The sequence below is a fragment of the Nonomuraea cypriaca genome (genome assembly GCF_015645445.1).
In the GTDB taxonomy this organism is placed as follows: Bacteria; Actinomycetota; Actinomycetes; order Streptosporangiales; family Streptosporangiaceae; genus Nonomuraea; species Nonomuraea cypriaca.
In genome coordinates this window covers 1-45,154 of sequence record NZ_JADOGI010000068.1, presented here as the reverse complement: position 1 = coordinate 45,154, position 45,154 = coordinate 1, and the positions used below count along the sequence as shown (strand labels likewise).

Below are 45,154 nucleotides of genomic sequence, written 5' to 3'. Positions count from 1 at the left end.
GGGGGTGCGTCCAGCCGGTGCGTTCGGAGATGATCCGTGCGGGTGTGTGCGGCGGGCGATGTTGGCTCTAGGCTGTTCTCTGTGGTGTTTCACGCCTTGCTCGCGGCCTCACTGGCCCTGTTATCCCCGACGTCGGCCGCCATGCCCGCCCAGGCGGCGATCGACTGCTCCCGGGTGAAGTGCCTGGCACTGACATTCGACGACGGTCCAGGGGCCGGCACGCCGGCCCTGCTGAAAACGCTCAAGAAGGCGGGGGCCAAGGCCACGTTCTTCCTGGTCGGCAAGCGGGTCGAGGAGCGTCCCTGGGTGGCGAGACAGATCCTCGCCGCCGGGCACGCGATCGGCAACCACACCTACTCCCATGCCTCACTCCCTGCGCACAACAACCACGAGATCATCGACGAGCTCGAACTGACGCAGGAAGTGATCGAGAAGACCATCGGCAAGCGGCCGACGATGTACCGGCCGCCTTACGGGCAGACCGACGAGCGGGTGTTATCGCAGGCCGACCAGCTGGATCTCGGTGAGGTGCTGTGGACGGGCACGACGCTCGACTGGAAGACGCGTGACGTCAAGAAGATCAAGGCGGACGCGCTCAGGCTGGCCCAGCGCGACGGCGTCATCCTGATGCACGACGTGGTCCCGCAGACCGTGAAGGCGATGCCCGCGATCGTCAAAGAGCTCAAGAAACGCGGCTACCACCTTGTCACGGTGCCGACGCTGCTCCGCGGCAAGGGGCCGAAGTCCGGGGTGAGCTACTTCTAGGCAGTCTCCCGGCAGTTCGGGAGAGGAATCATGGGGAGCGACCTCGCTGCCACGACCGTGGGCAGGCGCAGGCCGTGGGACGCGCTCGTCACCTTCCTGAGCGTTCAGACGGTGCTCGGCTGCTGGTGGGCGGCCTTCTACCCCGGCCTCTTCAGCCGCGACTCGGTCCTCTACCTCAGCCACACCGTCGCCGGGCCGTGGGTGAGCGATCACTCGGTGCTCTACGACGCGCTGCTGTGGCTGAGCTTCACCGGGACCGGTGACCTGGGCGCGGTCTCGTTCGCGCAGACCACGGCCATGGCGGCGGCGCTGACGTACCTCGCGTGGTCGATCAGGGCGCTGGGCGCGCCGCGGTTGCCCACCACCGCCGTCGTGGTGCTGATGCCGCTCGCGCCGCCGGTGGGCGCGTTCTCGGTGACGTTGTGGAAGGACGTGCCGTTCACGATCTGCGCGATCGCGATCGCGGGGGTCTGCGCGCGGATGGCGGCCCGGCGGGCCGTCACCGTGCCCGCGCTGGCCGGCCTCGGGGCGCTCCTGACGGTGCTCGGGTTGTTCAGGGCGAACGGCTTCCTCGTCGTGGCGATCACCGTCGCCGCGCTGCTGGTGATCGTCACGACCATGCGGGTACGCCTGCTGCTCGTCGGCGCCTTCGCCGCCGCGCTGCCGCTGGTGCTGACGAACCTGGTGCTCCCGCCGTTCGGCATCACGCCGCCGAGCAGCACGTACGTCTACCACACGGCCTTCGGCGACATCGCGGTGGCCTTCAGGGACCGGCCCGAGCTGTTCGGTGAGCGGGACAGGGCGCTCATGACGTCGGTGGCGCCGCTGTCGCGGTGGCGGGAGGGCGGCACCTGCTACACGGTCAACCCGCTGATCTGGCGCGGCGACTTCAGCTGGCGGCAGGCCGACGCGCACGCCGCCGAGCTGCTGGGGTTGTGGCGGCGGCTGCTGGTCTCTGAGCCGAGCACGATCGTCGGGACGCGGCTGTGCCGGGGGGCGATCGCGTGGCGGCCGGTGCAGGACGAGGGGGCTACGGGCGGGATGACGTACCGGTTGTCGCGGCAGCCGACGGCCGACGGTTATGTGGGGCCGGAGAAGGTGCCGGACTTTTCCGGGCGGTGGGTGTTCTCTTCGCGGCCGCTGTCGCAGGCGCTGAACCAGGTGGCCGACTCGTGGCTCACGGCGGCGCTGGCGCCCGCGTACGACTGGGTGTTGTGGCGGGGGGCGCTGTGGTCGTACGTGTCGTACCTGGTGGTGGGGGTGGCGGCCTGGGTGCTGCGTAACCGGTACGTGGTCGGGGTGGCGGCCGTCGTCGCCGGGGTGCAGCTCGCGGTGCTGGTCAACATCTCGGCGCAGGACTTCAGGTACATGGCCGCACCGATTTTCATCGGGGTGCTGCTGGTGCCGTTGCTGGGTGTGGTCAAGCCTCGGCGGGCGTCGTAGTTCACCCCGGTCTGCCGGATTTCCGGATGATCCCGGCACTTTGTGCCGGATGTGGCTAAAGTGCAGAAATCTACGTCGCGGGATCGGGGGACGCCGCGTTCCGAAAGTGCCGTCTGCCCTCATCGCGAAGCCGTACGACAGGAGCCTCGATGGGGTACCCGCCAAGTGGACAGGCACCCGGATACCGGCGACCACCGCCCGGATACCCGCCGGCTCAGCCGCTCAGGCGGGGGGCGGGGCGTGTCGTGGCCGGGGTGCTGGTGGCCGGGTTCGGGCTGCTGAGCACGCTCGTGGGCGGCGGGCTCATCGCCCAGGCGATCTCCAACGCCAACCAGGAGATCACCAACAAGGAGTTCGTCAGGAACCTGTGGCGCAACCTCCCGGTGGAGACCATCTTCCCCGCGACGATCGGCCTGCGCGACCCCGACCACCCCGGGCAGAGCGGCGACCGGGGCTGGACGCGGGCCGCCGTCTCCTCGGACACGTCCTGCGGCGAGGCGCTGACCGGGGGGCTCGCCAGGGAGGCGCGCGAACGCGGCTGCCAGGCGGCGATCCGCGCCACGTACGTCGACGACACCGGAGGAACCGCCGCGACGGTCGTCATCGTCGCGTTCGGCGCGCCCGACGCCGACGACGACCTGGACGTCATCCTCCAGGACGCCCAGCAGGAGGAACGCGACTTCGGCATCCGCGCGCTGCCCGTGAGCGGCGCCAGGTGGAGGGACAACGCGCGGGCGGGCAGCGGCGGCCACTCGGTGTGGCATCCGTCCGCCACGCTGTTCGTCGCCGTCACCTCGGGACCGGCCGACGGCCGGCTGGCGGGCAGGCTCCCCGAACCCTGGGGGCGCAGCGTCACCGACCAGCGCGCTGACCGGTCGCCGTGGGGCGAGACGGCCAAGGGGATGGCCAAGAGCACCGCCGCTCACCTGGCCGCCGAGATCGAGAAGGTGCGCGAGTGATCCGCGAGGCCACCGCGGCCCTGCTGGCCGTCCCCCTGCTCCTCCCGGCGGCGGCGCCGGTCCGCTGGGAGCTCGACGTCATGGACGTGCCCGAGGCCCACCGGGTGAGCCAGGGCGAGAACATCACGGTCGCGGTGCTCGACACCGGCGTGGTGGCCGAACATCCGGAGTTCAAGGGGCGGGTGAGCACGGGTCCCGACCTCATCGGCGGTGGCGCCCGGCCGGGGCAGTCGTACTGGGGCGCGCACGGCACCGCGATGGCCTCCAACGTGCTGTCCGTCGCCCCGAAGGCCCGCGTCCTGTCCGTACGAGTCATCTGGGACGAGGAGGACCCGGCACGCGAACGGTACGAGCAGGCACTGAAGAACTGGACCGAGACCGGCACGGCTGACGACGCGTACCTGGAGTCGCAGCGGGCGCTGGCCAAGGGCATCCGGTACGCGGTCGGCCAGGGCGCCGAGATCATCTCGATGTCGCTGGGCACCGACGAGTGGGGCGCCTTCCAGCCGTACGAGGAGGACGTCGCCGCGGCGGTGGACCACGCGCTCGGCAAGGGCGTCATCCTGCTCGCCTCCTCGGGCAACGGCGGGTCCACGAGCCGCCTCGACACCGAGGCCAACAACGTGGTGTCGTACCCGGCCGCCTACGCCGGGGTGATCGGCGTGGCCGCGATGGCGCCGGGCGGGCAGCGCGCGGGGTTCTCACAGGTGCACACGTACACCTCGATCTCCGCGCCGGGCGTCGACATCCGCAGCGCGCTCAACACCGGCGGCTACGAGGCGGTCCACGGCACCTCGCCGGCATGCGCGCTGGCCGCGGGGGCGGTCGCGCTGATGCTGTCACGCAATCCCGATCTCAGCCCGCGGCAGGTACGCGACATCCTCGTCCGCACCGCCACGAAGCCCGAGGACGGCTACACCGTCTTCCTCGGGCACGGGCTGGTCAACGCGGACGCGGCGGTGCGGGCGGCGGGCGTCGCCAAGGGGGCGCGGATCGAGGCGGTGCCGTACAAGGGGGGTGAGTACTTCGGGAAGGGGCCCGTGGACTCCCCGATCACCCATCCGCCGATCTCGCGGACGTACATGATCGCAGGGGGTGTGGGGGTCGGGGTCGGGTTGCTGTGCTTTGCCGGGGCGTTCCTCCTGATCCGGCGGCGACGCGCCTGATGACAGTGCGTCACGGGGATTGTACGGTTGTGGCGGATCCTGCGGCCTTGGAGAGATCGTGACTGGGATTTCCGATGACCGAGGCAAAACCCGGCCAAGGGAGATCACCCTGGCCGTCGTGCTGTTATGCGTCGCCGTCGTCCCCCTGGCGCTGACCATCACGCACTTCTACGACGCCACGTTCGCCGGCCTGTACCTGCTGCTCCACCTGTGGTTCGCGGCGCGGTCGGGCAGGGGGCGGCAGGGCAGCAGGATCGGTGTGACGATCACCACCGTGGTCGGATTGCTCTTCGTCGCGCCGCTCGTCGTCAGCGCGTTGTCCGGCGCGTTTTCCCCGGCCGATCAGCAATTCGCCCTGTTCGGCCTGCTCGGCGTGTGCGTCGGCGCCGCCGGAGTGATCCTGCTCTACCTGCGCAACGGCAACGCCCACTTCGTCAAGTGACCCGCATCGCCTTCTGGACGGCGGCGAGGAGGGTGGCCGCTCGCACGTCCTGGCCGTCCTCCCTGAGGTGGTTCATGACGTAGCCGAACGCGAGGCCGGTCGCCGGGTCGGCGAAACCGAGCGATCCGCCGAGACCGGGGAAGCCGAACGCCGTGGGGCTGTACCAGAACGCGTCGGGCGTCGGCAGGCCGAAACCGGTGCCTATCCGGACGGGCACGCGCAGAATGCGGTCGATGCCACTGGCCTGTTCCGTGGTCGCCGCGGAAAGGGTGGCGGGCGTGAGGACGCGGTGGCCGTCGACCTCGCCGATGAGCGCGGCGTAGAGGCGGGCCAGCGCGCGGGCCGTGCAGATGCCGTTGGTCGAGGGCATCTCGGCGTACTGCTCCTCCGGGTCGTTGTGGTCCAGCGGCGGCGTGACGACCTTCATCGACCGTACGGTCAGCGAGTCCGGGTCGGCCCAGGCCCTCATCACGTCCAGCATGGGCTCGGGCACCGCGTCCAGGTCGATCTCGGCCAGCGCGTCGAAGCCCACCTGAGCGGTGATGATACGGCTGACCCGATGCTGCTCGGCTTTCGGCAGTCCGATCCACAGGTCCAGACCGAGCGGCCCGGCGATCTCCTCCGCGAGGAACGTTCCGAGGCTGCGCCCGGTCACCCTTCGGACGACCTCGCCGACCAGCCAGCCGTAGGTCATGCCGTGGTAGCCGTGCTCGGTGCCGGGCTCCCAGGACGGGCGCTGAGCGGCCAGCGCGGTCGCCATCGGCTCCCATGCGATCGCCTCGGCCGGGGTGAGCGGATGGTCGAGGGCGGGCAGCCCGGCCTGGTGGGTGAGCAGCCAGCGTACGGGGATCCGGTCCTTGCCCTGCGCCGCGAACTCCGGCCAGTAGTCGGCTACGGGCGCGTCGAGGTCGAGGTCGCCGCGCTGGGCCAGCAGGTTGGCGCAGGCGGCGGTGATGCCCTTGGTGGTGGAGTAGACGACCTGCAGGGTGTCACGTTCCCACCTGCGGCCGGTGTCCGGGTCGGCCATCCCGCCCCACAGGTCGACGACCTTCCGTCCGTGCAGGTAGACGGCGACCGCGGCGCCTATCTCCTGGTTTTCCGCCAGGTTGGTGGCGAACGCCGTACGTACTTCTTCGAATCCCGGCGCGGTCTCTCCGCTGATTTCGGGCATGCGTCATCGCCTTCCGTTCAACTGTTGCTTCACCGGCCTTGACTGCTACTTCGCTGGCTTTGAGTGCTGCTTCACGGTGCTGTCGGTGGGTGCAGAGCGCCCCATTTCTCAAGGAGCCAGGCGCAGACCTCCGGCTCGGTCATCTCGGGGAACTCCGCGGTGAAGGCGGCGAGAGCGCGCAGCGCCTCGTCCCGGTCCAGGCCGCGTTCCGCCGCCGCCTTGAGGTAGTCCTGGCGGGCCGCGGTCGGACGGCCTCCGCCTGCGCCACGGCCTGGCAGGCCGTCGCGCCATCGCACTATCTCCCGCAGCCGATCAGGCCGCCAGCCGGGAGCGCCGTCGATCTCCACGTCGGGCTCGGGGAACGGGTGGCCGGAGTCGCTCGGGTAGCGCGAGCGCCATTTGTGCACCGCGTGCCGAGTCACCCCCAGTGCCTCGGCAATGCCGAGAACGCCGAGGTAGCGCTCGGTCATGGCGCACCAACTTGTCTTGTCCGGCCTCCCCTGTGGGTCTCATTAGTACCACGCCGGGCACGGAGGTCCCGTACCGGAAGAAACATCGTCTCTCCCAGAGACGGACAGTACCTCGAATTCGCAATCCTCGTCAACAAGAGAGACGATGTTGCGCAGGACGGTCGTCCGTCCGCGCGCCCAATTCCCGGCGGACCGGGCCTGCAGACGCACTGCGGGATCGAGTGGACGCTGTGTTAAGAAATTCTGGACCATGCGTTATTGACGCCTTGTTTCTCACGCCTGATGATCATATAGCGATTGGCCCGCGAAACCGGGACCGGCGTCGTCGAATGAGAAATGGATATTAGGGTGTCAGTATTCAGCAGTATGCCGGTTCGCCGGCGGGTCACGGGAATCATCGCCCTGACTCTCGTTCCCCTGATGGTCCTGGTTGGTGTGGCCTGGGCCGAGGTCACCGACAACATGTTCCCCACGTTGCATACGAGCTCGTTCTGCGTGAAGGGAATGCACAGCACTCCCTGCCAGACCGACAACCGCGATGTCTCGTACTATATGGACAGCAGCGGCGAATTCATGCTGGAGACGCCCGACCGGACTGACGTCCAGAACGTCATGGCGGGCGAATACGCGCCGACCGACCTGGTGATCGCCTACGACTCGACGCCGACATTCTCGGGAGGCGCGGAGACCGACATCGTCTACCAAGAGGGCTCCGCGGGCATCTCGGACAGCGCCGACGGAATGACGTGGTGCGACGGGTTGGGCGGTGACATCGTCGACTGCGACCAGCAGGTGGTGCGCATCCGGGGCAACGGCTATTACACCTATTCGCTTGTGTGCCACGAGACCGGCCATGCCGTCGGCCTCGAGCACGGCAACATCGCCAGCCCTCAGATGTCCAAAACCGCTTCCGCGCTGGGCTGCATGAAGACCCCGACCGGCGGCACCACAACCCTCGGTGCCAACAATCGCGACAACATCAACCTCACTTACTAAAGGGGAACCGTGAGACGTCGATTCCTTGTTCTCGGTGCGGGAATGGTGGCCGCCGTCGTCACGGCCGCGGTCGTCACGAGCGGTGCCTCGGGCTCCGCCATCGCCGGTGGCGCTCCGGCGCAGCCGCGAGAGGTGGTCGTGGCACACGGCGATGATCGCCTGCCCAGCACCACCGCCGCCGACTGGGTCACGTACGCCGACCACGTGGTCGTCGTCACCGCCGTGTCCGAACAGCGGCTCCCGCCGGCCCAGATCGAGCTCGAACGTGGCGAAGGGCTGGTCGGCCGTACTGTCGACCTCAAGGTCAAGGAGGTGCTCTGGTCCCGCGACGGGGCACCCCATCCCGCGCCGCAGAGCTGGGTGTACAACGGCGCCGGGTTCACCTTCAGCGACGGCGACACCAGTAACTTCTCACCGGTTGCGCTGGATGAGCGCCCGCGAATAGAGGCGGGCCACCAGTACATCCTGGCGATCGTCTGGGAGGACGCACATTGCTCTGAGGGCGACAAGCCCGAGCCCGGCAGGTGGCTCGGTCTGGGAGAGGGCTCGGAACTGCCCTACGACGGCGACGTCATCGGCCAGGGTGAGTACGAAGGCCAGATCCAGACCGTCGAAGGCGCCCGCACACTGGCCGAGGACGCCGGACTGGATGTCGGACTCGAAGAAGAGATGGTCGGCGAGGGCGCCGCGGCGTTGGCCGCCAAGCTGAAGGTCGCCACACCAGGCGAGAGGCAGCAGCCCAAGGCCCCAGCCACGACCAGCTGCGAATAAGCCACCTCTCCGGCACAGCCGGGAAGCACCGCAACCACGCCCCTGCGCCTGGCCTGATCCTCGAACAATCAGGCCAGGCGCGCGCTATGTGAGCGCTTCGAACAGATCCTCACTGATCCTGTTCACCCTCGTCACGGTCCCGGCCGGCATCGCCCTGGCGCTGTTGCAGGTGCTGGAGACCAAGAACCCCTGGTTGTTCGTGGGTGTGGCGGTGGCCTGCGTAGGACTCACGGCGTTTCTCCTGAGCACCCGGTCCGCCCGGGTCAGTGAGGACCGTGGAACTCGGGCAGCTCGGACATGATGGGGTGTCTCCTTGTCGATCCTGCGCACCGACTGTGAGGGGTCGAAAGCTGTGGGATATAAGGCATGGTACGCAGCTAGGCCATGGCTGGCCAGGGCTGGCCCTGCCTATCTTGGGTCAATCCTGGCCGCCTAGCCTTCTCATCGTGAAAATCGATCCAGACGGGCTGCGAGCGCCCTACCTCCAACTCGCGGACGCGCTACGTGCCCGCATCGAGGCAGGCGAGTTCCCACCTGGCCGCAAGGTGCCGTCTCAGACGGAACTGGAGCAGGAGACTGGTCTGTCGCGGAACACCGTGAAAAAGGCACTCGACGTGCTCAAGAACGAGAGCCTCCTGATCACCGCACCGGGCCGCGGACTGTTCGTCGCCGAACGTCAGGACAACCAGCCGACCTGATCGTCACAGGCCGACAGGCTCGGCTTACTCCTGCCACAGAGCCTCCCCTGCGCCGAGAATCTCCGACGTACCGCCGACCTCTAGCGTCGACACCTCAGCCCACACCAAATGCCGCTGCAGGGGTATGAGCCGATTCCCCCACCGCACCGAGGTCTGCTGGACCAGCCACAGCCCACGCCCGCGACACTCACCATCGCCGGGTTCACGCGGTTTGGGAACGGTCGGCGCTCCCTCGTCGATCACCTCGATCCTGGCCAGCGCATCGCCGATCTCGAAGACATTTACCCTGACCAGGCCGCCAGGCCGTCCAGAACCGGTGTGCAGCAGCGCGTTCCCGACGAGCTCACTCGTGACGAGCCGCGCGTCATCGGCATCCCGATGCCCTGCCGCCGTCAGGGCGTCGGCGACCCAGCGGCGAGCCAGCGACACCGAACGCGCAATCCCAGGAAGCGTCATCCTTACCAAGGCGTGATCACTCACTGCGAGACCTCCCACACCCGTTCGGGCGCATCCTCGTCAAGCACGTCCCCCCACCGGTCACGCCCTCGCCCCCACGTGAAGATCCAGCGCTCACCCAGCAGCGCGGCCCGGACGACCAGCGGCCCCGACTCTCGCTGGACGGAGACACATGGCTCAGCGCGTCGCGGTAACTGGACCGAGATGGCCAGGCCACGCGTTCTCAGCGCCCATGCCAGCCGAGTCAGATAGAGAAACTGCTCCTGCTCGCGCGACGGCCCCGAATCCGGCAAATCCGCTTTTTGGGGATTGCCTTGCTGCCGCGTGCGTCGCATAGCTCGTTCCGCCTCTCTGGGCCGTGCGCGTGCTTTGGGCTAAAAGCGCTAGAAATCTCATGTTCAGCGCTCTGGCCTTGAGTTCTTCGCCACTTGGATAGCCTCCAGCATGGCCGAGCAATCGCGAACGCGCAATTGCGTTCAAGCAAGTGACATAAAATGAATGCGTTTGCGCAAGTTGCCGCACATAGCCAGACTGAGACCGAGCATGAGGAGGGCCATGTCCAGCAGTCCGACCGCACGTCGACGACGCCTCGGTCACGAGCTACGGCGGCTGAGGGAAGCGGCGCAGCTCAAGGCAGAGGAGGTGGCAGGCCGGCTGCACTGGTCCGCCACCAAAATGTCGAGGATCGAGACCGGGCAGGTCAGTGTCCATCATGGGGACGTCGCTGATCTCCTGGACATATACGGCGTCTCAGACGAGACCCTTCGGACCGAACTGAGCGACATGGCTCGCCAATCACGGCTGAAAGGCTGGTGGCATCGTCACCGCGATACCTTCAAGCGAGGGTTTGACTCGTACATAGGCTTGGAAGCCGAGGCCAGCAACTTGCAGACCTATCAGGCGCAAGTCATTCCCGGACTGCTTCAGACTGAGGCCTATGCGCGCGCGGTGATCGATGCCACGGCGATGGGGCACGCGTCATTGGACGATGTCGACAAGAAGATCGCGGTTCGGATGAGTCGCCAGGAGCTGCTTACTCGCCCCAACCCCCTCCGCCTTCACGTGATCCTTGATGAGGCCGTTCTGCGACGGGTCGTGGGCGGCACCGAAACTATGGCCGAGCAGCTCGGCACGCTCCTTGCCAGGGGCAAGATGCCCAACATAACGTTGCAGGTGCTTCCCTTCTCCGTCGGCGCTCATGCGGCCTTGGACGGCGAGTTCAGCATCCTCGAATTCCCCGATCCCAAGGATTCGGATCTCGTCTACCTTGAGGAGAACACCAGTGGTCTGATCTTGGAAGAGCCGGGCGATCTAAAATGTTACGCCGAGATGTTCGCGCAACTGACCAGTCAAGCACTTGATCCAGACGAGTCGACTAGCTTCATAGCATCTCTCACACGTTCGGAGGTAAGCGCGCCATGAACGAGTTCCCCGAATCCCACGCCGCGTGGCGTAAGAGCAGCTATAGCACCAACGGCGGAAATTGTGTCGAGATCGCCTCACTAGCGAATGGCCGTATCGCCATTCGAGACAGCAAGGACCCGAGCGGTCCAGTGCTCGTTTTCGACAGAGCAGCCTTCGCCACGTTCACGGAGGCGATCAAGGCAGACGAACGCCTATTCTGAGGAGAAGGAGGCGTAGTGGACCGCAGAGGAGACGTGGGTTCGGCGCAGGTCACTCCTACGACGTGGCGCAAATCTAGTTTTTCCAACGGGACAGGCGGAAATTGCGTCGAGGTAGCATTAGCGGGCGAAGGCCACGATGAGGTCAGATACGAGGAGCTCGGAGCCGGGCACAAGGCCGACCTGGGGCCTTTGATCGCGCTGCGCGACTCCAAGAACCCCGATGGCCCCAGGCTGTACTTCACTCGCAGCGAGTTCGAAGCCTTCCGCCGTGGCGTTGTCGCGGGCGAGTTCGACGATCTGAGATAGGGCTCGCGAAATAGGTGATCACTTCGAGGCTTGGGAACGTTGCCGGGTCGCCTCGTAGAGTGCGGTGGTGGCGGCGTTGGCGGCATTGAGGGAACTGGCCGCTCCGGTGATCGGGATGCGGACCATGTCGTCGCACAGTTCGCGCCAGGCCGCGCTCAGACCGACCGTCTCGTTGCCGATCAGCAGCAGAGTGGGCCGCGTGAGATCGAAGTCGAAGATGTCCACGGAGCCGCGCTCGTCGGTGCCGACCAGTTGAACGTCATGACCGACTGCTCGCTGGTCGTCGAGCCAGGAGGAGACCTCGTGATGCGACGGTGCCCTGACCACCGGCAGCGTGAAGAGGGAGCCGGTGGTGGCGCGCACGCATTTGGGGTCGTAAATGTCGGCGGCGTGGCCGGAGACTATCACGCAGCCGGCTCCGAAAGCGTCCGCGGAGCGAATGGCGGAGCCGATGTTTCCGGGGCTGCTCGGCCGGTCCATGAGCAAACCGAGAAAGCCGCTGGTCACCTTTATATCGGCGAGCTCGGTGCGCGGGATAGAAACAACCGCGATAATCTCCGGAATGGACTCGTTCTTCTCGCTCAACTCCGCGAGGAGCTCTGCGGACATGGCCACGCGATCGGTTCGGCCGTCGTTGATCAGGTCTTCCGCCCAGCGCGACAGGGGTCGCTGCGGATCATAAATGAAGTCGGAAATCCGCCAGCCGCTCTGGACCGCCAAGTTGATTGGTCGGACACCTTGAACGAGAAATTCCATTGACTTGTGGCGCTTGCTGCGATTGGTCAACAGGGCCTGTAGTTGCTGAAAGGTCGCATTTCGCGAGGTGATGCGCTGAAGCGCCATCCCGGTCTCCCAATTGAAGAGCAGCTTTTATTCTTTCCAGTATAGGCAGGGCCTGGGAGTAATGCCACTAACGTTGATCATCTTTGCTGATCAAGCGGTCTTTGACCGTGCGGCAGCCGCGGTTTCGCGAGTTGGGAGTGGAGTGACCACCGGTTCGCCGGTTGCCGCTGCCGGTGGCGTCAGGAGCCAGAACGTGATGGTGGTCCGGGGCGGAAGCGGGACCTTGGCTGGGTCTTACTGACGGGGGAACCGCTGGCCGGGCCGGCGTTGCTCGCGGCGGAAGGATCGCACCCGCAGGGTCTCGGGTAGCAGGGCCCGGCTTGGGTGGTGGCCTTCGCGCGGCCGCGTTCGGCCCGCCCGGGGTGGGACCGGCGCCCACGCCGCACGCCCGCCCTGGGCGTCGCCGGGCGGCCGTGGCGGGAGCGCGGAGCGCCGGTCCAGGCGGCCGTGTGCTGGGTCCGTTGGTGTTCCGGCCGGGAATCGGCCGTCGTTCTACTCGCAAGGATCGAGCTTAGGCGGTTTGAACTCATCCGGTTTTTCGAGCTTGAGGTTCCGGTTGAGTACGTCCTCCCATGGTCCCTCATTGATGAACGTATCCAGCTGCTCGGTGATGACTTTGCATTTTGCTTTGTCGTTGTTCGGGAGGCCGATGCCGTATTGCTCCTGGAGGCCGAATGACACGTCTATGACCTGGGTCTCCGGTGCGGTCTTGGCGAACCCGCGCAATATGAGCTCATCGGTGGAGAACGCGCCAACCTCTTTGTCGACGAGTTTCCGGAGGCAGTCCTTCTGTGCGGTCTCATCGGTGAGCGTCAGGCTCTTGCCGTTAAGATGCTGGAGCTGTTCCTGGGACGTGGTGCCACTCGGGACGCAGATGTTCCTGTTGTTCGTGGTCAGGTCCTCAAAGTTCTTGATGCGGTCGTCGCCTTTCCTGACCATCACCCCCTGGCGGGTGATCATGTACGGTCCGGCGAAGTCGATGACATCCCGGCGCGCGTCATTGATGGAGAACGTGGAGATCACCATGTCGACCTTGGACGTTTTCAACGCCTCCTCCCGGTCCGCCAGCGTCAGGTCTACGAATACCACCTCTTTGTCCAGGCGGCTTCCCAGCCATTTGGCCAAATCGATGTCGAACCCGGTGCGCCGGCTGGTCCCCGGTTCAGAGGTCGAAAAGCCGGGATGGTCGGGGGTCACGCCGATATAGAGATTTTTCTTGGGGAAAGCGGGTTGCTGTTGCGGCGGTGGCGAATTGGACCCGCAGGCGGGAGCCAGGAGGAGGAAAGCGACCATGATCACGGCCTTCTGACCGACTCGAACCACCGGCGTGCTCCTTTGCTAGTTGAACAGGACCGCTTCGCTGACCGTCAGATTCACGACGCATGACGGGTCAGGCAGATGGACGACCACCCGTGCGCTTATCCGTCGTTTCGCTCCGTCCAGCGGCAGGTGAACCTCCGTCTCGGAAGACACCTTCTTCACCGTGTCCCCCTGTTTGCCGTCGAGTATCGGAGTGATGTCGAGCGTGGCGGGAGTGACGCAGTTGCCGACGGACTTCGGATTCACGAGTCTCAGCGTGAGGGCGAGATTGTCCCACCCGAAACTCGCGGTGGAGTCATTCGAGACGGGCAGGGTCACCAGAACCTCGCCCTGGTCGTGTACCTCCTGGCCGTTCGGGGGGATGTGGACCAGGTCGGTGACGTGCTCATCAGGCTTGTGGATGAAGAGCCACCAGCCGACCGCCACGGCCAGAATGGCCAGCGGCACCACCGACAGCAGCCAATACCACCACGGCTGGAGAGAGGGGAGCGGTGCTTCCGTTTTCTGGAAGTAGACACTGATGAGACAACCGATGATGCCGACCCCGAGGGACAGTGTCTGAGAGACCTCGGCACCCTTGGCGCCCAAGGCGAGCAGTAGGATCGTAAGAACGCCGGTCGCGGCACAGGCAGGGATGATCCAGGGCCACTTACTTTCATGGCCACGACGGGCCGTTCGCGTCATCACGCTGTTCCACCTCTGCTTCGTGGGGCGTCCGCAATGCCGACATTCCTAGTTAAATTTCTCGAATTAGATACAAGCGGAATGTCGGGCATGATGCTGACCGTCAACCCAACCGTTGCGAAGGAACGCTCAAATTTCCAGCCGCCGCAATGCGTTAGAAATCCGTCCAGACCAGGTAGCAGTCCGTCTCGCCGACGGCAGCACGATAGAAAAGCACCGGAAGCTCCTGCTTGCGACGGTGTCGGTTGTGGTGATCAACCCGTTTACCAGGAGCTTCTTCACGTCATCGGCCGAACATCGGCATCGCGATCATGCTGTGACCAGGGCACCTGCCACGGAGCCTGAAATAGGTTCGCTGGAAGACAAGCCCGATATCGGCCTCACAGCCCGGGGTTGTAGATCCGTCGCGACCTCTCGCTGCGCCGTGGCGCCCCGTTGTGAGCCATGAGGCATTGCTGTACGTGTCGGCGCGGCCGGCACTAGCCCCTGAGGGAGGAGATGGTGTCGTTGAAGTGGTATCGGTTCAGGTCACGCACCTGCGTGTACGGAGGGATACGCAGGTAACGGCCCTTGCAACCGGCCTCACTGTAGAAGGTGATCCGCCGGTTCGTGTTGTTGATGACCGAAGAGATCTTGTCATTGGTGAGCACGCGGTCGCTGAACACCTGCTCCAGGGTGTTGAAAGTGAGGACGTCGGTGCCGCGGTTGTAGGACTTGTGGCCCCCGTGGAAACCGGCGTTCTCGAAGATGCAGATCCTGTTATGTGGGCACGGCGATGACGAGGCCGAGGCCGCCGGAGACAGGACGATACCGCCCGTGACCATGACGGCAGCGGCGGCAAACATTTTCAGAACGATCGTCTTCTTCACGGCGTTTCTTCCTTGATCACATTCTCGTGACGAGGAGCCGCGCCGACGGAGTCAGCCCATGAGTCGCGAGCTGTTCCGCGGCGTTCATCCCCGTGCGGACCAAGCGAACATATGAGCTAACGCTTGATCGTCACTTGCACCCCACTAACCACCCATGGCAACTGGCGTAGCGCGCCCGGTCAGCGCCGGCATGACCGCTGGGAGCAGACGAGTCTATGCCCCTGAAAAGAGCCTCACCAACTGCCCGGCAGCGCCGCCTGCTTGAAGCCGACGTCCGGGTAGTCGGCCAGGTGCCGCAACCTCCCGGTCCCAACGTTCAACCCGTAGCTGCGCAGGCGGACGCCGACCTGGTAATCGAGCACGACCTCAGAGGCGCTCGACCAGATCCGGACACCGACCAGCCCGGCCTTGGCCGGCACCCCCCGAACCGGCACCTTACGCAACATCCGGCCGGTCTTGGCATCGAGCAGTGTCAGCTTGTTCCTCCTCAACTCGTCGAACTCCACGGCGGCCACCGTGCGGCGGTCTGGAGCGAGTTCGCTGAACATGATGTACGTGCCGTCGAAGCGGACCGGCTTGCCCCCGCCCTTGACCGGCATCAGCCACAGGTCGGTCTTGCGGTACCGGACCATCTCGACCAGCCCGTCCTTGATGCCGATCGCCTCGTACTCGCCGTTCAGCGAGACGGTCTTGCCGGTACGCACGTCGATCAGCAGGCCGGGCTGCTTGCTGCCCTCGCGCGGGTCGAAGGCGAGGTACCGGCCGTCGTCGGAGACGACCAGCATGGAGCCGATGTCGATTCGCTCCTCCCCCACCTTTACCGGCGAGGTGACCTCGGTGCCGGCCTCCATGTCGCGGACCACGTACGTCTGCGCCTGCCGGCTGTAGTAGGCGAACATACGCCCGTCGCGGCTGAGGGCGACGGGCACCCTACGGTCCTTGACGGTGTGGGTCAGCGCCTGCGGCACCCGGTACGTTTTGCCCACCCGGGTGACGACCTGCCATTCGGCCTCGGAGCAGTCGATGCCAGGTTTCGGCTCCCGGACCTGCTTACAGTCCGTCGGATACGCGAGGCTGAGTGCCCCTACCGAGCCCGCGGGCAGGTCGGGCACCGTCTTTGTGGCGGGCTCCTGCGCGACTTGCCGCGCTCCTGTGAGCGTCACACCTGCCGTCATCACCCCTACTATCGCGACCGTCGCGAAGAAGGTTGTTGCCACTGTGATACGCCTCCTGTTTCGTTGGTGGTTCGCCAGGGCGAGCTCCGCCAGATCGACCGTGGACGCCGGCGCAGGCATCTCGTCGGCCATGCCCTTCAGTGCCTCGCGCAGCCTGGTCACTTGGCCACCTCCTGAAAGTCCGCGCTGAGCTCGGGCGCCAGCGTCCGCAGCCGGGCCAATGCGTGATGCGTCTGGCTCTTGACGTTGCCGATCGAGCAACCGAGCGCCTCGGCCGTCTGCGCCTCCGTCAGGTCCTCCCAGAAGCGCAGCACGATCACCGCGCGCTGCTTGCGGGTCAACTTGGCCAGCGCCCGGCGCAGCACGATCCTGTCGAGCGCCGCCTCGTCATAGGAGACCCCGTGCTCGGGCGGATCGGCACTGGGCACCTCGGGCTGCGACCGGCGCCGCCACGAGATGTACTGGTTGACCAGCGCCTTGCGCGTGTACGCCTCTGGGTTACCGCCCCGGGCGAGCTTGTGCCAGTGCCCGGCGACCTTCATCAGCACACTCTGCAGCAGGTCCTCCGCCAGATGCGTGTCGCCCACGAGCAGGTACGCGGTCTGCCTCAACGCCTGTTGCCGGGCGAGCACGAACTCGCGAAAACCCTCGTGACGATCCACTGTTGATCTCCTCTCGCCCGTTGCCAACGCGACCGACGGGCAAAAGGTTGCAGTCGACTATCGGATGGCCCCGGCGCCCGGCATTGAGCGCAACCGGGGACCGGGCGTCTATGCGGACTGCCGCATGTGGAGGATCATCAGGGCCCGTCCAGGGTGGCCGCAACACCGATGGCGGGCCCGCTCTATGAGCGGACACCCCAGACGGCTCCCGGCAACGGCGCGGCAGCGAAACAGACCGAAGGGAAACGCCGCCGCGCCTGCCGGGTCGCGGGGCAGATCCCCCAGTGGATCGCCTTCCGCCAGGAGGTCTACGCCCTGCTGTGCGCCTACCAGGCGATCCGGCATCTGATCGCCACCGCCGCCGAACGGCACCGGCTCGACCCCGACCGGATCTCCTTCACCCGCACCGTGCAAGCCGTCCGCCGCCATGCCAGCGACGAGGCGGCGCTTTCCCCCCTGTGACCTCGACAATCTCGTCGATGACGTCAGCTACGAGATCACCGACCAGCGTCATCTGCTGTCCGAGACCCTGCGGGTGCGATCCTTCCGCCGCGAGCAACGCCGGCCCGGCCGCCGGTTCCCCCGTCAGAAAGACCCAGCCAAGGTCCCGCTTCCGCCCCGGACCACCATCACGTTCTGGCTCCTGACGCCACCGGCAGCGGCAACCGGCGAACCGGTGGTCACTCCACTCCCAACTCGCGAAACCGCGGCTGCCGCACGGTCAAAGACCGCTTGATCAGCAAAGATGATCAACGTTGGTGGCATTGGGCCTGGGAGGACCTCTGACGACTCCGGCGAGGCGCTGGAGATCGTGGTCGCGGGACCGGCCGGCACCCGCCGCGACCGGTCGGCGCCCTGGTACCTGAGTCTTTTGTGGGAGTTCGTGGAACTCACACATCGATCGCGCGGTGGGTGCATAGCCTCTTTGTCCTGTTACAACGTTGAAGGAGGAGAGAACATTGGCGGAAACCCACGGGCTGAGCCGACGCGCGATCTTGGGCGGTGGGCTCGGTCTGGCGGCCGCCGTGGCCACCGGCCGGCCGGGGTCCGCGTCCGCGGCCACTGCCGGTGGTACGGCGCAGCGGCCCCCGAACATCGTGCTGATCATGCTCGACGACGTCGGCTACGGCGACTGGAGCTCGTACGGCTCCACCGAGATCCAGACGCCACGGATCGACGCCCTCGCCTCGGCCGGCACGAGGTTCACCCAGATGTACGCCGGAGGCCCGGTGTGCACCCCCGCCCGCGCGGCGCTGCTCACCGGCCGGTATCCGCAGCGGGTCGGGCTGCCCTGGGTCGTCAAGCCCGGGGCGCGCGAAGGCGTGTCGGCCTACGAGCAGACCTTGGGCGAGGTGCTGCGGGCGGCCGGCTACCGTACGGGGATCTTCGGCAAGTGGCATCTCGGCGACCCCGCGGTACGCCCGGAGCTCAACCCCGTGAAGCACGGGTTCGACACGTTCTTCGGCACGCCGCAGAGCAACCAGAAGGAAGAGTTCGCCCTGTATGACGGCGAGAAGATCGTCGAAATGCTGGGCCCGAAGGAGCAGGTCTTCCTGTCGCGCCGCTGCACCGACAAGGCGATCGACTTCATCAAGCAGAACAAGGACCGGCCCTTCTTCGCCTACGTGCCCTACAACACGGCGCACACCCCGTACCACGTCCAGGAGCGTTTCCAGGGGTCGTCGAAGGCGGGGCCGTACGGAGACCTGATTCAGCAGTCCGACTTCCACATCGGCCGCGTGCTCGACGAGCTCAAGGCCAACGGGCTGACCGACGACACCCTGGTCGTGATCACCAGCGACAACGGGCCCGTGGCCGCGGGCACCGGCGGGCTGCGCGGGAAGAAGGGCTCGACGTTCGAGGGGGGAATCCGGATACCGTTCGTGATGCGGTGGCCCGGCCGGATCCAGCCGAAGTCGACGTTCGAGCAGCCCGCGTGCTTCACCGACGTGCTCCCGACGCTGGCCGCCGCGACCGGGGGCGCGGTCCCCAAGGACCGGCCGATCGACGGCATCGACCTGGCACCGGCGCTGCTGGGCGGCGCCAAGCCGGACCGGACCCTGTACCACTACCACAACTGGAGCCTGAACGCCGTTCGCTCCGGGGCCTGGAAGCTGCACGTCGCGGTTCAGGAGACGCCGGCGCCTGAGCTGCCGCTGCTCTACAACATCGACGAGGACAAGGGCGAGCAGCGCAACCTCGCCGACCAGCACCCGGAGAAGGTCAAGCAACTCACGGAGGCCGCGGCGGCGTTCGGCAAGGAGATCGAGGCCCAGCGCGCGGAAGCACTCAGGCGCGCCAGGGGTGAGGCCTGAGCGTGTAGGAGGTGACAGCTGAGCATGTAGGACTGGACGCTTGCATGGTGGCCAATACATTCGTATAGCATGCTGGACATGCGACCAGTATCTGACGAGGATTTGACCGCGCGCGCCCGCATCCGGGACGCGGCGATGGCCCTGTTCGCCGAGCAGGGGGTCAAGGCCACCACGGTCCGCGGGATCGCCGAACGGGCCGGCGTCTCGTCCGGCCTGGTGCAGCACCACTTCGGCACCAAGGAGCAACTGCGGCAGTCCTGCGACGAGTACGTCCTGAGCTACATACGCGAGCAGGTCAAAGCGGGCACCACCGACCACAACATGGAGAAGCCGGAGTTCATCGAGACCGTCCAGCGCACCGCGCCGCCGCTGATGAAGTACCTCGGCCGGGCGCTGGTGGACGGCTCACCCGGAGCCGCCGCCATGTTCGACGAGCTCGTGAACGTGACGGAGGAGAGCCTGACCCGCGAGGACTCCCCCGAGACCGACCACCGCGCCCGCGCGGCCGTGCTGACGGCGATGAACCTGGGCATCACCGTCCTGCACGAGCACGTCTCCCGTGCGCTCGGCACGGACCTCTACTCGCCGCCCGGCGCGCTGCGCACCGGCAGGGCCAAGCTCGACGTGATCAGGCCGGAGTTCGTCGGCCGCGAGCTGATCGAGCAGGCACGGACGGGCCTCGCGAAGATGGAGGCGCAGCAGTGACCGCCGCGGTGCGCGCGGACGGCCTGGTCAAGACGTTCGGCCAGGCCAGGGCCCTGGATGGGCTCGACCTCACCGTCAAGACGGGCGAGGTGCACGGCTTCCTCGGCCCCAACGGCGCGGGCAAGACCACCACGATCCGGGTCCTGCTCGGCCAGATGCGCGCCGACGGCGGCCGGGTCGAGCTGCTCGGCGGCGACCCCTGGCGGGACGCCACGCAGCTGCACCGCAGGCTCGCGTACGTGCCCGGCGACGTCACGCTGTGGCCGTCGCTGACCGGCGGCGAGGTCATCGACCTGCTGGGCAGGGTGCGCGGCGGCCTCGACCCAGAACGGCGCGCCGACCTGCTCGAACGCTTCGAGCTGGACGCGCGCAAGAAGTGCCGCACCTACTCCAAGGGCAACCGGCAGAAGGTGGCGCTGGTGGCCGCGCTCGCCTCCGACGTGGAGCTGCTGGTGCTGGACGAGCCCACCTCGGGCCTGGACCCGCTGATGGAGACGGTCTTCAACGAGTGCGTACGGCAGGAGAAGCGCAACGGCCGTACCGTGCTCCTTTCCAGCCACATCCTGTCCGAGGTGGAGACGTTGTGCGACCGCGTGAGCATCATCCGCGCCGGCCGGACCGTCGAAACCGGCAGCCTGGCCGACCTGCGCCACCTCACCCGCACCTCGGTGACGGCCGAGCTGGTCGCGCCCGCGCCCGGCCTGGCCGCGCTGCCCGGCGTGCACGACCTCACCGTGGACGGCGCCCGGCTGCGCTGCCAGGTGGACGGCGACGCGCTCACGCCGGTGCTGGCCGAGCTGGCCAGGGCAGGCGTACGCGCGCTGACCACGCAGCCACCGACGCTGGAGGAGCTGTTCCTGCGCCACTACGAGAAGGCCGCGCGATGACCGGTACCTGGACCCTCGTCCGGCTCATCCTGCGCCGGGATCGCGTACTGCTGCCGGTGTGGATCCTCATCAGCGCCGTGATGCCGGCGAGCATCGCCTCCTCCACCACCGCCCTCTACGCCGACCAGGCCGGCCGCGACGCGTTCGCGGCGGCCTCGATGAGCAACCCCGCCCAGCTGGCCATGCGCGGCGTCATCTACGACGCGGGCGTCGGCGGCCTGACCGCCTGGACGCTCGGCTCGTCCATGACCCTGATCGGCGGGCTGATCAGCATCCTGCTGCTGATCAGGCACACCAGGGCGGAGGAGGAGACCGGCCGGCGGGAGCTGCTGTCCTCGGGCGTCGTCGGCCGCCACGCCCCGCTGGCCGCCGCCCTCGCGGTCGTGCTCGCCGCCAACCTGCTGCCGGGCCTGCTGTCGGTGCCCGCGCTGGCCGGCAACGGCCTGCCCGCGGGGTCGTCGCTGCTGTTCGGGCTCTCCACCGCCGCGGGCGGCTGCGCGTTCGCGGCCGTCGCCGCCGTCACCGCGCAGCTCACCGCCGCATCCGGTACGGCGCGCGGCATCGCGATCGCCGTCGCCGGCCTGCTGTTCGCGCTGCGTGCGCTGGCCGACGCCGGCGGCATCGGCTGGCTGTCGTGGCTGTCGCCGTTCGGCTGGGTCCGGCGGCGCTGGTGACGGCGCTGCTCGGGCTGACCGTGCTGGCGGCGGGCCTGGCTGCGGCCGGGCTTGCGTTCCTGCGCCGCCGCGACCTGGCACCCTCCGCGTGAGGCCGCGCGACGTCCGTCATGTGGGGGCCTGGGTGAAGCTCGCGCGGTAGGCCGTGGGGGTGAGGCCGATGCGGGCGGCGAGGTGTTTGCGGAGGGAGTCGGCGCTGCCCAGGCCGCTCTTCTCCGCCACCTGGTCCATGGGGAGTTCGGTGGTCTCCAGGAGTTCCCTGGCCCGGTCGACGCGCCGGTGCAGCAGCCACTGGAGGGGGCTCATCCCGGTTTCGGCGTGGAAGCGCCTGGTCAGGGTTCGTACGCTGGTGTTGGCGTGACCTGCCAGGTCGGCCAGGGTGAGCGGGCGGTCGAGGTGCTCCAGCGCCCAGGCCCGGGTGGGGGCGAGTGAGGTGCCGCGTTCTGGCGGCAGCGGGGTCTCGATGAACTGGGCCTGGCCGCCCGGCCGTACGGGAGGGACGACCGCGAGCCGCGCGGCCGCGTTGGCCACCGCCGCGCCGTAGTCGAGCCTGACCAGGTGCAGGCACAGGTCGATGGCGGCCGCGGCGCCCGCCGAGGTGAAGACGCCGCCGTCCTCGACGAAGAGGACGTCGGGCCGGACGTCGACCGAAGGGAAGCGGGTGGCGAGGTCGCCGGCCAGCCCCCAGTGGGTGGTGGCGCGGCGGCCGTCCAGCAGGCCGGCCTGGGCCAGCACGAACGCGCCCGTACACAGGGAGGCGATCCGGGAGCCGCCGGCCGCGGCCTTCCGCAGGGCGTCGAGGACCTCCGTGGGAGCCGGCTCGCCGCCGCTGCCGACGGCGATCAGCGTGTCGGCGTCCGCCATCGCGTCCAGGCCGTCCGTGACCACGATCTCAGGGCCGCCCACGGTCGGCACCGGGCCGGGCCTGGCCGTGCAAACGCGCACGTCATAGTGGGGAACGCTGTTGAACACCATCAGCGGGATCGAGATGTCGAAGCTCAGCACGGGGGGCACGACGACTGCGGCGATGCGGTGCATGGCCAGATCCTCCGGATAGTTGGCATTCCGGCCACTATGCCATGAGGCCGCCGGTCGGCACCGTGGTCAGCATGAAATCTCATGTGATCGTGGGTCGCGGGGCCACCGCGTCGAGGACCGCTCTGCTGCTGGCCGAGGACGGCGAGCGGGTACGAATGATCAGCCGCACCGGCGGCGGGCCCGACCACCCGCTCGTCGACAGGGTCGCCGCGGACGCGACCGACGCCGATCGGCTCACCGAGCTGACCGAGGGCGCGGACACGCTGTTCAACACCGCCGCGCCGCCGTACCACACCTGGCCGGAGCAGTTCCCGATCCTGTCGGCGTCGTTGCTCAGCGCGGTGCGGCGGGCCGGGGCCGCGTACGTGATGCTCGGCAACATCTACGGCTACGGGCCGGTGGACGGGCCGATCACGCCCGGCCTCCCGCTGGCCGCCACCGGGCCCAAGGGGCGGGCCAGGGCGCGGGTCTGGGAGGAGGCCGCCGCCTCAGGGGTGAAGGTCACCGAGGTGCGGGCAAGCCAGTTCTACGGCGCCGGCGCCTACTCGGTGTTCACGCTCGCGGCGCAGCGGCAGGTGCTGGAGGGCAGGCTCGCCCTGGTGCCGCAGGAGCTCGACGTGCCGCACAGCTACTCGGCGATCGGTGATACGGCACGCACGCTGGTGGCCGCGAGCCGGGAGGAGCAGGCGTACGGCAGGGCCTGGCACGCTCCCACCTCGACCCTGTCGGTGCGCGAACTGGCCCAGCGGCTCGCGGCAGTCGCGGGAGCGCCGGAACCGCGAATGGAACAGCTGACCGATCGCGACCTGACCCTGCTCGCCTTCACCGCACCGTTCTGGGCGGAACTGCACGAAGTGCTCATCAAGCCCGGCCAGCCGCTCGTCGTCGACTACGCCGAGACCGAGAAGATCCTCGGCGTGGGCGCCACCCCGGTCGACGACGTGCTTCATGAGGTCATCTCATAGTGATGGAGCAAGGCCGGCTCGCCGGCGGCGTTGAGCCACTCGGCTCGGCTGCTGCCGACCCTGCGCCAGCCGGACCGCTCGTAGAGCGCGATGGCCGCCGCCCCTTCTGAGGAGACCTCCAGCTTGAGCGGAGTGTGTACGGCGGCCCGTACGGCATCGAGCAGCAGGCGGGCCAGCCGGCGCCCACGGGCGGCCGGTGCGACGAACAGGCGGGTGATCTCCGCGTCCGAGGTCAGACCCACATGCCCGAGCACGGCTCCCCCTTCGGCCGCTATCCACGCCATGGCCAGATCGTCCGGCGTCAGCCAGCCGCCGGGGTCGTCCGGCCAGTTCACGGGATAGCGGTCGGCGGCGTGGACCGTGGCGAGGGCCTCGACGCAGGCGTCCAGGTCCTCGGGGGTTCTGTGGCGGATTCTCACCCGGGCAAGCCTACGAGCCTCCGGGATCGTCGATTACCGGCCAGAGCCGTACCATCCGCCGCCCGGTCGCGAACACCTGGTGGAGCGCTGGTAGACCTGCCATCAGGGCCCACGCTCGCTACCCGCGACCGGGCGACTTCTTACGGGGTGCGGACGATACGCGGCACGGCGGCTCCACGAGGGTCCGGCGGTGTCAGGCTTCGGGACATGAGCAGACGCGTCATCGCGACCCTCGGCCGGTCGCTGTCCGGCAGGTTCACCAGCCGGCTGCGGTCCGAGCGGGTGGCGGCCAAGCTGGGGATCTGGCTGGGGATCAGCTTCACCGTCGCCTTCGCGACCGGCCTGTTCAGCCACTTCACCCAGCACCCGCCCGCCTGGCTGATGTGGCCGTCACGGCCGGTCAACCTCTACCGGGTCACTCAGGGGCTGCACGTCATCGGCGGCATCGCCACCGTTCCCCTGCTGCTGGCGAAGTTGTGGGCGGTATACCCCAAGTTGTGGCAGTGGCCGCCGCTACGCTCCGCGGGACATGCCGTCGAGCGGCTGTTCGTGCTGCTCCTCGTGGCAGGCTCGCTGTTCCAGCTCGTCACTGGGCTGATGAACATCGCCTACACGTACCTGTGGCCGTTCGGCTTCATCCAGGCGCACTACTGGACCGCCTTCATCGCGTACGGCGCCCTCGTCATCCACGTCGTCAACGAATGGGCCAAGGTCCGGCAGCACCTGTGGACCCGTGTGGAGGACGCGGATCGGCGCCGCTTCCTCCACACGGTCGCTGCTGCCTCGGGTCTGGCGGCTCTGGTCACCGCCGGTGAGGCGGTCACGCCGCTGGAGCGGCTGGCCGTCCTGGCGCCGCGCGATCCGGACGTCGGGCCGCAGGGTGTGCCGGTCAACCGGTCGGCGGTCGCCGCCGGGGTGACCACGGTGATCCGCGACCCGGCGTACCGGCTGGTCGTGACGGGAGCCGTGCGGACGGAGCTGTCGCTGAGCTACGCCGAGCTCACCCGGCTGCCGCAGCACACGGTCAGGTTGCCGATCTCGTGCGTGGAGGGCTGGAGCGTGGAGTGCGAGTGGTCGGGGGTACGCCTGCGCGACCTGGTCGGCCAGGCCGGCGGCGGGCCGGACGCGTTCCTGACCGTCGAGTCCCTCGAACGGCCCGGCTACTACGCCACCAGCGAGGTACGCCCCCCGCACTGGAACGATCCCCTGACCCTCCTCGCCCTCAAACTCAACGGCCGGCCACTCGACCCGGACCACGGCTACCCCGTGCGGCTGATCGCACCCAACCGGCCGGGTGTCATGCAGACCAAGTGGGTCGCCAGGGTGCGGGTCGCATGAGGTGGCTCGGCTACGTCATGGGCGGCGCGCTCGTGGCGCTCGGCTTCACGGGGCTGGTGCTGGACAGCGATCCGGCCGGCTGGGCGTGGTGGTTCGCCGGTGTCCTGGTGGCACACGACGCGATCCTGGTGCCGGCGGTGCTGCTGGCCGGGCTGGTGGCGAGCCGCATGGGCACCGCGGCGCGGGCGGCGATGATCGTGGGGAGCACGGTGACGCTCGCGACCCTGCCGACGGTGCTGGCGCTGGGCAGGCGGGCCGACAACCCGTCGATCCTGCCACTCGACTATGGCCGCAACCTGTTGCTCTTCCTGGCCGCGATCGGGCTCGCCACCCTCGTGTCCCGGTGGGCGGGCAACCGGCCGCACCGAAGGTCTCCAGAGCGCGGGATCGATCGCGACTCCGGCCGCCGGCCTGCCGAGTGATGCCCGAAGCGGACAGACACCGTCGAGGCCCACGCCACCCCAGTCCACCCGCCATCCGCCGGCGGGCGCTGGTCAGCGCTCGGGCAACCCACCGTTCGCCCACTCGGACGCGTGGTCCTGGACGAACTCGTCGAAGGGGCGGGGCGGCCGGCCGGTCAGGTCCAGCACCGCGGTGCTCACCAGATCTTCCCGGCCGGCCCTGAGGCCGGCGTCCACGGCGGCGAGGGAGGCGGCAAACTCGGCCGGCATGCCCGCGGCCCGGTAGCCGCCCGCCAGCTCGTCGGCTTCGATGTGCAGCACCCGGATCGGCCGACCGGCGTGGGCGGTGATGATCGCCGCCGCGTCCTGGTAGCTCAACGCCTTCGGCCCGGTGAGCAGGTAGTCGCGCTGGTCGCCGGGCTCGACGCCGGGGTCGATCAGCAGGACGGAGGCGGCGGCCGCGATATCCCGCGTGTCGATCCAGCCCAGCCGGCCGGCACCGGCGGCGGTGCGGATCTCGCCATGCCGCCGGATCCGCTCACCCAGCGGGTGTGGGCGAAGGAAGTTCTGCATGAACCCGGACGGGCGCAGCACGACCCACCCGGGCCGGGCCCGAACCCGCGCGGCCAGTTCCAGCGCGCCGGGGGCGTTCGGCAGCACGACGGCGGAGCCGAGGAGCACCACCCGGCGCACGCCGAGCCGCATCCGTCCCCGCAGGTGCTGGCCGCGCTGGGTACGGCGCTGCGGCTCACCGCCGCGGAGCGCGAGCACCTGGCGCGGCTGGCCGGGCAGGCCCCGCCCGCCAAGGAAGCCGATCGGGCGCCGGTGCCCGCCTTCGCCCGCCAGTTGCTGGACCGGCTCGGACCGATACCCGCCTACCTGGCCGACGAGCGACAGGACATCGTGGCCTGGAACGGCGCGGCAGCCGAATTGATCACCGACTTCGGGCTGCTGCCCATCGAGGAGCGCAACACCGTGCGGCTGTCCATCCGGCTGAGCGGCACCCTCTGCTCGGCACCGGCCGGCGCGTTGCTTAGCAGGGTCTCATCATGCCGCCAGTCGCAGGGCGGCGAAGTGTGACGTCCGCGTTGGTGCGAGCGGGGTACCTGTCAGCCACGCGTCGATCCGCGTGAGGGAACCCGCGTCACGAACCGTCGCGCAGGTATAGCTGGCTGTACCCAAGAACTCCAGCGCACGGGATCGTTCGAGGGTGGGCCCCGACGACATGCTTTTACATGTCCGCAGCGGACACCCACCCCGAAAATGCAGGAGCGGTTCCCATGTCGCGTCTCCCTTCCTCCTCCACGACCCCCCGGCGCATGCGCGTGCTGGCCGCGGCGGCGCTGACAGCGATGACGGCGATGAGCGTGGCCGCCGCCCCTGCCGCCGCAGCGAGCGGCCTCGACCGCACCGCGAAGGCCACCCAGCACGACCCCGCCGACGAACTGCGGGCCGAACTCGACGAGATGCGCGACGAAGTCAAAGACGCCAAGCGCAACCGCAGCAACACACCCGTGCAGAAGCAGCTGGACAACCTGGTCAAGAAGCACAAGTTCCCGGCGGCGCTGGCCACCGTCCAAGGCAGCGACGGCAAGACCCGCTACTACACCGCCGGTGTCGGAGACCTCAAGACCAAAGCCGAGGTGCCGGTCGACGGACAGGTCCGCATCGCCAGCAACACCAAGACTTTCACCGCCGTCACCGTCCTCCAGCTCATCGGCGAGGGCAAGGTCAAGCTGGACGAGCCGATCGAGACCTACCTGCCGAAACTGATCCGCGGCAAGTCCGGCGACGGCCGCAAGATCACCGTACGGCAGCTCCTCCAGCACACCAGCGGCCTGCCCAACTACACCCGCTGGATGCCCAACGTCTTCGACGTCCGCAACAGGTACCGCTCCCCGCAGGACCTGCTGAAGATCGCCTTCGCCCACAAGGCGTCGTTCGCGCCGGGCAAGAAGTGGGAGTACAGCAACACCGGTTACATCGTGCTCGGCCTGCTCATCGAGAAGGTCACCGGCCAGCCGGTGGGCGACGCCATCACCGACCGGATCATCAAGCCAACCGGCCTGCGCCACACGTACTGGCCCGGCAAGGGCGTCAAGACGATCCGCGAGCGCCACCCCAAGGGCTACGGCTCCAGGAAGCCCGGCGGCAAGCTCATCGACATCACCAACCTGGACCCGTCGTGGGGAGGGGCGGCCGGCCAGCTCATCGCCACCCCCAGCGACCTCAACCGCTTCTGGCTCGCCCTTATGGACGGCAAGCTGCTCAAGCCGGCGCAGCTCTCGGCCATGAAGAAGACCATGAAGGCGCCCGGCTTCCCGGCCGGCTGGGAGTACGGGCTCGGCCTGATGAAGATGCCACTGACCTGCGGCGGCGTGTCGTGGGGCCACGGCGGCGACATCGACGGCTACGAGACCCGCGGTGGCGTGACCGACGACGGCCGGGTCGCCACCGTCGCCGTCACGGCGCTGCCCGCCACCGAACCCGCCGCGATGAGCGTCATCAAGGCCGCCGACACCGCCCTGTGCGCCAAGCGATAACCACAAACCACATCCGACCGAGCTCCGGGAGCGCACGCGCCCGGGGCTCGGATCTGTTGTCGGGCAGTTCCTGAGCACGGCTTGCCGCGTGGAGATTTTCGAGCCTGTCAACCGTTGGGCAACACCTCCAGCTTGAGCGGAGTGCGTACGGCGGCCCGCACGGCGTCGAGCAGCCGACCGGCCAGCCCGCGCCCACGGGCGACCGGTGAGACGAACAGGCGGGTGATCTCCGTGGTCAGACTCGCCTCGGCCGCTATCCACGCCATGGCCGGATCGTCCGGCGTCGGCCAGGCGCCGGGGTCGTCCGGCCAGTTCGCGGGATAACGGTCGGCGGCGTGGACCGTGGCGAGGGCCTCGACACAGGCGTCCAGGTCCTCGGGGGCTCTGCGGCGGATTCTCACCCGGGCAAGGTTACGAGCCGCCGGAGCCGCGGCCTCCCTGGACATGGCACGGTCAACGGAATGCGGCCAGCGCGACCGGCTGCCACTTCCGCCACGTGGCAAGCCGTTCCTCGTACTCGGCCGCGACCGGCTCGAACGACTTGCCGAAGAAGATCCGGGCCGGCGGGTCGGCGGTGTCGGCCAGTTCCAGGATCGGCCCGCGCGTCGCCTTGGGGTCGCCCAGATCCCACTCGATCTCGGTGGCCGCGCGGACCTTCGCGTAGTCCGGGTGCTCGGCACTGGTGCGGACGCTGGCGCTGCCGAAGTCGGTCGAGTAGGGGCCGGGCTCCAGGCAGATCACGTCGATGCCGAAGTGCGTGACCTCCTTGCGGAGCGACTCCGACAGCCCCTCCACCGCCCACTTCGACGCGTGGTAGCCGCCGATGCCGGGGTATGCCCGGACGCCGCCCTCGCTGGTGACCTGGATGATCCGGCCGTGACCCTGCGCGCGCAGCACGGGCAGGACCGCCTGCGTCACCCACAGCGTGCCGAAGAAGTTGGTTTCCATCTCGGCGCGGATCTCGGTCTCGGTCAACTCCTCGACCATGCCGAAGTGTCCGTAGCCCGCGTTGTTGACCACCACGTCCAGTGCGCCGAAGTGCTCGGCCGCCTGCCGCACGGCGGCGAACACGGCCTCGCGGTCGGTGATGTCGAGCCGCAGAGGAAGCACGGCGTCGCCGTACTTCTCGGCGAGGGGACGCAGGTGGTCGAGGTCTCGTGCGGTGGCGGCGACCCGGTCGCCCCGCTCGAGGGCGGCCTCCGCCCACTCGCGGCCGAATCCCTTCGACGTGCCGGTGATGAACCACGTCTTGGACAACGTCCTCACCTCTCCTAAGTCAATACCTTTCGTCATAACAGTAGCATAGACTGCATTTATTTCATGCGTGGTATCGTTGCCGCATGGAAGGCCGGCGAGAACGGAAGAAGCGGCAGACCCGCGAACGGATCCAGACCTCGGCACTGGAGCTGTTCACGTCGCACGGCTACCGCAACACGACCATCGCGGCGATCGCCGAACACGCGGACGTCGCGACGCGGACCGTCACGCTGCACTTCCCCACCAAGGAAGACCTGCTGTTCGCCGACGACCCGTTCGCCGTTGAGTCACTGGCCGCCCGCCTCGACGCCCGGCCGGGCACCGCCCTCGATGCCTTCGCCGAGTGGATGCGCGACACGATGCACGCCCTCGACGAACGCGACGCCGACCAGGGCGGCAGGCCGGGCGAGACCTGGTCCCTCCGCGTCAAACGCGCCACCCTGATAGCCGAGGACGAGGACCTCCGCGGCCGCGCCCGCGCCGGCTACTACGAGCTGGAACGCCTGATCGCCGCCGCCATCGGCAAGGACGTGGGCCTGCCGCCCGAGGCGCTGGCTCCGCGCCTGACCGCGTACACCGTGGTGGGCGGTCTGCGCGAGCTGTACATGACTCACGAGGTCCGCCACCGCGACACCGCTAGCGAGGAGCTCCTTCCCCTGGTCGACCGCGTGCTCGACTTCGCCCGCGCGGGCCTGGCCAAGCTTGTCGCGCCGCGGCGGGATCCACACAACGCCAGCTAGCGTGCCCGCTCCAGCGCTCGTCGAGCCCTGGGGACCTCAGCTCGGGAAGCCGGGGGACAACCATGACCGCGCCGACGATCACGGCGGCGATCTCGGGCGCGAGAAGTATCCACTGCCTGGTGGTGGTGGCGTCGCCGGCGATCATTTCGATGATGCGTACGGTGGCGAGCCCGCGTTCCGCGCATCGGGCCGCAGAGGGGTCAGGATTCGGCTCTGGTCGTCCACAGCGCGGAGACGGGCAGGCAGGTGAGGCCCTCGCCGAAGCTCAGCGACTCGGGGCCGCAGTAGAGCACGAACCCGGCCCGCATACGGTCCCCGAGACGCCTCTGAAGGAGCCTCAGCCCGCGGAAGTCATCAGGACGGACGGTTTCCGCGGCCTTGACCTCGATGCCGATGATCTCGCCCGCGTTGTTCTCCAGGACCGCGTCCACCTCGTATTGATCGCGGTCTCGGTAGTGATAGATGCGGGCCGAGGTCGTGGCCCAGGTCAGCTGCTTGGCGATCTCGCTGAGCACGAAGTTCTCCAGCAGGCCGCCGACCAGGCTGTCGCTGTTGTTCCCGCTGGTAAGGTACGCGGCCAGCCCGGAGTCGACGAAGATGACCTTGGGGGTCGCCACGGCACGTGTCGTGGCGTTCGACGACCACGCGGGGATGAGCTTGACCAGGAAAATCGTCTCGAGGATCTCGATGTAGCCGCGTACGGTCGAGGCCGGAAGCGCGAGTTCGCCGGCGAGACGGCTCACGTTGAGCAGGCCTCCGATCTGCGCGGCGAGCAAGGAGATGAGCCTGCGCATGTCGGCCGCGCGCTCGATGTCGGCGACCTGTTTCACGTCGCGGGCGATCAAATCCCCGATGTAGCCCTCGAAGAAGCGCTCGCGCCTGCGAGGGTTGGTCCGCTTGACCGCCTCTGGATAGCCGCCCCGAGCGGCCAGTGCCACATAGTTCCTACGCCTCAGCCCGAGCGCTTCCGCGCGGAGATCCGCGCCCACGCGGAACGCCGCATCGACGAATCCGTCCTCGTGGCCCTCGATCTCGCCCTGGGAGAGCGGCCACAGTTCGATGGTCTCGGACCTGCCCGGCAACGCATCGGGGAGACTGCGCAGGGCGAGCAGTCGCGCGGAACCGGTGAGCAGGAAGCGGCCAGGGCGCGGATCGCGGTCGACAACGTTCTTGATCGCCAGCCAGAGATCAGGAACGCGCTGGACCTCATCGATGAGCATGAGGCCCTCGTGATCGACGAAGCGGATCGGATCCTCCTGCGCTGCCGCCCGTGTGAGGGGGTCGTCGAGGAAGCGCGCGACTCCGTTGGGGGCTTGGCGCAACACCCTCTCGGCAAGGGTGCTCTTGCCCACCTGGCGCGCACCGTTGATGACGACGACCCGCGTGTCCTCAAGCGCCTCGTAGACCAGCGAAGCCGCACGTCGGGAGAGGTATTTGATGGCTTCCCGCACGACGTCATCCTAGCGCACGCCGTCGATCTGCCGATAGGTTGCCCGTGAATCTGCCGAACGGTTGCCCGTGAATCTGCCGAACGGTTGCCCGTGAATCTGCCGAACGGTTGCCCGTGAATCTGCCGAAGCTCTACCCGTCGATCTGCCGAACTTTGACGCTGGGTTCCTACCAGTGGCCCCAGTGCGGCTGTCCGCGTACGGCGCCGCCGGGGAATTCGGCGGTCCCACCTCACAGTGAGGAAACTCGCGTTCTGCACCCAGCCGTACGGCCCAAGCGCGAAACCGCTCACCGTATGACGAAGCGGTTCATAGCCCGCCGGATGCACCGCGCTCGTCACCAGGAACACGGCGACGAACAGCGCCGGCCCGGCCACCCCGCACGCCAGTAACGCCTGCTCCAGCCGTGATGACTGCTCTGATACGGCTTTCTCAGCGTGCATGGCTCAGCTCCGTCCACTCACCGGTCGGGGTCCCTCCTCCAAAGTCTCCCGCCGAGCGGATGATGACGGCACCACGAAAGCGAACGTGGATCGCCTGGTGGCGGTCATGACGACCCCTGCCGCAGACCGGTGATGTAGAGATGCACGTTCGCCGGGCACCTCGATCGGTCCTGTGCGGTCGAACGGGACGCCGCTCCACCGCCGCCACGCGTAAGCGCCGACGACCAAGGGGCAGCCGATGGAAAGCCGCAGAGGGGGCGGCGCGGTTCAGCGGCGGCGGCAGATCATCATCTCGGTGGTGGGGCTCTCGCGGAGCCAGCGGACGAGTCGGCGTTCCAGCGGGAACAGCAGCGCCCCGGCCACGCCGCCGGTCTGCTCGGTCAGGGTGACGGCGCGCAGGAGGCCGCCCCAGAGCTTGCGCCACACCGGGTTCGCATCGACCTGGGCGTTCATGAGCACGAGCATAGGGACACGTCGCATCACCTCGAACCCGGCCTCCTCCAGGGCCGCGGCGATCCAGGGGAGCGTGTGGTTGGCCTGGTGGTCGCCGCGCTGCTCGGGCCGGTGCAGGAAGTTCTCCGACAGTACGAAGTAACCGCCCGGCTTCAGCGCCTGCTGGATGGAGCGCAAGGCGGCCTTGTAGCGCGTGTCGTCGGTGATGTGGAAGAGCATGTCCATGGCCGAGACCGCCTCGAACGACTCCGGCTCCAGGACCTCCCCGGGCTCGGCGATGTCGAGGCGGTGGAAGGTCACGCTGGGGAAGCGCTCACGGAGCCGGTCCACGGCCGCCTGCGTGAGGTCGCAGCCGACGACGGAGTTGATGCCGCGCAGCTGCCAGTGGCGGACGTAGAAGCCGGTGCCGGAGCCGACGTCGAGGACGCGTGCGGTGGCCGGGTCCAGCGCGAGCGTGGCGGCCTCGCGGTTGAAGACCTCGGATCGCACGCGGTACATCCACAGGTTGAAGGCCCGTCCCAGCGTCTTGTATCCGACCCCGCTCACGGTCCAGTCGTCACGCAGGCGGTCTTCCCAGAAACCTTGAGTTCGGCTCCGGTCTTTCATCAAAACAGCCTGACAACGCAACCCCCTCGTCGTCAAACGATTCCGGGGAAGGCCGTGGCCCGACACGGCAAGCCGGCAAGCCCCCACAGCGGCGCGACCTCCTGATTGAGGATCTCAGGCACAGGGTGTTTGAGTTTGATGCGTCGCGCGCACGCCGAACTCAAAAATTCTTGAAGGAACCAGGTCACTCCCACTCGATGGTGCCGGGAGGCTTGCTCGTCACGTCGAGCACGACGCGGTTGATCTCGCGGACCTCGTTGGTGATCCGGGTGGAGATGCGCGACAGCACGTCGAACGGCACCCGCGCCCAGTCGGCCGTCATCGCGTCCTCGGACGTCACCGGCCGCAGCACCACCGGATGACCGTACGTCCGCCCGTCGCCCTGCACTCCCACCGACCGCACGTCGGCCAGCAGCACCACCGGGCACTGCCAGATCTGCCGGTCGAGGCCGGCCCTGGACAGCTCCTCGCGGGCGATCGCGTCGGCCTCCCGCAGGATGGCCAGGCGCTCGCGGGTGACCTCGCCGACGATGCGGATGCCGAGGCCGGGACCGGGGAACGGCTGCCGCCACACCATGGCGGACGGCAGGCCGAGCTCCTCGCCCGCGCGCCGCACCTCGTCCTTGAAGAGCGTGCGCAGCGGCTCCACCAGCGTGAACCGCAGGTCCTCCGGCAGGCCGCCGACGTTGTGGTGTGACTTGATGTTGGCGGTGCCTGTGCCGCCGCCGGACTCGACCACGTCGGGGTAGAGAGTGCCCTGGACCAGGAACTCCACCGGGCCGTCGGCCAGGATGGCGCGCTGCTCGTCCTCGAAGACACGGATGAACTCGCGCCCGATGATCTTGCGCTTCTCCTCCGGGTCGGTGACGCCGTCGAGGGCCTTGATGAACCGCTCGGCGGCATCGACCACGCGCAGCTTCACACCCGTGGCGGCCACGAAGTCGCGCTCGACCTGCTCGGCCTCGCCCTTGCGCAGCAGGCCATGATCGACGAACACGCAGGTCAGCCGGTCGCCGATGGCACGCTGGACGAGAGCGGCGGCCACCGCGGAGTCGACGCCGCCGGACAGCGCGCAGATGGCGCGGCCGTCGCCGACCTGGCGACGCACGGCCGCGACGGATTCGTCGACGATGTTGAGCATGGTCCACGAGGGGCGGCAGCCGGCCGCGTCGAGGAAGTGCTTGAGCACCATCTGGCCGTGCTCGGAGTGGAGCACCTCGGGGTGGAACTGCACGCCGTAGAGGCCGCGCTCGACGTGCTCGAAGGCGGCGACCGGGGTCTCGCGGGTCGAGGCGGTCACCGCGAAGCCGGCCGGGGCGGCCGAGACGCTGTCGCCGTGGGACATCCAGACGGTCTGGCTGGCCGGCAGGCCGGCGAAGATGACGCCCTCGTCGAGCACCTCCAGCGGGGTGCCGCCGTATTCGGCGATGCCCGTGCGGGCCACCTCGCCGCCCAGCGCCTGCGCCATGGCCTGGAAGCCGTAGCAGATGCCGAACGTGGGCACACCCGTCGTGAACAACCCGTGCGGCACCGGCGGCGCGCCCTCGGCGTAGACGGAGGAGGGGCCGCCGGACAGGATGATCGCCTTGGGCTGCTTCGCCATCATCTCCTCGACCGGCATGGACGAGGGGACGATCTCGGAGTAGACGTGGCACTCGCGCACCCGCCTGGCGATGAGCTGCGCGTACTGCGCGCCGAAGTCGACCACCAGAACCGTGTCGAATTCAGACACCGTGAGAACCCCCAAAAGGCGAGATGCGGTAATCACAGTCTATCGGCCTTGTGCATTACACCTGGCCTGGCAGCGGCACTCGTGCTACCACATAACGATGGATCTTGTCTGGCCGGCGGCCGCATGAGCTGTGTGGGTCGCCGCGCTGGCCACCGCGTTCAAACTGTCCGGCCGTGAGCGTTCGCCGGCGGCGCCCGCGCATCCGGCACCGGCGCCCGTCGTGGAGCTCTTACGCGGGATGCGGGTGGAGGAGGTGTTCCATGCCACGCTGTTCGACCTGGCTCGGCGCGACTGGCTGACGATCGACGGCGACCGCGTCTCGCCGGCCGCGCCCCGCGCTGAGCCGCTCCTGCCGTACGAGCGCTGGGTCCTCGACCGGGTGGCCGCCCGGCTGGCGGGCGCGCCGCGCGCGCCGGTGATCGCGCTCATGCCAGAAGGCTCCGAGCTGGACAGGAGCTTCATCCCCCTTGTCCGGCTGTGCGCCATCGACCTGGGCCTGGCGCGGTGGCGCTGGCCCACCATGATCGTGCCGGTGCTCCTGGTCGCCGCGCTCGTCGTCCCCTGGTTCCTCACCGTCAAAGAGGCCGGCGTGTCGTGGCCGGGGACGTTCGGGACGATGGCGGCGTTCCTGGCGGGGGTGGGACTGCTCAGGTACGGACGTGGCTTCGTGCCGACCGCGCCAGGCCGGGAGCTGGCCGGGCCCGGCCCCGTGCCGGCCGATCCGGGGCGAGAGTGGATCTTCACGGGCAGCGGCTGGCACGGTGTGCAGATCGAGCGCGCGCCACGCGTCACGCACGGACCCAGACGCCAGGAGGTCGCCGGTCACGTCGTCAAACGGTGGATCTCCCGCGACGAGGAGGGGACGCGGATCTGGCTGCTCGCCCTTCACGACGGCGGCTCCGGGCCGGCCACGGCTTACCTGATCAAGCAGGGCGTCTACCAGGACATACTCCCTGGCGACACCGTCCGGCTGCTGGTGGACGTGCGGCGCGGCGCGGTCGTACGGGTGCTCGCCCGCGAACGTCACTGGTGAGGCGGCAGGTTTCCGGTCAGCAGGGTCTCGGTACGCAGGCGCAGCCGGGCGGCGTACTGAGGATCGGTCAGCACCAGGAACCGTTCGTCGCGGATGGCCGCCACCGCCAGGTCGGCGACCTCGGCGGGCTCGATGCCGTCCGCGACCGACCTTCCGACCGCCTCCAGCGCGTCCACCTCGTCCTGCGTCGGCGTGGTGACCAGGCTGGGCGGGCGCAACCGGGACGAGTCACCGATGCGGGTCCTGACCGGGCCAGGGCAGAGCGCGGTCACCCGCAGCTTCGACCCGGCGGCGGCCAGGTCGTGGGCGAGCGCCTGGGAGGCGGCCAGCGCGGCGTGCTTGGTGACCGCGTAGCCGCCCGCTCCCGGCGGGGCGAACAGCCCGTCCATGGACACCGTGTTGACGACGTGGCCCTCGCCGTCCTGCTCGATCATGCGTGGCACGAACTCGTGGATGCCGTGCAGGACGCCCCACAGGTTCACGCCGAGCAGCCAGGCGAAGTCCTCCTCGGTACGGGTCCACATGTGGCCGCCCTGGAAGACGCCCGCGTTGTTGCAGAGCACGTGCACGGCGCCCAACTCGCCGAAGCAGCGGTTGGCCAGGTGGGCGACGGCCGAGGCGTCGGACACGTCGGTGATCTGCGTGAGCACCTTGGTCTCCCGCGCCAGCGCCGCCGTCTCCGCCAGCCCGCCGTGGTCGACGTCGGCCAGCATCAAGGTCATGCCCTCGGCCGCGAACCGCAGGGCCAGGGCGCGGCCGATGCCGCTGGCCGCACCCGTCACGACGGCGATCTTGCCGGAGAGCTCGCGCACAACCACAACCTCCCTGGCCCCCGACGCTACATGATCCACCCCACCCAGACCCAGCGACGCCGTTCATGGGGCGCCAGGCGCGTTACTTGACGTTGCCGAGCAGGCCCAGGGGTGGGGCGCCGAGATCGAGCAGCGCCTTGTGGAAGCGCTGCAGGGTGAAGGCCGCGCCCCATTCCTGGCGGAGCCGCTCACGCAGGTCCAGGATGAGCAGCTTGCCCCAGGTGTAGCGCCCGTACGTGGGGTCGAACGACGCCCGCCGAGCCTCGGACAACGCCGCGGGACCCGCCAGATGCGTGTCGGACTCGAAGCGCCTGGCACCGTCCTCCACGGTCATCTGCCCGGTATGTACGCCGATCGCGCAGGCCAGCCGCGTGACCCTGATCAACGCCTCAACCCACACGCCGATCTCAAAGCGCGGGTCGCCGGCCTCGAAGCCCTCCTCGACGCAGAGCTCCTCGGCGTAGTGGGCCCACCCCTCCACGAACGCCATGGACTGCAGCAGCCGCCGCACCTCCGACGGCGCCCGCCGCATGGCCCTGGCGTGCGAGAAGTGCCCAGGCGCGACCTCGTGTACGTTGATCGCCGGCAGCGTCGTACGGCTGAAGACCTCCAGCCACTCCTCCTGGTCCCGCTCCGGCCAGGACGAGTCCGGCGGCGTGATGTAGTACCACGACGGTCCCTCGGGCTCGCCCGGCGAGTTCCACGCCATCATGGCCATCGCCCAGCGGCGCGACTCCGGAGCCAGCCCGACCAGGCATTCCCCGTCGTGGTAGGGCACGAGGTCCTTCTCGCGGGTGAACGCGATGGCCTTCTCGGTGCCGACCCTGGCCGCCTCGATCACCCCGTCGGCGTCCGGATGATCCTTGACCAGCTCCCGTACGACGTCCAGGGGCGCCCGCCCCTTCTCCCCCAGTTTGTCGCACGACTCCGCGAGCAGCGCCAGGAGCCGGTCGCGCTCGGCGTCGGCCCGCTCGGCCAGGCTGCCCAGGTCCACCGGCAGCCCCTCGGACGTGCCCATCAGCCTGGCCAGCGCGTCGCCGCCGAGCGAGGGGTCGGGGTCGCCCTCCGCCGCGGCGCGTTCGAGGTGGGCGACGAGCCGGCCGTGTGCCTCCAGCGCCGTCGCGTCCGTGACCCCGGCCGACAATCCCTTCGCCGCGCCGAGCAGCGACGTCGCGACGGGCGCGGCGACCTGGTCGAGCGAGTCGAGCGCGCAGCGTACGGCGTCCGGCCAGAGCATGAGGTGGGCCGCCCTGGCCGCGGCGCGCTCCGCCTCGGGGCCGTAGTCGCGGTCGTAGCAGGCGAGGTCGAGGTTCGAGAGGTGGAGCAGCGGGTTCTTCCTGTGCAGTGCCAGCTCGCCGAGCTGGAAACGCAGGCTCTCCTCGAACACCCTCAGGTGCTCGGCGTCGTGCGGATCGGCCGGCGCGGGTCCCTCGCCGAGCCGGGCCAGCCCGGTACGCACTCCTTCTGGCGACAGGTCCTGGATGCGGCCGTCGTATTCGTGCCTGCCGCCGCCCTCGCGCGCCTCGGCCACGGTCAGGTCGGTGATGGCCCGCAGCCTGGGGTCAAGTTCCGTCATTCCGCCGACGGTAGCGCAGGTCTTCGCCCAGGTTAATGGCGCGCGTACAGGTGGGGCGGAATGTGACAATGTGCCGCATGGCCCTCCGGATCACGACGCTCGCGGAGCGTCCCGACTTCGCGGCGACGTTGTTCGACATGGACACCACGTGGCCGGAGTTCGCGCTGAACGACCCGATCGCCGATCTTTTCTACCCGTTCGCCACCACGACCCACTCCGAGCACGTGCTGGTGGCCGACGACGACGCGGAGCCCGGCCGGCTGGTGGCGCGGGGCTGCATGATCCCCTTCCTCGTGAGCGGGGCGGAGCTGCCCGACGACGGCTGGGACGGCGTGGTGCGGCGGGGCTGGCTGACCCGCGAGCGCGGCCGGCGCCCCGGCTGCGTCTCGGCGCTGGAGATCACCGTACGCCGCGACCTGCAGGGCAAAGGGCTGTCCGCGCTGATGCTGGCCGCGATGCGCGACCACGCCGCCCGCCTCGGATACGCCGAGCTCGTGGCCCCGGTCAGACCCAACCTCAAACACCTCGAACCACACACCCCCATGAGCGAGTACGCCTTCAGGACCCGCCCCGACGGCCTGCCCCACGACGCCTGGCTGCGCGTGCACGTGCGAGCGGGCGGCAAGATCGTCAAGGTGGCGCCGCGCTCGATGGTGATCGCCGGGACGCTTGAGGAGTGGCAGCGGTGGAGCGGCGTCCCGTTCGACCGCACAGGACCGATCGAGGTACCCGGCGCACTCACCCCCGTGCACTGCGACCTGACCCACAACAACGCCGTCTACGTGGAACCCAACGTCTGGATCACCCACCCCCTAACCTGACCCAAAACCATCACTGCAGCCCCAGCGCGCCGCCACAGCACCGCACGCCCGCACGCCCGCACGCCTGCGCGCCGCCGCACGCCGCGTCTACACGTGAGACGCCGCCGCGGCGCTTATACGCCGGTGCGCCGCCGTAGCTCGCCTGTGTAGCGCTCGGCATCGAGGCCTCTTTCTGCGGCCCACTCGTCATGGTGGATGGTGGCCAGATGTCGCTCGGCCGCGTCGCCGAGCAGTGAGACCACCAGGCCGCTCTCACCCCTGGCACGCATGCGCTCGACCAGCTCCAGGGCCGCCCAGAGCGCGGTGCCCGACGAACCGCCCACCGGCCGCCCGGTGACCTCCCTGAGGTGCCTGGCCGCCGCCACACTGGCCGCGTCGGGTACGGGGATGACGAGGTCGACGAGGTCGGGCCGGAACCCGGGCTCCATCCTGGGCCGCCCGATGCCCTCGATCCTGGATGGCATCCCGGTCGCGTAGTCGGGCACGTCGAGCGTCCATCCCGGGAAATATGCCGAATTTTCGGGGTCTGCCACCGCGACCCGGCACGACACCCCATGCGTGGGGATCCCAGGCGGTGGGCTCGTCAGTCGGGTCATCGGCTGGATCGGCCGGGTCGTCGGCCGGGTCGTCGGTTGGGGCGGTTGAGTCGTCGGCCGGGTCGTCGGTTGGGGCGGTTGGGACGGCGATTGGGGCGTCGATCGGCTCGGTGATTGGGACGGCGATTGGGGCGGCGATTGGGGCGGGCGGCTCGCGCCGAGGGTGGCCGAGGTGGCGCCCGTGCCCGCGCCCGTCACCACCCAGTCGGGCTGGACCTGCGCGAACAGCTCCTCAGCCAGGTCGTGCCGCGCCGCCCGCCCGAACTGGTCCAGGAAGTGGCCCTCGATCGCGCGCGCCGCATCGTAGATCGCCAGTGGCGGCGTCACGAACCGGCACTCGCCGCCCAGCGCCTCCACCGCCCGCGCCCGCGCCTCACTTCGCCGGCCCGGCATGACCACGATGTACGGCAGGCCGAGCCGCCGGGCGAACCACGCCTGCGCCACGGCCGCGTTGCCGCCCGTCGCCTCCACGACCGTCGTGCCCTCGGTGACCAGCCCGTCGAGGATGGCCTGGCGGAACAGCGCCCTGGCGTGCCGGTGTCGCAGACTCCCGGTCGGCTGCGCGGACTCGTCCTTCACCAGCAGCCTGATCCCGGGAGCCGCCACCGGAAAGTCGATCAGCGGCGTCGGCTCACCCGCCGCCAGCACATCAAGGGCTCGCGCGTTCCAGCTCACCCCTCCACCCTGTCAGGCCCCACGACGCCACGCCGCCCCCGTTCGCCCGAAGCGCACGCCCGAACGGGCCCCGATCAAGCCGCGCCCATCCACCCGAGCCCAGGCTCCAACAGCATCCGTTCGGGCCGAGAGCGGCGCCACAAGACCGGATCAGGTCAGCCGGACCCGTTCGCCGGGGGCGAGGACGAGGGGCGTAACGAATCTCCTTGACTTCCTCCCCACGACTGAAGCCGGGGGATTCCAGCCCTCGCGGGCCTGGTTTCCTGCTTCGCCGCCGGCCGCCCGTCCAGCTCGCGCTGGGTGGGTCTTACGCCGGCTCCACAGGCGTTTCAGCTCTCCGCCAGCCCGGCGGCGAGAATGTTACGGGCCGCATTGGTGTCCCGGTCATGGGAGGCGCCGCAGGCGCACACCCACTCCCGGATGGTCAGCGGCATCGCGTCCTGGACGGTGCCGCAGGCCGAGCACAGCTTCGAGGAGGGAAACCAGCGGTCCACGGCGACGAGTGTCCGCCCGTACCAGCGGGCTTTGTACGCCAGCATCGTGCGCAGCTCCCGCCAGGAGGCGTCGGAGATCGCGCGGGCCAGACGGCGGTTCTTGATCATGTTGCGGATGGTCAGGTCCTCCACGGCGATCACTTGGTTCTCGCGAACAAGCCGGGTGGACAGTTTGTGCAGGAAGTCACGGCGGCGATCCACGATCCGCGCATGCACCTTCGCGACCTTCAGCCGGGCCCTGGCCCGGTTGCCCGACCCCGGCTGCTTGCGGGCCAGTGCCCGCTGCGCTCGGGCCAGCCTGTGCCGATCACGCCGCTCGTGCCGGGGGTTGGTGACCTTCTCGCCGGTGGACAGGGTCACCAGGGCGGTGACGCCCGCGTCCACCCCCACCATGGTCTCGGCGGGGTCGAGCGGGCGGATCTTCTCCTGCACGAGGAGGGAGACGAACCATCGTCCGGCCGCGTCCCGCGACACCGTGACCGTGGACGGCTGCGCGCCGTCCGGCAGGGGCCGCGACCACACGATCGCCAGCGGCGCGTCCATCTTGGCCAACGTCAACGCGCCGTCACGCCAGCGGAACCCGGAGCGGGTGTACTCGGCCGACGCCCGCGCCTTCTTGCGCGACTTGAACACCGGATACCGGGCCCGCTTGGCGAAGAAGTGCGCGAACCCCGCCTGCAGATGCCGCAGCGCCTGCTGCAACGGCACGCACGACACCTGCGCCAGGAAGGCGTACTCGCTGCTGCGTTTCAACGCCGTCAGCCACACCGACGACTCCCCATAAGAGACACCGCGGCCTTCCATCCGGTAGGCGCGGGTGCGTTCCTCCAGCGCTTGGTTGTAGACGAGGCGGACACAGCCGAACGTGCGCGACAGTTCTGCCGCCTGCTCGGGGGTGGGGTAGAAGCGGTACTTGTACGCCCGCTTCACGATCTGTGCCACGTCGAGCACTCTACGTGTCCGACCAAGGAATCGCATGCATGTTCCCATGCTGCGGCGTGTCGCGTTTCCTGCCCACGCCTGAAGGCGGCGGTATCCATGCTCAAGGAGAGGATGTAAGTCAAAGCCCCCTGCTCGTGACCGCTTGTTCCAACGCGATTCCGCATCATTACCCACTGGTAATTTTTACGGAACCCCGGCATGGGGACAGAATCCCTTCATGGCATCCTTCGCTCCGCTACGACCCGGAGATCCACAGCGCCTGGCCGGGCTGGATCTCCTCGGCAGGCTCGGCGAGGGCGGTCAGGGCGTGGTCTACCTCGCCGAAGACCCGTCGGGCACGCGCGTGGCGGTCAAGTGGCTGCGGCCCGACCTGTCGGGCGACCAGGTGAGCGTGGAGCGGTTCCTGCGCGAGGTCCAGGTGGCCCAGCAGGTGGCGGCGTTCTGTACCGCCGCGGTGCTCGGCACCGGGATCGAGCAGGACCGCCCCTACATCGTCAGCGAGTACATCGAAGGCCCCTCGTTACAGAAGGTCGTACAGGAGGAGGGCCCGCGTACGGGGTCCACCCTGCACCGGCTGGCCATCGGCACGGCCACCGCGCTGGCGGCCATCCACCAGGCGGGCATCGTGCACCGCGACTTCAAGCCGGCCAACGTGATCATCGGCGCCGACGGGCCGCGGGTGATCGACTTCGGCATCGCGCGGGCGCTGAACGCCACGTCGACGATCAGCAGCATGGTCGTGGGGACGCCCTCGTACATGCCGCCCGAGCAGGTCATGGGACACACGGTCGGGCCGGCCGCCGACATGTTCTCGTGGGCCAGCGCCATGGTCTTCGCCGCTTCCGGGCGGGCGCCGTTCGGCAGCGACACGATGCCCGCGGTGATCAACCGGGTTCTCAACCAGCATCCCGACCTGGGCATGCTGGACGGGACGCTGCGTGAGGTGGTCAACGCGTGCCTGTCCAAGGACCCGGCGCAGCGGCCCACCGCCGAGCAGGTGATCATGCGCCTGCTGCAGCACTCGACCCCCAACTCCGGCATGCTGGCGCAGGCCGCCGCGGAGGCGGCCCCCGCGCCGCCGTTCGCATCCCCCTCAGCCCCGCACTCGGGCCCGGTGCAGCACTCCGGCCCGGTGCAGCACTCAGGTCCGGTCCAGCACTCCGGGTACGTCCAGCCGCCGCCCCACCAGCAGTGGCCGCCGCCCGCGCCCTACCACCAGTCCACCCGCCCGAGCGGCCACGGCTCCTCAGGGAAGAGCAGGACCCCGCTGATCGTCGGCATCACGGTGTCGGTCGCGTTGCTGCTGCTGGCCGGCGTGGTCGTGATCATCCAGATCGACCGGGCATCCGTGGCCTCACCACCGGCCAGGTCCCCGTCGCCGACCGCCTCCCAGTCCCGGTCCCCGTCGCGGACCGTGGTGGCCGTACCGCGCACGGGCACCAAGAAGCGGCTCCCCGGGGCGACCACGATCTCGCTGTACGAGAACCCCGACGACGCGATCGTCCTGACCTCCTACGAGATCCTCGACGAGAAGGAGGACGACTGGATCGACTACGCCAGGGGAGCGCTGCGCGGCCCGTTCACGAAATATGCCGAGAACTGGGAGTCGATGGTCTCGCCCGACGGCCGCTATCTGGCGACCAGGGGCCGGAGCTACAGCTCGGACGACTTCGACTTCATCGTGATCAACGACCGGCAGTCCGGCGAGCGTACGACGATCAAGACCGTCAAGGAGCCGCTCATCAGCAGCATCAGGGCCTGGTCGAAGGACGGTTCGCGGATCCTGCTCAACATCGAGAAGAAGACCGGCGACGACGACTGGACCTACATGGGCTTCGTCCTCGTGGACGTGGCCGCGAAGGAGGCCACCACGGTGGAGGTCGATGACACCTCCGTACGCGAGACGGCCTACGGCTTCGACGGCGCCGACGAGGGCGTGGTCAACGTCTACGGCGACGAGAAGAACCTCGGTTTGCGCTTCTTCGACGCCCAGGGCAAGGTCACGCGATCGCTGCCGGGCATCGGCACGCTGTCGGCCGGCACCCAGGATATCTTCTCGCCCTCGGGCAAGAAGTTCGTCACGAACTGCCCCAACGGCGGTGACGGCGACCACTGCGTCTGGGACACGGCCACCGGCGACCGCCTGCGCAAGTTCACCTCCGACTGCAACAAGGTCCTCGGCTTCTACGACGAGACCCACCTCTACTGCTGGGAACAGGACAACAGCGACACCGTCGACGACGTCCAGGTGATCGACTTCAACGGCAGGATGCTCAGGAAACTGCTGGAAGTGCCCGACGACATCGACTTCAGCCCGGCCTTCACCATCGATCCGGACAGGGTCTCCTGAACCATCCGGCGCGCGCAGCCGTGAATGAGGTCATGAAGACGCTGATCCGTACGGCGGTGACCACCGCGGCGCTCGCGGCCGTCACCGCCGCCTGCACCTCTGGAGGGACCTCGTCGGAGGGATCGGCGCCGCCCCAGAGCCTCGGCGCGGTCCGCCTGGTCGCGTACAACGACTGTGACGACCTGCTGGCGGAGCTGCGCGAGCGGGCCGCGGAGAACGTCGGCCCGTGGGGCTTCGGCGGCGCCATGCCCATGATGATGGAGGACTCCGCCAGGGCGGAGGTGTCCCCGTCCCAGACCAAGCAGGCACCCGACCACTCCACGACGAACGTGCACGAGGCCGGCGTGGACGAGCCCGACCTGGTCAAGACCGACGGCAACCGCGTCATCACGGTCACGGACGGCACCCTGCGGATCATCGACACCGCCACCAGGAAGGTCACCGCCACGCTCGACCTGGCACAGGACGGCCGGCCCGCCGCGCCCGCCGACCTGCTGGTCTCCGGGGACCGCGCGCTGGTGCTGTTCCGGGGCGGCGACATCATGTACAAGGCCATCGGACCGATCGGCGACACCCGATACGTGCTGGTCGACCTCGCGGGCGAGCCGAAGATCATGGGCACGGTCAAGCCCCGGGGCACGTACGTCGACGCCAGGATGGTCGGCTCCACGATCAGGATCGTCACGCGCGACCAGCCGGAGATCATGCTCCCGCAGCCCAGGGACGGCGCCTCGGAGGCCGAGCGCCTGCGGACGAACCAGGAGGCGGTACGCCGGGCCCCCGTCGACGCCTGGCTGCCCGAGATCGAGATCACCGACGCGTCCGGCGCCGTCAGGAAGGACACGGTCGCCTGCGAGCGGGTCAGCCACCCCGCCGACTACACCGGCACCTCCCTGCTGACGGTGCACACCATCGACCTCGCGAAGGGCATCACGGCCGCGGGCACCGACCCCATCAGCCTGGCCGCCGACGGCGACATCGTGTACGGCACCGGCACCAGCCTGTACGTCGCCAGCAACCCGCGCTGGTGGCGGCCGATCCCGATGCCCGTCGAGACCCCGGCCCCAGCC

The 45,154-nt window shown here is 68.7% G+C and carries 48 protein-coding genes and 1 pseudogene; 27 read left to right on the top strand and 22 right to left on the bottom strand.

All coding sequences use genetic code 11. The annotated features are described in order from the left end of the window. The first annotated feature begins 81 nt into the window (after positions 1–81). From ITP53_RS22980 to ITP53_RS22960, 5 genes are all read left to right on the top strand, one after another. The gene (locus tag ITP53_RS22980; protein ID WP_195897484.1) at positions 82–765 is read left to right on the top strand and encodes a polysaccharide deacetylase family protein; all 684 of its coding nucleotides are present in this window, start codon (positions 82–84) and stop codon (positions 763–765) included. 30 nt (positions 766–795) lie between these two features. Beyond that, positions 796–2,208, top strand: coding sequence for a hypothetical protein (locus tag ITP53_RS22975; protein ID WP_195897483.1), 1,413 nt, complete (start codon positions 796–798; stop codon positions 2,206–2,208). A gap of 149 nt (positions 2,209–2,357) precedes the next feature. Next, positions 2,358–3,167, top strand: a complete 810-nt coding sequence (locus tag ITP53_RS22970; protein ID WP_195897482.1) for a hypothetical protein — start codon at positions 2,358–2,360, stop codon at positions 3,165–3,167. Continuing rightward, positions 3,164–4,333, top strand: a complete 1,170-nt coding sequence (locus tag ITP53_RS22965) for a S8 family serine peptidase (RefSeq protein ID WP_195897481.1) — start codon at positions 3,164–3,166, stop codon at positions 4,331–4,333. The genes ITP53_RS22970 and ITP53_RS22965 overlap by 4 nt, the downstream gene beginning before the upstream one ends. A 58-nt stretch (positions 4,334–4,391) precedes the next feature. Continuing rightward, the gene (locus ITP53_RS22960; RefSeq protein ID WP_195897480.1) at positions 4,392–4,775 is read left to right on the top strand and encodes a hypothetical protein; all 384 of its coding nucleotides are present in this window, start codon (positions 4,392–4,394) and stop codon (positions 4,773–4,775) included. Here the strand turns inward: ITP53_RS22960 and ITP53_RS22955 are convergent. Both ITP53_RS22955 and ITP53_RS22950 read right to left on the bottom strand, forming a co-directional pair. After that, entirely contained in the window at positions 4,768–5,946 is a 1,179-nt protein-coding gene (locus tag ITP53_RS22955; RefSeq protein WP_195897479.1) for a serine hydrolase domain-containing protein, read from the bottom strand. The two genes, ITP53_RS22960 and ITP53_RS22955, sit on opposite strands and share 8 nt — an antisense overlap. A 71-nt stretch (positions 5,947–6,017) precedes the next feature. Next, positions 6,018–6,416, bottom strand: coding sequence for a hypothetical protein (locus ITP53_RS22950; RefSeq protein ID WP_195897478.1), 399 nt, complete (start codon positions 6,414–6,416; stop codon positions 6,018–6,020). 348 nt (positions 6,417–6,764) lie between these two features. Here ITP53_RS22950 and ITP53_RS22945 point away from each other — a divergent pair, with 348 nt between their 5' ends. Both ITP53_RS22945 and ITP53_RS22940 read left to right on the top strand, forming a co-directional pair. Then, entirely contained in the window at positions 6,765–7,412 is a 648-nt protein-coding gene (locus ITP53_RS22945; RefSeq protein ID WP_207756309.1) for a zinc metalloprotease, read from the top strand. 9 nt (positions 7,413–7,421) lie between these two features. Next, positions 7,422–8,183, top strand: a complete 762-nt coding sequence (locus ITP53_RS22940) for a hypothetical protein (RefSeq protein ID WP_195897477.1) — start codon at positions 7,422–7,424, stop codon at positions 8,181–8,183. 84 nt (positions 8,184–8,267) lie between these two features. Here the strand turns inward: ITP53_RS22940 and ITP53_RS22935 are convergent, their stop codons facing one another. Next, a complete protein-coding gene (locus ITP53_RS22935) occupies positions 8,268–8,414 on the bottom strand; it encodes a hypothetical protein (protein ID WP_195897476.1) in 147 nt (48 codons plus the stop codon). A 215-nt stretch (positions 8,415–8,629) separates the two neighbouring features. Here ITP53_RS22935 and ITP53_RS22930 point away from each other — a divergent pair, with 215 nt between their 5' ends. Continuing rightward, positions 8,630–8,881 carry a GntR family transcriptional regulator gene (locus ITP53_RS22930; RefSeq protein ID WP_328815439.1) on the top strand — a complete coding sequence of 84 codons (252 nt, stop codon included), beginning with the start codon at positions 8,630–8,632 and terminating at the stop codon, positions 8,879–8,881. Between the two features lie 24 nt (positions 8,882–8,905). Here ITP53_RS22930 and ITP53_RS22925 read toward each other — a convergent pair whose 3' ends face one another. Next, positions 8,906–9,361 carry an ATP-binding protein gene (locus ITP53_RS22925; RefSeq protein WP_195897475.1) on the bottom strand — a complete coding sequence of 152 codons (456 nt, stop codon included), beginning with the start codon at positions 9,359–9,361 and terminating at the stop codon, positions 8,906–8,908. A gap of 531 nt (positions 9,362–9,892) precedes the next feature. On the opposite strand from ITP53_RS22925, the gene ITP53_RS22920 reads away from it, so the two are divergent. The 3 genes from ITP53_RS22920 to ITP53_RS22910 are packed head-to-tail and all read left to right on the top strand — an operon-like array spanning position 9,893 to position 11,268. Further along, the gene (locus ITP53_RS22920) at positions 9,893–10,759 is read left to right on the top strand and encodes a helix-turn-helix domain-containing protein (RefSeq protein WP_195897474.1); all 867 of its coding nucleotides are present in this window, start codon (positions 9,893–9,895) and stop codon (positions 10,757–10,759) included. Then, entirely contained in the window at positions 10,756–10,962 is a 207-nt protein-coding gene (locus tag ITP53_RS22915) for a DUF397 domain-containing protein (RefSeq protein ID WP_195897473.1), read from the top strand. Before ITP53_RS22920 ends, ITP53_RS22915 begins: the two co-directional genes overlap by 4 nt. A 15-nt stretch (positions 10,963–10,977) precedes the next feature. Continuing rightward, a complete protein-coding gene (locus ITP53_RS22910; protein ID WP_328815436.1) occupies positions 10,978–11,268 on the top strand; it encodes a DUF397 domain-containing protein in 291 nt (96 codons plus the stop codon). Positions 11,269–11,286: 18 nt separating this feature from the next. Here ITP53_RS22910 and ITP53_RS22905 read toward each other — a convergent pair whose 3' ends face one another. The 6 genes from ITP53_RS22905 to ITP53_RS22880 form a co-directional block, all read right to left on the bottom strand. Beyond that, positions 11,287–12,111 (bottom strand): TrmH family RNA methyltransferase, encoded by an 825-nt coding sequence (locus ITP53_RS22905; RefSeq protein ID WP_195897472.1) that lies wholly within the window; start codon positions 12,109–12,111, stop codon positions 11,287–11,289. Between the two features lie 492 nt (positions 12,112–12,603). Continuing rightward, the gene (locus ITP53_RS22900) at positions 12,604–13,434 is read right to left on the bottom strand and encodes a transporter substrate-binding domain-containing protein (RefSeq protein WP_195897471.1); all 831 of its coding nucleotides are present in this window, start codon (positions 13,432–13,434) and stop codon (positions 12,604–12,606) included. A gap of 15 nt (positions 13,435–13,449) precedes the next feature. Next, entirely contained in the window at positions 13,450–14,118 is a 669-nt protein-coding gene (locus ITP53_RS22895; RefSeq protein ID WP_195897470.1) for a hypothetical protein, read from the bottom strand. Positions 14,119–14,594: 476 nt separating this feature from the next. Then, on the bottom strand, positions 14,595–14,984 hold the full coding sequence (locus ITP53_RS22890; protein WP_195897469.1) for a peptidase inhibitor family I36 protein: 390 nt from the start codon (positions 14,982–14,984) through the stop codon (positions 14,595–14,597). A gap of 233 nt (positions 14,985–15,217) precedes the next feature. Continuing rightward, positions 15,218–16,321: a hypothetical protein gene (locus ITP53_RS22885; protein WP_207756307.1), complete on the bottom strand. Its 1,104-nt coding sequence runs from the start codon at positions 16,319–16,321 to the stop codon at positions 15,218–15,220. Beyond that, a complete protein-coding gene (locus tag ITP53_RS22880) occupies positions 16,318–16,821 on the bottom strand; it encodes a SigE family RNA polymerase sigma factor (protein ID WP_195897467.1) in 504 nt (167 codons plus the stop codon). The genes ITP53_RS22885 and ITP53_RS22880 overlap by 4 nt, the downstream gene beginning before the upstream one ends. A 126-nt stretch (positions 16,822–16,947) precedes the next feature. Between ITP53_RS22880 and ITP53_RS22875 the strand changes: the two genes are divergently transcribed. The 6 genes from ITP53_RS22875 to ITP53_RS59380 all read left to right on the top strand — a co-directional run bounded on the left by ITP53_RS22875 (position 16,948) and on the right by ITP53_RS59380 (position 21,494). Next, positions 16,948–17,283 carry a hypothetical protein gene (locus tag ITP53_RS22875; protein WP_195897466.1) on the top strand — a complete coding sequence of 112 codons (336 nt, stop codon included), beginning with the start codon at positions 16,948–16,950 and terminating at the stop codon, positions 17,281–17,283. A gap of 497 nt (positions 17,284–17,780) precedes the next feature. Continuing rightward, positions 17,781–19,136: a sulfatase family protein gene (locus ITP53_RS22870; RefSeq protein WP_195897465.1), complete on the top strand. Its 1,356-nt coding sequence runs from the start codon at positions 17,781–17,783 to the stop codon at positions 19,134–19,136. Positions 19,137–19,214: 78 nt separating this feature from the next. Further along, entirely contained in the window at positions 19,215–19,841 is a 627-nt protein-coding gene (locus ITP53_RS22865; RefSeq protein ID WP_195897464.1) for a TetR/AcrR family transcriptional regulator, read from the top strand. Next, positions 19,838–20,728, top strand: coding sequence for an ABC transporter ATP-binding protein (locus ITP53_RS22860; RefSeq protein WP_195897463.1), 891 nt, complete (start codon positions 19,838–19,840; stop codon positions 20,726–20,728). The genes ITP53_RS22865 and ITP53_RS22860 overlap by 4 nt, the downstream gene beginning before the upstream one ends. After that, positions 20,725–21,402 (top strand): hypothetical protein, encoded by a 678-nt coding sequence (locus ITP53_RS22855; RefSeq protein WP_195897462.1) that lies wholly within the window; start codon positions 20,725–20,727, stop codon positions 21,400–21,402. The genes ITP53_RS22860 and ITP53_RS22855 overlap by 4 nt, the downstream gene beginning before the upstream one ends. Next, a complete protein-coding gene (locus ITP53_RS59380; protein WP_268961109.1) occupies positions 21,363–21,494 on the top strand; it encodes a hypothetical protein in 132 nt (43 codons plus the stop codon). Before ITP53_RS22855 ends, ITP53_RS59380 begins: the two co-directional genes overlap by 40 nt. Positions 21,495–21,510: 16 nt before the next feature. On the opposite strand, the gene ITP53_RS22850 is transcribed toward ITP53_RS59380, so the two are convergent. Further along, entirely contained in the window at positions 21,511–22,440 is a 930-nt protein-coding gene (locus tag ITP53_RS22850; protein ID WP_195897461.1) for a GlxA family transcriptional regulator, read from the bottom strand. Between the two features lie 71 nt (positions 22,441–22,511). On the opposite strand from ITP53_RS22850, the gene ITP53_RS22845 reads away from it, so the two are divergent. Beyond that, positions 22,512–23,405: an NAD-dependent epimerase/dehydratase family protein gene (locus tag ITP53_RS22845; protein WP_207756305.1), complete on the top strand. Its 894-nt coding sequence runs from the start codon at positions 22,512–22,514 to the stop codon at positions 23,403–23,405. On the opposite strand, the gene ITP53_RS22840 is transcribed toward ITP53_RS22845, so the two are convergent. After that, positions 23,387–23,824 (bottom strand): GNAT family N-acetyltransferase, encoded by a 438-nt coding sequence (locus ITP53_RS22840; protein ID WP_207756304.1) that lies wholly within the window; start codon positions 23,822–23,824, stop codon positions 23,387–23,389. The two genes, ITP53_RS22845 and ITP53_RS22840, sit on opposite strands and share 19 nt — an antisense overlap. A 207-nt stretch (positions 23,825–24,031) precedes the next feature. On the opposite strand from ITP53_RS22840, the gene ITP53_RS22835 reads away from it, so the two are divergent. Continuing rightward, positions 24,032–25,162, top strand: coding sequence for a molybdopterin-dependent oxidoreductase (locus ITP53_RS22835; protein ID WP_195897460.1), 1,131 nt, complete (start codon positions 24,032–24,034; stop codon positions 25,160–25,162). Then, positions 25,159–25,584 (top strand): hypothetical protein, encoded by a 426-nt coding sequence (locus ITP53_RS22830; protein WP_195897459.1) that lies wholly within the window; start codon positions 25,159–25,161, stop codon positions 25,582–25,584. The genes ITP53_RS22835 and ITP53_RS22830 overlap by 4 nt, the downstream gene beginning before the upstream one ends. A 72-nt stretch (positions 25,585–25,656) precedes the next feature. On the opposite strand, the gene ITP53_RS22825 is transcribed toward ITP53_RS22830, so the two are convergent. Further along, complete coding sequence (locus tag ITP53_RS22825) at positions 25,657–26,268, bottom strand: Rossmann-fold NAD(P)-binding domain-containing protein (RefSeq protein WP_236051093.1); 612 nt, start codon at positions 26,266–26,268, stop codon at positions 25,657–25,659. A 12-nt stretch (positions 26,269–26,280) separates the two neighbouring features. Here ITP53_RS22825 and ITP53_RS56165 point away from each other — a divergent pair, with 12 nt between their 5' ends. Both ITP53_RS56165 and ITP53_RS22815 read left to right on the top strand, forming a co-directional pair. Continuing rightward, on the top strand, positions 26,281–26,643 hold the full coding sequence (locus tag ITP53_RS56165; RefSeq protein ID WP_328815426.1) for an MmyB family transcriptional regulator: 363 nt from the start codon (positions 26,281–26,283) through the stop codon (positions 26,641–26,643). Positions 26,644–26,843: 200 nt separating this feature from the next. Continuing rightward, positions 26,844–28,106: a serine hydrolase domain-containing protein gene (locus ITP53_RS22815; RefSeq protein ID WP_207756303.1), complete on the top strand. Its 1,263-nt coding sequence runs from the start codon at positions 26,844–26,846 to the stop codon at positions 28,104–28,106. A gap of 107 nt (positions 28,107–28,213) precedes the next feature. Here ITP53_RS22815 and ITP53_RS22810 read toward each other — a convergent pair whose 3' ends face one another. Then, the gene (locus tag ITP53_RS22810) at positions 28,214–28,507 is read right to left on the bottom strand and encodes a GNAT family N-acetyltransferase (protein ID WP_195897457.1); all 294 of its coding nucleotides are present in this window, start codon (positions 28,505–28,507) and stop codon (positions 28,214–28,216) included. A 52-nt stretch (positions 28,508–28,559) separates the two neighbouring features. Further along, positions 28,560–29,372 (bottom strand): SDR family NAD(P)-dependent oxidoreductase, encoded by an 813-nt coding sequence (locus tag ITP53_RS22805; protein WP_407941286.1) that lies wholly within the window; start codon positions 29,370–29,372, stop codon positions 28,560–28,562. Positions 29,373–29,446: 74 nt separating this feature from the next. Between ITP53_RS22805 and ITP53_RS22800 the strand changes: the two genes are divergently transcribed. Beyond that, a complete protein-coding gene (locus ITP53_RS22800; RefSeq protein ID WP_195897455.1) occupies positions 29,447–30,103 on the top strand; it encodes a TetR/AcrR family transcriptional regulator in 657 nt (218 codons plus the stop codon). 200 nt (positions 30,104–30,303) lie between these two features. Here ITP53_RS22800 and ITP53_RS22795 read toward each other — a convergent pair whose 3' ends face one another. From ITP53_RS22795 to guaA, 3 genes are all read right to left on the bottom strand, one after another. After that, positions 30,304–31,554, bottom strand: coding sequence for an ATP-binding protein (locus ITP53_RS22795; protein ID WP_195897454.1), 1,251 nt, complete (start codon positions 31,552–31,554; stop codon positions 30,304–30,306). Positions 31,555–32,261: 707 nt separating this feature from the next. Further along, entirely contained in the window at positions 32,262–33,053 is a 792-nt protein-coding gene (locus tag ITP53_RS22790; protein WP_195897453.1) for a class I SAM-dependent DNA methyltransferase, read from the bottom strand. Between the two features lie 184 nt (positions 33,054–33,237). Continuing rightward, a complete protein-coding gene (gene guaA, locus ITP53_RS22785) occupies positions 33,238–34,785 on the bottom strand; it encodes a glutamine-hydrolyzing GMP synthase (RefSeq protein ID WP_195897452.1) in 1,548 nt (515 codons plus the stop codon). 130 nt (positions 34,786–34,915) lie between these two features. Between guaA and ITP53_RS22780 the strand changes: the two genes are divergently transcribed. Next, positions 34,916–35,818 (top strand): hypothetical protein, encoded by a 903-nt coding sequence (locus ITP53_RS22780; protein WP_195897451.1) that lies wholly within the window; start codon positions 34,916–34,918, stop codon positions 35,816–35,818. On the opposite strand, the gene ITP53_RS22775 is transcribed toward ITP53_RS22780, so the two are convergent. Both ITP53_RS22775 and ITP53_RS22770 read right to left on the bottom strand, forming a co-directional pair. Beyond that, a complete protein-coding gene (locus tag ITP53_RS22775) occupies positions 35,809–36,630 on the bottom strand; it encodes an SDR family NAD(P)-dependent oxidoreductase (protein ID WP_195897450.1) in 822 nt (273 codons plus the stop codon). The genes ITP53_RS22780 and ITP53_RS22775 overlap by 10 nt on opposite strands. Before the next feature lie 82 nt (positions 36,631–36,712). Next, positions 36,713–38,206, bottom strand: a complete 1,494-nt coding sequence (locus ITP53_RS22770; protein WP_195897449.1) for a DUF885 family protein — start codon at positions 38,204–38,206, stop codon at positions 36,713–36,715. Positions 38,207–38,283: 77 nt separating this feature from the next. Here ITP53_RS22770 and ITP53_RS22765 point away from each other — a divergent pair, with 77 nt between their 5' ends. Continuing rightward, a complete protein-coding gene (locus ITP53_RS22765) occupies positions 38,284–39,027 on the top strand; it encodes a GNAT family N-acetyltransferase (RefSeq protein WP_195897448.1) in 744 nt (247 codons plus the stop codon). A gap of 113 nt (positions 39,028–39,140) precedes the next feature. Here ITP53_RS22765 and ITP53_RS57800 read toward each other — a convergent pair whose 3' ends face one another. Both ITP53_RS57800 and ITP53_RS22755 read right to left on the bottom strand, forming a co-directional pair. Next, positions 39,141–40,298 carry a PLP-dependent cysteine synthase family protein gene (locus ITP53_RS57800; RefSeq protein ID WP_328815420.1) on the bottom strand — a complete coding sequence of 386 codons (1,158 nt, stop codon included), beginning with the start codon at positions 40,296–40,298 and terminating at the stop codon, positions 39,141–39,143. Between the two features lie 260 nt (positions 40,299–40,558). Then, a pseudogene (locus tag ITP53_RS22755) lies at positions 40,559–41,734 on the bottom strand (RNA-guided endonuclease InsQ/TnpB family protein); the annotation flags it as partial. A 217-nt stretch (positions 41,735–41,951) separates the two neighbouring features. On the opposite strand from ITP53_RS22755, the gene ITP53_RS22750 reads away from it, so the two are divergent. Together ITP53_RS22750 and ITP53_RS22745 are read left to right on the top strand one after the other, a co-directional pair. Then, complete coding sequence (locus ITP53_RS22750) at positions 41,952–44,084, top strand: serine/threonine-protein kinase (RefSeq protein ID WP_195897446.1); 2,133 nt, start codon at positions 41,952–41,954, stop codon at positions 44,082–44,084. Positions 44,085–44,116: 32 nt separating this feature from the next. Then, positions 44,117–45,154 (top strand): beta-propeller domain-containing protein (locus tag ITP53_RS22745; protein WP_236051092.1); only part of this gene is annotated, 1,038 nt, incomplete at its 3' end.

Excerpts from the sequence above, each read along its gene's own strand:
- ITP53_RS22825 (WP_236051093.1), bottom strand. The coding sequence starts at position 26,268 with ATGCGGCTCGGCGTGCGCCGGGTGGTGCTCCTCGGCTCCGCCGTCGTG.
- ITP53_RS22815 (WP_207756303.1), top strand. The coding sequence starts at position 26,844 with ATGTCGCGTCTCCCTTCCTCCTCCACGACCCCCCGGCGCATGCGCGTG.
- ITP53_RS22800 (WP_195897455.1), top strand. The coding sequence starts at position 29,447 with ATGGAAGGCCGGCGAGAACGGAAGAAGCGGCAGACCCGCGAACGGATC.
- ITP53_RS22955 (WP_195897479.1), bottom strand. The coding sequence starts at position 5,946 with ATGCCCGAAATCAGCGGAGAGACCGCGCCGGGATTCGAAGAAGTACGT.
- ITP53_RS22905 (WP_195897472.1), bottom strand. The coding sequence starts at position 12,111 with ATGGCGCTTCAGCGCATCACCTCGCGAAATGCGACCTTTCAGCAACTA.
- ITP53_RS22915 (WP_195897473.1), top strand. The coding sequence starts at position 10,756 with ATGAACGAGTTCCCCGAATCCCACGCCGCGTGGCGTAAGAGCAGCTAT.
- ITP53_RS22865 (WP_195897464.1), top strand. The coding sequence starts at position 19,215 with ATGCGACCAGTATCTGACGAGGATTTGACCGCGCGCGCCCGCATCCGG.
- ITP53_RS22835 (WP_195897460.1), top strand. The coding sequence starts at position 24,032 with ATGAGCAGACGCGTCATCGCGACCCTCGGCCGGTCGCTGTCCGGCAGG.
- ITP53_RS22845 (WP_207756305.1), top strand. The coding sequence starts at position 22,512 with ATGAAATCTCATGTGATCGTGGGTCGCGGGGCCACCGCGTCGAGGACC.
- ITP53_RS22970 (WP_195897482.1), top strand. The coding sequence starts at position 2,358 with ATGGGGTACCCGCCAAGTGGACAGGCACCCGGATACCGGCGACCACCG.
- ITP53_RS22950 (WP_195897478.1), bottom strand. The coding sequence starts at position 6,416 with ATGACCGAGCGCTACCTCGGCGTTCTCGGCATTGCCGAGGCACTGGGG.
- ITP53_RS22765 (WP_195897448.1), top strand. The coding sequence starts at position 38,284 with ATGGCCCTCCGGATCACGACGCTCGCGGAGCGTCCCGACTTCGCGGCG.
- ITP53_RS22920 (WP_195897474.1), top strand. The coding sequence starts at position 9,893 with ATGTCCAGCAGTCCGACCGCACGTCGACGACGCCTCGGTCACGAGCTA.
- ITP53_RS22770 (WP_195897449.1), bottom strand. The coding sequence starts at position 38,206 with ATGACGGAACTTGACCCCAGGCTGCGGGCCATCACCGACCTGACCGTG.
- ITP53_RS22855 (WP_195897462.1), top strand. The coding sequence starts at position 20,725 with ATGACCGGTACCTGGACCCTCGTCCGGCTCATCCTGCGCCGGGATCGC.
- ITP53_RS22850 (WP_195897461.1), bottom strand. The coding sequence starts at position 22,440 with ATGCACCGCATCGCCGCAGTCGTCGTGCCCCCCGTGCTGAGCTTCGAC.
- ITP53_RS22975 (WP_195897483.1), top strand. The coding sequence starts at position 796 with ATGGGGAGCGACCTCGCTGCCACGACCGTGGGCAGGCGCAGGCCGTGG.
- ITP53_RS22830 (WP_195897459.1), top strand. The coding sequence starts at position 25,159 with ATGAGGTGGCTCGGCTACGTCATGGGCGGCGCGCTCGTGGCGCTCGGC.
- ITP53_RS22750 (WP_195897446.1), top strand. The coding sequence starts at position 41,952 with ATGGCATCCTTCGCTCCGCTACGACCCGGAGATCCACAGCGCCTGGCC.
- ITP53_RS22790 (WP_195897453.1), bottom strand. The coding sequence starts at position 33,053 with ATGAAAGACCGGAGCCGAACTCAAGGTTTCTGGGAAGACCGCCTGCGT.